Source organism: Aeromonas sp. QDB39 (assembly GCF_027707585.1).
Taxonomy (GTDB): Bacteria; Pseudomonadota; Gammaproteobacteria; order Enterobacterales; family Aeromonadaceae; genus Aeromonas; species Aeromonas hydrophila.
Window position 1 is genome coordinate 1 of record NZ_JAPCIV010000037.1, and the last position, 50,112, is coordinate 50,112.

47 protein-coding genes are annotated in these 50,112 nt (G+C 62.8%); 20 read left to right on the forward strand and 27 right to left on the reverse strand.

Annotated features, from left to right (window positions below):
- The first annotated feature begins 101 nt into the window (after nt 1-101).
- The 3 genes from PG899_RS19065 (at nt 102) to PG899_RS19075 (ending at nt 1,692) form a co-directional block, all read left to right on the forward strand.
- Nucleotides 102-434, forward strand: a complete 333-nt coding sequence (locus PG899_RS19065) for a hypothetical protein (protein ID WP_333563656.1) — start codon at nt 102-104, stop codon at nt 432-434.
- A 260-nt stretch (nt 435-694) separates the two neighbouring features.
- Nucleotides 695-1,099, forward strand: a complete 405-nt coding sequence (locus PG899_RS19070; protein WP_010635548.1) for a hypothetical protein — start codon at nt 695-697, stop codon at nt 1,097-1,099.
- Between the two features lie 113 nt (nt 1,100-1,212).
- Nucleotides 1,213-1,692 carry a DM13 domain-containing protein gene (locus PG899_RS19075; RefSeq protein ID WP_049045714.1) on the forward strand — a complete coding sequence of 160 codons (480 nt, stop codon included), beginning with the start codon at nt 1,213-1,215 and terminating at the stop codon, nt 1,690-1,692.
- Between the two features lie 90 nt (nt 1,693-1,782).
- Here the strand turns inward: PG899_RS19075 and PG899_RS19080 are convergent, their stop codons facing one another.
- The 5 genes from PG899_RS19080 to norV all read right to left on the reverse strand — a co-directional run bounded on the left by PG899_RS19080 (nt 1,783) and on the right by norV (nt 7,679).
- Entirely contained in the window at nt 1,783-3,009 is a 1,227-nt protein-coding gene (locus PG899_RS19080; RefSeq protein WP_043126334.1) for an aromatic amino acid transporter, read from the reverse strand.
- 287 nt (nt 3,010-3,296) lie between these two features.
- Nucleotides 3,297-4,532 (reverse strand): 4Fe-4S binding protein, encoded by a 1,236-nt coding sequence (locus tag PG899_RS19085; RefSeq protein ID WP_077098221.1) that lies wholly within the window; start codon nt 4,530-4,532, stop codon nt 3,297-3,299.
- A 121-nt stretch (nt 4,533-4,653) separates the two neighbouring features.
- On the reverse strand, nt 4,654-4,995 hold the full coding sequence (locus tag PG899_RS19090; RefSeq protein ID WP_077098219.1) for a DUF1971 domain-containing protein: 342 nt from the start codon (nt 4,993-4,995) through the stop codon (nt 4,654-4,656).
- 51 nt (nt 4,996-5,046) lie between these two features.
- Entirely contained in the window at nt 5,047-6,198 is a 1,152-nt protein-coding gene (gene norW / locus PG899_RS19095; RefSeq protein WP_077098218.1) for an NADH:flavorubredoxin reductase NorW, read from the reverse strand.
- Entirely contained in the window at nt 6,195-7,679 is a 1,485-nt protein-coding gene (gene norV, locus PG899_RS19100; RefSeq protein WP_077098216.1) for an anaerobic nitric oxide reductase flavorubredoxin, read from the reverse strand. The genes norW and norV overlap by 4 nt, the downstream gene beginning before the upstream one ends.
- A gap of 170 nt (nt 7,680-7,849) precedes the next feature.
- Here norV and norR point away from each other — a divergent pair, with 170 nt between their 5' ends.
- Nucleotides 7,850-9,379, forward strand: a complete 1,530-nt coding sequence (gene norR / locus PG899_RS19105) for a nitric oxide reductase transcriptional regulator NorR (RefSeq protein WP_252411315.1) — start codon at nt 7,850-7,852, stop codon at nt 9,377-9,379.
- A gap of 79 nt (nt 9,380-9,458) precedes the next feature.
- On the opposite strand, the gene PG899_RS19110 is transcribed toward norR, so the two are convergent.
- Nucleotides 9,459-10,166 carry a GntR family transcriptional regulator gene (locus PG899_RS19110; protein ID WP_077096681.1) on the reverse strand — a complete coding sequence of 236 codons (708 nt, stop codon included), beginning with the start codon at nt 10,164-10,166 and terminating at the stop codon, nt 9,459-9,461.
- Nucleotides 10,167-10,450: 284 nt separating this feature from the next.
- On the opposite strand from PG899_RS19110, the gene PG899_RS19115 reads away from it, so the two are divergent.
- Both PG899_RS19115 and PG899_RS19120 read left to right on the forward strand, forming a co-directional pair.
- Entirely contained in the window at nt 10,451-12,037 is a 1,587-nt protein-coding gene (locus PG899_RS19115) for an alpha-glucoside-specific PTS transporter subunit IIBC (protein WP_049045702.1), read from the forward strand.
- A gap of 2 nt (nt 12,038-12,039) precedes the next feature.
- On the forward strand, nt 12,040-13,359 hold the full coding sequence (locus PG899_RS19120; protein WP_077096683.1) for a 6-phospho-alpha-glucosidase: 1,320 nt from the start codon (nt 12,040-12,042) through the stop codon (nt 13,357-13,359).
- A 69-nt stretch (nt 13,360-13,428) separates the two neighbouring features.
- Here the strand turns inward: PG899_RS19120 and PG899_RS19125 are convergent, their stop codons facing one another.
- Nucleotides 13,429-14,433, reverse strand: coding sequence for a substrate-binding domain-containing protein (locus PG899_RS19125; RefSeq protein WP_011704143.1), 1,005 nt, complete (start codon nt 14,431-14,433; stop codon nt 13,429-13,431).
- A gap of 435 nt (nt 14,434-14,868) precedes the next feature.
- Between PG899_RS19125 and PG899_RS19130 the strand changes: the two genes are divergently transcribed.
- The 6 genes from PG899_RS19130 (at nt 14,869) to PG899_RS19155 (ending at nt 20,767) form a co-directional block, all read left to right on the forward strand.
- Complete coding sequence (locus tag PG899_RS19130; RefSeq protein WP_016348967.1) at nt 14,869-15,990, forward strand: branched-chain amino acid ABC transporter substrate-binding protein; 1,122 nt, start codon at nt 14,869-14,871, stop codon at nt 15,988-15,990.
- Between the two features lie 64 nt (nt 15,991-16,054).
- Entirely contained in the window at nt 16,055-16,981 is a 927-nt protein-coding gene (gene livH, locus PG899_RS19135) for a high-affinity branched-chain amino acid ABC transporter permease LivH (RefSeq protein WP_077096685.1), read from the forward strand.
- 94 nt (nt 16,982-17,075) lie between these two features.
- The gene (locus PG899_RS19140) at nt 17,076-18,344 is read left to right on the forward strand and encodes a high-affinity branched-chain amino acid ABC transporter permease LivM (protein ID WP_077096687.1); all 1,269 of its coding nucleotides are present in this window, start codon (nt 17,076-17,078) and stop codon (nt 18,342-18,344) included.
- Between the two features lie 100 nt (nt 18,345-18,444).
- Nucleotides 18,445-19,218: a high-affinity branched-chain amino acid ABC transporter ATP-binding protein LivG gene (livG, locus tag PG899_RS19145; protein WP_024945484.1), complete on the forward strand. Its 774-nt coding sequence runs from the start codon at nt 18,445-18,447 to the stop codon at nt 19,216-19,218.
- Nucleotides 19,219-19,228: 10 nt separating this feature from the next.
- Nucleotides 19,229-19,930 (forward strand): ABC transporter ATP-binding protein, encoded by a 702-nt coding sequence (locus tag PG899_RS19150; RefSeq protein ID WP_011704138.1) that lies wholly within the window; start codon nt 19,229-19,231, stop codon nt 19,928-19,930.
- A 3-nt stretch (nt 19,931-19,933) separates the two neighbouring features.
- Entirely contained in the window at nt 19,934-20,767 is an 834-nt protein-coding gene (locus PG899_RS19155) for an AraC family transcriptional regulator (protein WP_077096689.1), read from the forward strand.
- Here the strand turns inward: PG899_RS19155 and PG899_RS19160 are convergent.
- Nucleotides 20,764-21,450: a LysE family translocator gene (locus tag PG899_RS19160; RefSeq protein ID WP_077096691.1), complete on the reverse strand. Its 687-nt coding sequence runs from the start codon at nt 21,448-21,450 to the stop codon at nt 20,764-20,766. The genes PG899_RS19155 and PG899_RS19160 overlap by 4 nt on opposite strands.
- Before the next feature lie 70 nt (nt 21,451-21,520).
- Here PG899_RS19160 and glpE point away from each other — a divergent pair, with 70 nt between their 5' ends.
- Both glpE and glpG read left to right on the forward strand, forming a co-directional pair.
- Entirely contained in the window at nt 21,521-21,844 is a 324-nt protein-coding gene (gene glpE / locus PG899_RS19165) for a thiosulfate sulfurtransferase GlpE (protein WP_011704135.1), read from the forward strand.
- Nucleotides 21,841-22,674 carry a rhomboid family intramembrane serine protease GlpG gene (glpG, locus tag PG899_RS19170; RefSeq protein ID WP_011704134.1) on the forward strand — a complete coding sequence of 278 codons (834 nt, stop codon included), beginning with the start codon at nt 21,841-21,843 and terminating at the stop codon, nt 22,672-22,674. Before glpE ends, glpG begins: the two co-directional genes overlap by 4 nt.
- A 60-nt stretch (nt 22,675-22,734) precedes the next feature.
- Here the strand turns inward: glpG and PG899_RS19175 are convergent, their stop codons facing one another.
- On the reverse strand, nt 22,735-25,164 hold the full coding sequence (locus tag PG899_RS19175) for a VolA/Pla-1 family phospholipase (protein ID WP_077096693.1): 2,430 nt from the start codon (nt 25,162-25,164) through the stop codon (nt 22,735-22,737).
- A gap of 301 nt (nt 25,165-25,465) precedes the next feature.
- On the opposite strand from PG899_RS19175, the gene ubiK reads away from it, so the two are divergent.
- Nucleotides 25,466-25,723, forward strand: a complete 258-nt coding sequence (gene ubiK, locus PG899_RS19180) for a ubiquinone biosynthesis accessory factor UbiK (RefSeq protein WP_005307315.1) — start codon at nt 25,466-25,468, stop codon at nt 25,721-25,723.
- Nucleotides 25,724-25,855: 132 nt separating this feature from the next.
- Here ubiK and fre read toward each other — a convergent pair whose 3' ends face one another.
- The 5 genes from fre to trxA form a co-directional block, all read right to left on the reverse strand.
- Nucleotides 25,856-26,554 (reverse strand): NAD(P)H-flavin reductase, encoded by a 699-nt coding sequence (gene fre, locus PG899_RS19185; RefSeq protein ID WP_016348960.1) that lies wholly within the window; start codon nt 26,552-26,554, stop codon nt 25,856-25,858.
- Between the two features lie 168 nt (nt 26,555-26,722).
- On the reverse strand, nt 26,723-28,192 hold the full coding sequence (ubiD, locus tag PG899_RS19190; RefSeq protein ID WP_077096695.1) for a 4-hydroxy-3-polyprenylbenzoate decarboxylase: 1,470 nt from the start codon (nt 28,190-28,192) through the stop codon (nt 26,723-26,725).
- Between the two features lie 30 nt (nt 28,193-28,222).
- Entirely contained in the window at nt 28,223-29,230 is a 1,008-nt protein-coding gene (locus PG899_RS19195) for a hypothetical protein (protein ID WP_143239001.1), read from the reverse strand.
- 106 nt (nt 29,231-29,336) lie between these two features.
- Nucleotides 29,337-30,602 carry a transcription termination factor Rho gene (gene rho, locus PG899_RS19200; RefSeq protein ID WP_005307308.1) on the reverse strand — a complete coding sequence of 422 codons (1,266 nt, stop codon included), beginning with the start codon at nt 30,600-30,602 and terminating at the stop codon, nt 29,337-29,339.
- A 207-nt stretch (nt 30,603-30,809) separates the two neighbouring features.
- Nucleotides 30,810-31,136 carry a thioredoxin TrxA gene (gene trxA / locus PG899_RS19205; RefSeq protein WP_005307306.1) on the reverse strand — a complete coding sequence of 109 codons (327 nt, stop codon included), beginning with the start codon at nt 31,134-31,136 and terminating at the stop codon, nt 30,810-30,812.
- 113 nt (nt 31,137-31,249) lie between these two features.
- Here trxA and rhlB point away from each other — a divergent pair, with 113 nt between their 5' ends.
- The 4 genes from rhlB to PG899_RS19225 all read left to right on the forward strand — a co-directional run bounded on the left by rhlB (nt 31,250) and on the right by PG899_RS19225 (nt 35,515).
- Nucleotides 31,250-32,539 (forward strand): ATP-dependent RNA helicase RhlB, encoded by a 1,290-nt coding sequence (gene rhlB / locus PG899_RS19210; RefSeq protein ID WP_029302597.1) that lies wholly within the window; start codon nt 31,250-31,252, stop codon nt 32,537-32,539.
- Nucleotides 32,540-32,553: 14 nt separating this feature from the next.
- Nucleotides 32,554-34,044 carry a guanosine-5'-triphosphate,3'-diphosphate diphosphatase gene (gppA, locus tag PG899_RS19215; protein ID WP_016348957.1) on the forward strand — a complete coding sequence of 497 codons (1,491 nt, stop codon included), beginning with the start codon at nt 32,554-32,556 and terminating at the stop codon, nt 34,042-34,044.
- Between the two features lie 195 nt (nt 34,045-34,239).
- Entirely contained in the window at nt 34,240-35,220 is a 981-nt protein-coding gene (locus PG899_RS19220) for a DUF4382 domain-containing protein (protein WP_179101453.1), read from the forward strand.
- 25 nt (nt 35,221-35,245) lie between these two features.
- Nucleotides 35,246-35,515, forward strand: a complete 270-nt coding sequence (locus tag PG899_RS19225; RefSeq protein ID WP_077096700.1) for a Rho-binding antiterminator — start codon at nt 35,246-35,248, stop codon at nt 35,513-35,515.
- Between the two features lie 58 nt (nt 35,516-35,573).
- Here the strand turns inward: PG899_RS19225 and PG899_RS19230 are convergent, their stop codons facing one another.
- The 13 genes from PG899_RS19230 to PG899_RS19290 form a co-directional block, all read right to left on the reverse strand.
- On the reverse strand, nt 35,574-36,320 hold the full coding sequence (locus tag PG899_RS19230) for a class I SAM-dependent methyltransferase (protein ID WP_077096701.1): 747 nt from the start codon (nt 36,318-36,320) through the stop codon (nt 35,574-35,576).
- Between the two features lie 94 nt (nt 36,321-36,414).
- Nucleotides 36,415-38,958, reverse strand: coding sequence for a sensor domain-containing phosphodiesterase (locus PG899_RS19235; RefSeq protein ID WP_270697558.1), 2,544 nt, complete (start codon nt 38,956-38,958; stop codon nt 36,415-36,417).
- Between the two features lie 204 nt (nt 38,959-39,162).
- Nucleotides 39,163-41,205, reverse strand: a complete 2,043-nt coding sequence (prlC, locus tag PG899_RS19240) for an oligopeptidase A (protein WP_077096705.1) — start codon at nt 41,203-41,205, stop codon at nt 39,163-39,165.
- 222 nt (nt 41,206-41,427) lie between these two features.
- On the reverse strand, nt 41,428-42,447 hold the full coding sequence (gene hemB, locus PG899_RS19245) for a porphobilinogen synthase (RefSeq protein ID WP_039215398.1): 1,020 nt from the start codon (nt 42,445-42,447) through the stop codon (nt 41,428-41,430).
- A gap of 3 nt (nt 42,448-42,450) precedes the next feature.
- Complete coding sequence (locus tag PG899_RS19250; RefSeq protein WP_077096707.1) at nt 42,451-43,236, reverse strand: TatD family hydrolase; 786 nt, start codon at nt 43,234-43,236, stop codon at nt 42,451-42,453.
- Nucleotides 43,237-43,347: 111 nt separating this feature from the next.
- A complete protein-coding gene (tatC, locus tag PG899_RS19255; protein WP_011704121.1) occupies nt 43,348-44,103 on the reverse strand; it encodes a twin-arginine translocase subunit TatC in 756 nt (251 codons plus the stop codon).
- Complete coding sequence (tatB, locus tag PG899_RS19260) at nt 44,100-44,543, reverse strand: Sec-independent protein translocase protein TatB (RefSeq protein WP_016348949.1); 444 nt, start codon at nt 44,541-44,543, stop codon at nt 44,100-44,102. Before tatB ends, tatC begins: the two co-directional genes overlap by 4 nt.
- A 3-nt stretch (nt 44,544-44,546) precedes the next feature.
- Entirely contained in the window at nt 44,547-44,795 is a 249-nt protein-coding gene (gene tatA, locus PG899_RS19265) for a Sec-independent protein translocase subunit TatA (RefSeq protein ID WP_011704119.1), read from the reverse strand.
- 40 nt (nt 44,796-44,835) lie between these two features.
- Complete coding sequence (ubiB, locus tag PG899_RS19270) at nt 44,836-46,476, reverse strand: ubiquinone biosynthesis regulatory protein kinase UbiB (RefSeq protein WP_011704118.1); 1,641 nt, start codon at nt 46,474-46,476, stop codon at nt 44,836-44,838.
- A complete protein-coding gene (locus tag PG899_RS19275; RefSeq protein WP_077096709.1) occupies nt 46,476-47,084 on the reverse strand; it encodes a ubiquinone biosynthesis accessory factor UbiJ in 609 nt (202 codons plus the stop codon). Before PG899_RS19275 ends, ubiB begins: the two co-directional genes overlap by 1 nt.
- Before the next feature lie 8 nt (nt 47,085-47,092).
- On the reverse strand, nt 47,093-47,845 hold the full coding sequence (gene ubiE / locus PG899_RS19280; RefSeq protein WP_011704116.1) for a bifunctional demethylmenaquinone methyltransferase/2-methoxy-6-polyprenyl-1,4-benzoquinol methylase UbiE: 753 nt from the start codon (nt 47,843-47,845) through the stop codon (nt 47,093-47,095).
- A 65-nt stretch (nt 47,846-47,910) separates the two neighbouring features.
- Complete coding sequence (crcB, locus tag PG899_RS19285) at nt 47,911-48,288, reverse strand: fluoride efflux transporter CrcB (protein ID WP_049045673.1); 378 nt, start codon at nt 48,286-48,288, stop codon at nt 47,911-47,913.
- Between the two features lie 87 nt (nt 48,289-48,375).
- Nucleotides 48,376-49,641 (reverse strand): cytosine deaminase, encoded by a 1,266-nt coding sequence (locus PG899_RS19290; RefSeq protein ID WP_077096712.1) that lies wholly within the window; start codon nt 49,639-49,641, stop codon nt 48,376-48,378.
- A 93-nt stretch (nt 49,642-49,734) separates the two neighbouring features.
- Between PG899_RS19290 and PG899_RS19295 the strand changes: the two genes are divergently transcribed.
- Nucleotides 49,735-49,989, forward strand: coding sequence for a hypothetical protein (locus PG899_RS19295; protein ID WP_073348562.1), 255 nt, complete (start codon nt 49,735-49,737; stop codon nt 49,987-49,989).
- The last annotated feature ends 123 nt before the right edge of the window (nt 49,990-50,112 follow it).

The window sequence follows — 50,112 nt, forward strand, 5'->3', positions numbered from 1 at the left end:
ACTACCTGAAGCAACACCGCTTATATACCCGCACACTTGGAATTATTTGAGTCTCTAAAAATGAGGGGATCTCTGAGGTGTTGGCCGCCTTGTCCACCCTGATGTTATCTACCAGTGCCTTGGCCACTTACCGGGTCGACGTGCAATGTCTTGATCGGGTCATGTTGACCGATGTGCATGCTGGTTATATCAAATCGGCCAGTGGCGGCCCCGACGCGGGCAATGCGGTGGTGATTTCATGGGAAAAGAATTATGAGCAGGGCAGCACGAGCTTCCATGTCTTCAAGAACCTGAATGATTACCCCGGCAGGGGCATGTTCGAGATGGCCCTGCTGGCGCTGGAACGCGGCCTGCCGGTCAGTGCCTGGGGCAATGACTCCCAATGCTCCGGTGGGATTCATCAGTTGAAGATTACCCGCAGCTTCAACCCCTAATCCTGCCCGCGCACTGATTCGTGCGATAAAGGGAGTGAACACCAAGCCGGGCCAGGCAGCTGCGCCCGGCTTTAACAACCCGCGCGACCGTCGCTTGCCTTGCACTGCAACATGCGAAGCAGCGTCGCCACGTATCTCACCTGTTCATGTCAACTCGGCCGGGACGATACCTCTGAGCCGGATAGGCAGCCCGCCGATTTGGGCATATCTTGTCGAGGCGGCTCTGCCAGGGTGACAGGGCCCCTTCACGAGGTAAAAAGATGAAACGAGCAATCCTGGCCGCCCTGCTGGCCGTCACCATGGCCGCCGGTGCGCAGGCCGCCGACAAGGTCACCACTGTCCCGGTGCAGTTTGCCAAGGGGGCCCACAGCGCCCAGCTCAAGGGCAGCTTTACCGGCTATGACACCATCCATTACACGCTGGTGGCCAAAGCGGGCCAGACCATGACGGTCAAGATCGGCGGCAGCAGCAACGCCAACTTCAATGTCTTCGCCCCCGGCGCCCAACCCGGCCAGGCCGAGGCGCTGGGCAGCAACGATGGCGATGGTCAGTGGCAAGGCGCCCTGCCCGCCTCCGGCAAGTACCTGATCCAGGTCTATCAGATGCGTGCCTCCGCCCGCCGTGGCGAGCAGGTGCCCCACACCCTGGCGGTCAGTATCCAGTAAACCCCGCCCACAGGATGCCCGTGCAACCACCGTCATGCCCCCATTCCGGGGTGGGCATGACGGTGGCCTGCTGGTAGGGTGGTGTCATCAATTAATCAACGACCGAGACAGCCATGCAACGCAAAACCCTGGCCCTGCTGCTGGCCAGCCATCTGCTGGTGGGCGCCGCCGGCTTTGCGGCCGGCATCTATGCCCTGCCGATCCTGATCGCCCCACCCGCCCCCGCCAACGAGCAGGTTGCCGCCCGGCAGGCTCAGGCCAGCTTTCACGGCACCTTTCGTCGGGATCTGCAAGACAGCGACCGGCTGCACTGGGGCGAAGGGCAGGTCAGCATCGGGCCCGATGCCATCAGCCTGATGGGCAAGCTGGCACCGGGCCCCGACTACCAGCTCTACCTGTCGCCCACCTTCGTCGAGACCGAGGCCGATTTTGCCCGCCTGAAGGAGAAGATGGTGAAAATCGGACCGGTGAAGACCTTCGACAACTTTATCGTCCCCCTCCCTGCCAATGTGAACCCGGCCGACTACGACAGCGTGATCATCTGGTGCGAGACCTTCGGCCAGTTCATCACCGCCGCCCGCTACCGGCAGTAGCACCACAGGTGACCGTCAGTGCTGCATCATAAAAAACGGCGCCATCAGGCGCCGTTTTTTGTCGCAGTCTGCCGGGGCAGGCCGGGGGGGTCAGCCGGTGTAGACGGGCAGCATGCCCGCCATGTTGAGCAGGTGGAACGCCGCGGTCAGTACCCCGAACAGGAAGACGCCGGCGATCATCGGCATGCCGCCCGGCGCCCGGAAGCCATCCTGTTTGTCACCTTGCTTGCCCTTGCCGGCGCGCACCTTCCAGGCCAGCAGGGCCGGGATGATGCAGGTCCACAGGGTAGCCACGGCGCCCGCGTAACCGATGGCCATCAGGAAGCCGAACGGGAACAGCAGGGAGAGCAGCAGCGGCGGCAGGAAGGTGGCCGCCCACGACTTGGCGCGGCCGCCACGGCCGTTGTCGAACTTGAACAGATCCGCCAGATAGTCGAACACCCCCAGCCCCACCCCGATGAAGGAGGAGAGGATGGCAGCCATGGAGAAGAGGTTGAGGGCGCTGGCGACCGCCTCGGATTCGATCACCGAGGCCAGCGCCTTGAGCAGCACGTCGACGTTGCCGCCCTGGGCCACCACGGGGCCGAACTCGCTGCGCGGCAGGTTGCCGAACACGCTCACCAGCCAGATGAGGTAGAACAGCAGCGCGATGGCGGTGCCGCCGAGGATGGCGTAACGGGCGCGGCGCTCCTCACCGTAGTAGGCGCGCATGGACGACACCGAGTGGTGATAACCAAACGAGGTGAGCGCCACCGGCAGCATGGCCAGCGCATAGGGGGCATAGCTGGCGTGCTCGCTCAGGGTATCGAACAGCAGGGTCGGCTTGATGTTGAGCGACAGGCCCGAGATGCCGAACACGAAGCTCAGCCCCATGGCGATGACCAGCACTACTGAGATGCGATCCACCGCCCGGGTGGAGTGCCACACCAGGCCGGAGAAGCCAAGGGTAAACAGGACCGAGCCCCACTGGCTGCCAATGCCGGTCATGCCGTCGATGATGAGGCCGGCCGAGGTGATGTAGGCGTAGAGCAGGATGCCGCCGACGAAATAGACGGTGAGGTTGTTGAGGGCGTTGAGCTTCTCCCCCAGCAGTTCGCGGGTGACGGTATCGAACGACACGCGCAGCGGATAGCCCTGATAAGACTCCAGCAGCATCCAGCCGGAGAGCGTCATCACGATCATGGTCAGGGTGATGGCCAGCACCGACCAGATGGTCCAGGCGCCCGCCCCCGCACTCGGCAAGCCCAGCATGCCGGCCCCTACACAGACGCCGGCAATGATGCATGCCCCGCCCACCAACGATGGTTTCTGTCCCATTTACTTCTCCAAAGACGATTGTGGATCTGATCGCGACCGCGGACCGTTGCATTTGCTACGCCGGTTGTCATGGTAGATCGCGCTCATCTAGGTGCCGGCGCCCGGCGCTAGCTGCTTCGCAAGGGAAGCAAGGTGCGCTCAAGGCGGGCTGCCGGCCCGACACGGCAGCAGGGCCGCATGTCGGGGAAGGGACTTTACCCTGCTACCCCTCAGGTATCAAATGCGGGTGCATGTTCAGGCTGCCCAACGGGCCCTTCGCAGACAGCCTGCAACTGGCTCCTTGTGACTCAATGAGTGAGTTGCGGCAATAGTTGCAGCAGGTGGGCGCGATCTGCCAGCGGCGTCTGGCTGACCCAGATCCCCAGCAGGCCGTAAGCGAGCAGCGGCAGCACCAGCAGCAACAGGCAGAGCAGCCCCAGCAGCTGGCGAGGCGCGAGCCGGCGCCCCTGCGTGCCCAAGTGCAGCGCATCGGCCCGCTTGGGGCAGGCGGCCACGCAGCTCAGGCAGCTGGTGCACTCGAGACTGCGCACCGCGATGAGCTGGTGCACCTGGATGCGCGACGGGCAGGCCCGGCTGCACTTGTCGCAGTCGTGACCCGCACTGCGCAGGCAGCGGGCCGGGTCACGGCGAATGCGCAGTGGGGTCAGCAGGCCGAGCAGGGCCAGCCAGGCGCCATAGGGACAAAGGTAGCGGCAGAAGCCCTGGCGGAAGGTGGCGGTGAGCAGCAGCACCCAGCCAAGGCACAGACCCGAGATCAGGGTCAGGTTGAAGAAGAAGGCTCCCATCTTCATGTCCGCCGCCTGATGGTAGGGGCTGGTGAAGTAGCCGGGCAGGGCGGCGCCTGGCACCGCGATCAACACGATAAACAACAGGAACGCGAGCACCAGAAACTTCTGGCCGCGCAACACGGCATCGAGCCAGCGCGGCGGCGTCCACTCCCCCGTTATCCATCGGCTGCGCAGGCCGTGCAGCCACTCACCCACCAGCCCGAGCGGGCAGAACCAGGCGCAGAACGCCCGCCCCAGCAGCAGAGCCGACAGCGAGAGCACCAGTACAGTCACGGTGGCCGCCGGATGGTGCGGATCCACCAGCCCCTGTCCGAGCCAGGCCCGCAGCCCGAGCCCGCCGGCGATGGGCAGGAAGCCGTCCACCACGTCAGGGCGCACCAGCCAGGGGCTCATCCCCTGCCCCAGCTGCCAGACATGCAAGCCGTACTGCAGCGTCACCAGCCCCCAGCAGAGCAACAGCAGCTGGCGTGTGCGCGCCCGCAACCACTGGCTGTCGAGCGCCTCGAGGGCGGGCAGCGGCCGCCACTGGTGCCAGAGAGCAAGCGCACCGGCCACCAGCCCCACGCCGAGCCAGAGCAGGCTGTCCGCCGCCAGCAACCAGAGCATGAGCAGCAGGCCGAGGGCAAGACGCCACTGCCAGCCCGATCGCGCCTGCCAGCCCGATCGCGCCTGCCACGCCAGCAGCACCAGATAGGCCAGGCCGGCGGCCATGGTCACGGCTTCGATCACGCTCATGTTTCCCTCACTGCCTCATCCACCACTGGCGGCAAGGATAACGGACATCTGAATTGATTATTTTGATCTGCATGGGTAGAGGGGGACATTTGCGCCCACCCCCCCTCCCCATGGTTACACCTTATGCCTTGCGGCTGTTGAACAGCGGCTGGTCGGATTCGGCCTGCTCGGCCCAGAAGTGGATGTTGAAGCGGGCATCCTCCGACAGCTCGACCCTGTGCCAGTACTGGGGCGGGCTGGTGGCAAACTCCCCGGCCCGGATCACCAGGCTCACCTCGGGCTCCTCGGCCTGTTCGTCGGCAAAGCCGTGATAGGTGACGGTCCCCTCCATCACGCAGAGCTGGCCGAACACCCCGGCCGCGGTGTTGTGGTGGGTGAGCAGGGCCGGGGGCACATTCTGGCGGGTGAAGAAGGGGGTGGAGCGGCGTACTACCCAGTGAGACGGAATCCGTTGCATGGCCATATCGGTTCTCCTCAGATGGCCGGGTCGACCCGGCCGGTGCAATGAAAGGGGTTAACGGGGCAGCTGACGCAGCAGCGGGAAGGCGGCGCTCATCTGGTCGCCCCCCACCACGAAGCCGCACAGCTCGCCGGCTTCATCGCGCGCCTCGGCCACCATGCCGTGGCTGTTCCAGCGACACTGCCAGGCGAGATCCTCGCCCTTGGTGCGGCCGGCCAGTTGCAGCGGGTAGCGCGGCGTCTTCACCTTCACCAGCATGGGCGGCAAGGTCAGCGGGGTCGGCGTGCCGAGCAGGGTGTGCGCCAGCGCATTGGCGCCCAGCACTATGGGTTGCAGGAAGGGGAGCAACTGGCCCTGCCACTGCACGCAGTCCCCCAACGCGAAGATATGGGGGTCGCTGGTCTGCAGCCGATCGTCGACCAGGATACCGCGCTCCACGGCCAGCCCGGCCCCGCGGGCCAGGGCCAGATTCGGCCGCAGGCCGATCGCGGCGATCACCAGATCCTGCTCGCTGGTACGGCCATCGGTCAGGGTCACCCGCCAGCCATCGCCCGGCTGGGCATCTATCCTGGCGAGACCTGTCCCGCACTGCAGGCTGACCCCCTGGCTGCGCAGCGCCTGTTGCAGCGGCTGGGTCAGAGTGGCGGGCAGCAGGGCGCTGAGCGGGCTATCGGCCAGATCCAGCAGGGTGACCTCGCGGCCATCGCTCGCCATGTCCATCGCCAGCTCGCAGCCGATGAGGCCGGCCCCCAGCACCAGGATGCGGCGGGCCTGCTGGATTGCCCCCTCGGCGGCGGCATACTCCTGCTGGCTGTTGAGGGTGACCAGATGCTCGCTGCCCGGCAGCTCGGGGCGTACCGCGCTGGCACCGGTGGCCAGCACCAGCCGGCCATAGGGGAAGCTGCCCTGCTCGGTCAGCACCAACCGCCGGGCAGGGTCGATGCCAAGTACCGGGCAGTGGGGCAGCAGCGCGATGCGCTGCTGCTCGGCAAAGTCGCTGCCGCTCTGACGGGTCATGGCCGCGGCGGCGCAGCCCCGGCTCACCACGTGGCTCAAGTCCGGCTTGTTGTACTCGTCGCCGCTGTCGGCGGTGATGAGGCGGATGGGCTGCTCGGCGTCCAGCTTGCGCAGGCTCTTGACCAGCTGCTGGGCGGCGAAGCCGCTGCCGATCACCACAATCTCGTCGCGCTGGGGGATGGTACTCATACGCAGGCCTCCACGGCGCAGGGTTCGAATACCTCCTTGCCGATGCCGCAACCCGGGCAGAGGAAGCTGTCAGGTACCTGGGCCCAGGGGGTGCCCGGCGCCACCAGCTGATCCGGCTCCCCCTGGGCCGGGTCATAGACCCACTGGCAGACGGTGCAGAGCATGGCCTGGTCGTCGTCCCATTCGGCGGTGGCCGCTGCGGCTTTCAACTCAACAGCAGGCATCGCGGGGACGGGTGTCACGGCTGTCTGAGTGGCGGTGATCGGACGGGGCGCCTCCAGCGGATGCAGTGCCCACTGACGGGCGAGCTGACGGCCGTGCTCGCGGCATTCGGCCAGCGCCGAGCCATCCGGGCGCCACTTGGCCTTGAGGGAGATGCTGATGTCAAAACCCGCATCCATCAGCCGGGTCTGGATCCGGTCCACCGCGCCGCCGGTCCAGCCGTAGCTGCCGAAGGCCGAGGCGCGCTTGTTGCGAAAACGCAGGCCGGTGATCTCCTCGAGCATGCCCGCCACCTTGGGCATCATGACGTTGTTCATGGTGGAGGAGCCCACCAGAATGCCCTTGGAGCGGAACACCTGGGTCAGGATCTCGTTCTTGTCGTGGCGGGCCACGTTGTAGATCTTCACCGCCACGCCCGGGTCCACCTCGTGGATGCCCTGGGCGATGGCGTCGGCCATCATGCGGGTATTGTTGGACATGGAGTCGTAGAAGAGGGTGATGCGATCTTCTTGGTAGTGGTCGGCCCACTCCAGGTATTTCAGGATGATCTGGGTGGGGTCCTCACGCCAGACGATGCCATGGGAGGTGGCCACCATGCTCACCGGCAGGTTGAAACCGAGCACTTCCTTGATCTTGGCGGTCACCAGCGGGCTGAAGGGGGTGAGAATGTTGGCGTAGTAGCGCTGGCACTGCTCCATCAGCTCGGTCTGATCTACCTCGTCGTTGAACAGGTGCTCGTCGCAGTAGTGCTGGCCGAAGGCGTCGTTGGAGAACAGCACCGCGTCCTCGGTCATATAGGTCATCATGCTGTCGGGCCAGTGCAGCATGGGGGTCTCGATGAATACCAGCTGCTTGCCGTTGCCGATGTCCAGGCTGTCGCCGGTCTTGACCGGGTGGAAGTTCCACTCCGGGTGGTGATGATGGCCGGTGATGGAGTCGATGGCGTTGTGGGTGCAGTAGATGGGGGTGCCGGGGATGCGGGCCATCAGCTCGGTCAGGGCGCCGGCGTGATCCTCCTCGGCGTGGTTGATCACCACATAGTCGATGGCAGCGAGATCGATCTCCGCCGCCAGGTTCTGCACGAACTCACGGCTGAACTTGTGATCGACGGTATCGATCAGCACATTCTTCCCTTCGCGGATGAGATAGCTGTTGTAGCTGGTGCCCTTGTGGGTCTTGTACTCGGTACCGTGGAAGTCGCGTACCTCCCAGTCCCGTTGGCCGACCCAGTGGATGTTGTTCTTGACGTGAATGCTCATCAGGCAGTTCCTCGAATGCAATAGTGTATGTTCGACTGAACCAGCTATTGCAGCGGACGTGCCAACATATAACTCATTGTTTTTATTGGTAACAAAAACCAGTGATTGTCATTTAGACAGTCACCACTTATAGTCAAAATCACAAACACACTGTCATTTGGACAATCATCGTGATCTCGACCGACAGCCTGGCGCGCATCGCCCTCGACCTGCAACTCGGCATCTCCCATCAGGACCGCTTCCACCGCCTGATCCAGAGCGTGCGCAGCCTGCTGAACTCGGATGCCTCGGCCCTGCTGCGCTACGAGGGGGGCCAGTTCATCCCGCTGGCCATCGACGGCCTGATGCAGGACGTGCTGGGGCGCCGCTTCGCCCTCAAGGATCACCCGCGCATGGAGGCCATCGCCCGCGCCGGCGACGTGGTGCGCTTCCCCGCCGACAGCAGCCTGCCCGACCCCTATGACGGCCTGCTGCCGGATCACGATGACTTCAAGGTGCACGCCTGCGTCGGCCTGCCGCTGTTCTCGGATCAGGCGCTGATCGGTGCGCTGACCATAGACGGCATGAATCCGACCCAGTTCGACGCCATCAGCGACGAGGAGCTGCGGCTGGTGGGCGCCCTGGCCGCCGCCGCCCTGAGCAACGCACTGCTGCTGGAGCGGCTCGCCCGCCAGAGCAGCGAGCCGCTGGTCCCCGGCACCCGGCCCGGGCCGGAGCAGCCGGAGATGATCGGCCAGTCCCCCGCCATGGCCCGGCTGCGCCACGAGATCGAGGTAGTCGCCAGCTCGGAGCTGAACGTGCTGATCCTGGGGGAGACCGGGGTCGGCAAGGAGCTGATCGCCAAGGCGGTGCATCGCGGTTCCCAGCGCGCCAAAGCCCCGCTGGTCTACCTCAACTGCGCCGCCCTGCCCGAATCCGTGGCCGAAAGCGAGCTGTTCGGCCACGTGAAGGGGGCCTTCACCGGCGCCATCCACAACCGGGCGGGCAAGTTCGAGCTGGCGGATCAGGGCACCCTGTTCCTCGACGAGATCGGCGAGCTCTCTCTGCCGCTGCAGGCCAAGCTGCTGCGAGTGCTGCAATACGGCGATCTGCAGCGGATCGGCGACGATACCCCGCTCAAGGTGAACGTGCGCATCTTGGCGGCCACCAACCGGGATCTGAAGCAGGCGGTGGTCGAAGGGCAGTTCCGGGCCGACCTCTACCACCGGCTGAGCGTGTTCCCGATCCACGCCCCGGCGCTGCGCGAGCGCCCCGGCGACATTCCCCTGCTGGCCGGTTACTTTTGCGAACGCTGCCGGCTCAGCCTGGGGCTGGAGCGGCTGCGCATCCAGCCGCAGGCGCTGCAACTGCTCGAGCGCCACGACTGGCCCGGCAACGTGCGGGAACTCGAGCACGCCATCCACCGCGCCGCCGTGCTGGCGCGGGCCGAACAGGGCAGCCAGGCCCCGACTCTCGCCAGCCATCACTTCAACCTGGCGGCCGGCCCCCTGCCCCCCTCCACCAGCCCCGCCATGGCGCCAATGACCACCCCCTTGCCCGGCGGCCTTGGCCTGCGGGCCGCCACCGACGCCTTCCAGCTTGCGCTGATCGAGCAGACCCTGGCCGCCCATGACGGCAATTGGGCCGCTACCGCCCGCGCACTGGAGCTCGACAGCGGCAACCTGCACCGGCTCGCCAAGCGGCTCGGCCTCAAGGCCTGAGGCGTCCATTCAGGGCCCATCAAACAAAAACCCCCTCGCTGGCGAGGGGGTTTGCATATGCAGCAAGATGGGGGGCAGGCTAGCCGCGGGCGCGGCGCAGGTGGTAGTCGACGTGATAGTCGTTGGCATTGCGGAACATGATGGAGTAGTTGAGAAACTCGCCGTTCTCACCGTATGAGAGCGAGGTGAGCCGCAGGATGGGCGCCCCCTGCTCGATATGCAACAGCGCGGCCATGCGCCGGTCGGCCAGCACGGCGCTGAAGCTCTCGTAGTTGCCGGCGATGGGGAGCTGGCACTCGTTCTCGATGTAGGCGAACTTGGATCCCTCCAGATGGGCCACCGAGAGGGTGCGAAACAGCCGCACCGGCATGTAGCTCTCCTCCACCAGCAGGGCCCGGCCGTCCACCGAGCGCACCCGGTTGGAGAAGTAGACCGGCTCGTTCACCTTGATCCTGAGCTGGCTGGCGATGGCGGGCGGGGCCGGCATGGTGCGAAACTCCAGCACCTCGCTGGTCAGGCTGCGGCCCTGTTCACGCATCAGCTCGGTGAAACCGCTCAGCCCCTTGGTCTCGTGCTGCACGTCCTTCTTGGTCACGTAGGTGCCGCTGCCGTGGCGCCGCTCCACCAGCCCCCACTCGATCAGCATGTCCACCGCCTTGCGCACCGTCATCCGCGATACCCCGAACTGACTCGCCAGGGTTTTCTCGCTCGGCAGGACATCCCCCACCCGGCAATCTGCCCCGTTGACCCGGATACGCAACCGATCCGCCACCGATTTATAGATCACTGCTAGACCTCTCTTTACCCAGCCGGGGTGGCGACCCATTTGCTCGCCTTTATTTCAACTAGCTGAAAATAAACAATTTTAAATTCAAATAACCCGATAAAAACGTCACAAAAACAAGACGTACAACAATATCGCAAAATTTAGATCTCTTTGTCTAAATAAGTGCATGCGTCGGATCACATAACCACCACATATTTCATGAGGGCCTGATCGCTTGTTGTTAGGTTCAATTCAGCAATACGACAACAGCAGTCAGACAATTCTCTAATAAAAAGGGACGCTATATGCTCAGTCAAATTCAACGTTTTGGCGGGGCAATGTTTACGCCTGTATTACTGTTTCCATTCGCAGGTATGGTGGTAGGCATTGCAATCATGCTGAAAAATCCCATGTTCGTGGGAGAGACACTGGCAAATCCTCAGGGACTGTTTTTTCAAATAGTCCATATTATTGAAGAGGGTGGCTGGACGGTATTTCGAAATATGCCGCTGATATTTGCCATCGGCCTGCCGATCGGGCTGGCAAACAAGGCTCAGGCCCGCGCCTGCCTCTCCGTGCTGGTCAGCTTCATGACCTGGAACTACTTCATCAATGCCATGGGGATGACCTGGGGCGACTATTTCGGGGTCGACTTCAACCAGGCGGTGGGTGGTGAGAGCGGGCTGGCCATGGTGGCCGGCATCAAGACCCTGGACACCAGCATCATAGGTGCCATCGCCATCTCCGGCATCGTCACCGCCCTGCACAACCGGTTGTTCGACCGACAGCTGCCGGTCTTTCTCGGCATCTTCCAGGGCAGTTCGTTCGTCACCATCGTCGCCTTCTTCGTGATGATCCCCTGCGCCTGGCTGACCCTGCTGGGCTGGCCCAAGGTACAGATGGGCATCGCCTCCCTGCAGGAGTTCATGCTGGTCTCCGGCCCGCTCGGCGTCTGGGTTTACACCTTCCTCGAGCGGATCCTGATCCCGACCGGCCTGCACCACTTCATCTACGGCCCCTTCATCTTCGGCCCGGCCGCGGTGGAAGGTGGCATCCAGCTCTACTGGGCCCAGCACATGCTGGAGTTCAGCCAGAGCACCCGGCCGCTGATCGAGCTGTTCCCCCAGGGCGGCTTCGCCCTGCACGGCAACTCCAAGATCTTCGGGGCCATGGGGATTGCGCTCGCCATCTACGCCACCGCCGCCAGAGAGAACAAGGCCAAGGTGGCCGGCCTGCTGATCCCGGCCACCCTGACCGCCATGCTGGTGGGGATCACCGAGCCGCTCGAGTTCACCTTCCTCTTCATCTCGCCCCTGCTGTTCGCCATCCATGCCCTGCTGGCGGCCACCATGGCGACCGTGATGTACCTATTCGGGGTCGTCGGCAACATGGGCGGGGGTCTGCTCGACCAGTTCCTGCCGCAGAACTGGATCCCCATGTTCCACAATCACGCCGGCATGATGTTTACCCAGATTGCCATCGGCCTGACCTTTACCGGGATCTGGTTCCTGATATTCCGCACGCTCATTCTGAAATTCAATTTGAAAACCCCAGGGCGGGATGAAAGCGAAATAAAACTGTATTCCAAGGCTGATTATCAGGCCGCCAAAAAACAGCGTGGCCATGATATTGCCGGCCATATTCTGGCGGCGCTCGGTGGCGCGGAAAATATCAACAGCCTGAACAACTGCGCCACCCGGCTGCGCATATCGCTGCGTGATGCGAGCCTGGCAGCACCGGATGATGCTTTCAAACAATTGGGTGCCCACGGCGTGGTCCGCCACGGTGACAGCATCCAGATCATTATCGGTCTGCATGTGCCCCAGCTAAGGGAAAACATGGAGAGCCTGATGAACAACCCCTCCTCCTCTTCTTTCGTAACGGAGTCATGATCATGAAAAAATTCTCTGTCGTCATTGCCGGCGGTGGCAGCACCTTTACCCCGGGCATCGTTCTCATGCTGCTGGAGAACCAGCACCGCTTCCCGCTGCGGGAGATCAAGTTCTACGACAACGATGGCGCCCGCCAGGAGGTGATCGCCGAAGCCTGCCGCGTCCTGCTGCGGGAGCAGGCCCCGGACATAGCCTTCAGCTATGGCACCGACCCCAAGGCGGCCTTCAGCGGGGTGGACTTCGTGATGGCCCATATCCGGGTCGGCAAGTACCCCATGCGCGAGCTGGACGAGAAGATCCCGCTGCGTCATGGCGTGGTCGGCCAGGAGACCTGCGGCCCGGGCGGCATCGCCTACGGCATGCGCTCCATCGGCGGCGTGCTGGAGCTGGTCGATTACATGGAGCAGTACTCGCCGGATGCCTGGATGCTGAACTACTCCAACCCGGCCGCCATCGTGGCCGAGGCGACCCGTCGCCTGCGCCCCCACGCCAGGATCCTCAACATCTGCGACATGCCCATCGGCATCGAGGGACGAATGGCCCAGATCGCCGGCCTGCCGTCACGCAAGGAGATGCGGGTACGCTACTACGGCCTCAACCACTTCGGCTGGTGGACCCGCATCGAGGATCTGGCGGGCAATGACCTGATGCCGGCCATCAAGGCCCACGTGGCCAAACACGGCTATGTGCCCAAGCAGGCCGGCCACGCCGAGGCCAGCTGGAACGACACCTTCGCCAAGGCCAAGGACGTGTGGGCCCTTGATCCGGACACCCTGCCCAACACCTATCTGAAGTACTATCTCTACCCGGACTATGTGGTGGCCCACTCCAATCCGGAGCACACCCGCGCCAACGAGGTGATGGAGCACCGCGAGAAACACGTGTTCAGCGCCTGCCGCGCCATCGTGGCGGCCGGCAACGCCGCGGCCGGCGAGCTGGAGATCGACGAGCACGCCTCCTACATAGTGGATCTGGCCACCGCCATCGCCTTCAACACCCAGGAGCGGATGCTGCTGATCGTGCCGAACCGGGGCGCCATCCCCAACTTCGACCCGGAGGCCATGGTCGAGATCCCCTGCCTGGTGGGCAGCAGCGGCCCCGAGCCGCTGCAGGTGGGCAACATCCCGCTGTTCCAGCAGGGCATGATGGGTCAACAGGTGGCCGTCGAGAAGCTGGTGGTGGAGGCGTGGATCGAGCGTTCCTATCAGAAGCTGTGGCAGGCGATCACCCTCTCCAAGACGGTGCCGAGCGCCTCGGTGGCCAAAACCATCCTGGACGACCTGATCGCCGCCAACAAGGAGTACTGGCCGCCACTGCAATAAACGCAGGCCAAACAAAAACCCCCTCGCTGGCGAGGGGGTTTTCTTGTTGATGGCTCTGCCGTGGCGCGATCAGCGCAGGGACTTGACCGAGCGGCGGACGATCAGCTCCGGCTGGACCGTCATCGACTCGACTTCCAGCTCCTTGTTGCGGATCCGGCTCACCAGCTGCTGCACCGCCAACAGGCCGAGCTCGGCCTTGGGGTGGCGGATGGTGGTCAGCGGCGGGCTGGAGAAGCGCGCCATCTCCACGTCGTCATAACCGATCATGGAGATGTCGTCCGGCACCTTGACCCCGGCTTCCCAGGCGGCGCAGATGGCGCCGATCGCCATGGGATCGTCGAAGGCAAACACCGCGGTCGGCCGCGGCTTGAGCGCCAGGATCCGCTGCATGGCATCGAATCCGCTCTGGCTCTCGTAATCCCCTTCGAAGATCTGCTCGTCTTTCAGGGTCAGCCCCTGCTCGCCCAGGGCATCGCGCACCCCGTCCAGCCGCTGCTGGGTGGTCGGCTTGGCCAGCTGACCCGTGATGCAGACGATGTCGCGGTGACCCTGCTCCAGCAGGTGGCGCACCGCCAGGCGCGCACCGATGCGGGCGTTGTCGTTGATGACGTTGGCAAAGTCACACTCGGTACCCCAGTCCAGCACCACTTGCGGCACGTTCTTGTGGATGCGCAGCATGTCGCGCAGCGGGGTATCGATGTCGGTTCCCAACACCAGCAGACCGTCGACCCGCTTCTCCATCAGCATGCGCAGGTAGTGCTGCTGACGGGGCGGCTGGTTCTCGGTATTGCAGAGGATCAGGCTGTAGCCCTGCTCGAAGCAATACGCCTCCACCCCTTGCACCACTTCCGCAAAGAAGGGGTTGGCACTGGTGGTCACCAGCATGCCGATGGTCTTGGTCGAGTTTATCTTGAGGCTGCGCGCTACCGAGTTGGGCGCGTAGTTGAGTTCTGCCACCGCCTCAAGCACTTTTTGGGTTGCGTCTTCGCTGACCCGACGGGTGTGATTGAGTACATGTGAGACGGTGGAGATGGATACGCCTGCGCGGGAGGCGACATCCTTGATAGTGGCCATCTCTGTCTCCTGAAGATCAAAGGCGGAACATTAGCAGATTTCCCGAATAAAGGCTTGGTTTTAACGAGCACTGCCAATGAATTGTCAATGCTGGCTAATCTAGGCGCTCCTTTCTATTTGCGCAAACGGATTTTGGTCAAAATGGGAGCAGTGTCAGGGTAAAATATCGTCAGTTTTTTCATCTATCATTTATCGAAAGCACATCTTGTTGAGAAGATGTTAATCGACACCTTCAGCATCAATATCTAAATCAGATTTCAATATTGGTTATTTGTTTCAAAAAAGCACTATTCCACCCTCTCTGGTTAGTATCTTTAACAGCTTGTTATTGCCCAGCGAGGAATGATAGAACCATACCTATTGCCGGACTGGCGGGATCACGGTTCGGAATGGCACACGGAAAATGAAACAATCCACTGATTAAGGGACGAATCGATGAATAAGTTGAGCAAAATGGCAGTCAGGACAGCGGTTTCTATGGCCCTGTTCGGATCGGTATCACTGGTCCACGCGGCGGACACCATCAAGATTGGCATCGCCGGTCCGGTCACTGGCCCGGTCGCCCAGTACGGCGACATGCAGTTCACCGGCGGCAAGATGGCGGTCGAGCAGATCAACAAGGCCGGTGGCATCAAGGGCAAGCAGATCGAAGCCGTCATCTATGACGACGCCTGCGATCCCAAGCAGGCCGTGGCGGTCGCCAACAAGGTGATCAACGACGGCGTCAAGTTCGTGGTCGGCCACCTTTGCTCCGACAACACCCTGCCCGCTTCCGACATCTATGAAGATGAAGGCGTGCTGATGGTCACCCCGGCCTCCACCAACCCCAAGATCACCGAGCGCGGCTATCAGCTGGTGCTGCGTACCATCGGCCTGGACAGCGACCAGGGTCCGACCGCCGCCAAGTACATCATCGAGCAGGTCAAGCCCAAGCGTGTGGCTGTCATCCACGACAAGAAACAATACGGCGAAGGCATCGCCTCCAGCGTGAAAGCGGCGCTGGACAAGGCCGGCGTCAAGGTGGTGGCGTTTGAAGGCATCACCGCCGGCGACAAGGACTTCTCCGCCCTGATCGCCAAGCTGCAGAAAGAGAACGTCGACTTCGTCTACTACGGCGGCTATCACCCCGAGCTGGGTCTGATCCTGCGTCAGGCTGGCGAGAAGGGCCTCAAGGCCAAGTTCATGGGTCCGGAAGGGGTCGGCAACAAGGACATCTCCGCCATCGGCGGTCCGGCCTCCGAAGGCCTGCTGGTGACCCTGCCGAACAAATATGACCTGGTGCCGGCCAACGCCCCGCTGGTGGCCGCGTTCAAGGCCAAGGGTCAGGACTCCTCCGGTCCGTTCGTGTGGACCACCTATGCCGCGGTGCAAACCCTGGCTGCCGGTATCGCCAAGGCGGGTGAGGATGACCCGGCTGCCGTAGCCGCCGCCATCAAGGCCGCACCGATCGATACCGTCATGGGCACCCTGAGCTGGGCTCCGAGTGGCGACCTGAAAGGCTTTGAATTCGGTGTATTCCAGTGGCACGCCGACGGTACCTCCACTCAAGTCAAATAATCTGCCGGTCGGGGTGACATGAGTCACCCCTCCTTTCTTTGCGGGCAAGTACAGGGAACGCAGTATGTCCGAACACTTCCTTTACCTGGTTCAGCAGTTGCTGAACGGGTTAACCATAGGCAGCACCTATGCGTTGATCGCCATCGGCTACACCATGGTCTATGGCATCATCGGCATGATCAACTTCGCCCACGGCGAGGTCTACATGATCGGCTCCTATGTCGCTTTCATGGTAATGGCGGGGCTCATGATGATGGGCATCGACAGCACCTTCCTGCTGCTGGGGGGCGCCTTCCTGATCAGCATCGTCATCACCGGCACCTATGGCTGGACCATAGAGCGGGTCGCCTACCGCCCACTGCGGGGCGGCAACCGGCTGATCCCCCTCATCTCCGCCATCGGCATGTCGATCTTCCTGCAGAACATGATGCGGATGGCCCAGGGCTCGCGCGACATAGCCATGCCCACCCTGATCTCCGGCGGCTGGACCTTGGGTGAAGCCGACGGCTTCCAGGCCAGCCTCTCCTGGATGCAGCTCATTATCTTCGTGGTGACCTTCATCACCATGCTGGCGCTGACCCAGTTCATCGGTCGCTCCCGCATGGGCCGCGCCTGCCGCGCCTGTTCGGAAGACATCAAGATGGCCAACCTGCTGGGGATAGACACCCACGTGGTCATCTCCATCACCTTCGTGCTGGGGGCTACCCTGGCCGCCGTCGCCGGCGTGCTGCTCGGCATGTATTACGGCGTCATCAACCCCTATCTCGGCTTCATGGCCGGGCTGAAAGCCTTCACCGCGGCTGTCCTCGGCGGTATCGGCAGCATCCCCGGCGCCGTGCTGGGCGGCCTGCTGCTCGGTGTGGTCGAGGCGCTCACCGCCGGCTACCTCAGCACCGAGTACAAGGATGTGATGGCCTTTGCCCTGCTGATCGGCGTGCTGCTGTTTATGCCCACCGGCATTCTGGGTCGCCCGGAGGTGGAGAAGGTATGATGCAACATCAATTCATTCATGCACCTATCACCTGTCTGATGCTGCTGTTCATGTCCATATACAGCATCCTGGGTCATCCGGAGGTCGAAAAGGTATGAAAAAACAATTCATTCATGCCTGCATCGCCAGCCTGGTGCTGCTGGTGCTCTCCTTCTGGCTGCTCGGCTTCAAGCTCGAGACCGACGGCACCCGCCTGCTGGTGACCAGCCGGCTCGACGTGTCGCTGGCCTGGCTGCTGGGCGGCGCCACCCTGGTGTTCTGGTTCCAGCTGCTGCGCGGCCAGATAAGCCGGCTGTTCCAGGCCTCCATCAGCGGCTTCTCGGTCGGCTTCACCAAGCTGGTGCTGCCGAGTCAGGAGGAGGCGCCACGCCTCTACAACATCACCGCCGTGCTGGTGCTGCTGTTCGCAGTGAGCTGGCCCTTCATGGCCTCGCGCGGTGCCATCGATCTGGCCACCCTGGCCCTCATCTACATCATGCTGGGTCTCGGCCTGAACGTGGTGGTCGGCCTCGCCGGCCTGCTGGATCTCGGCTATGTCGGCTTCTACGCGGTCGGCGCCTACAGCTATGCCCTGCTCAACACCTACTTCGGGCTCAGCTTCTGGGAGTGCCTGCCCATCGCCGGGCTGACGGCGGCCACCTTCGGCTTTTTGCTCGGCTTCCCGGTGCTGCGGCTGCGGGGGGATTATCTGGCCATCGTCACTCTGGGCTTTGGCGAGATCATCCGCATCCTGCTCAACAACATGACCAGCCTGACCGGCGGCCCGAACGGCATCTCCGGCATTCCCAAGCCGACCCTGGGCGGTCTGGAGTTCAACCGCACCGTCAAGGATGGCGGCTTCGAGACCTTCCACGAGTTCTTCGGCATCGCCTACAACGCCAACCACAAGGTGATCTTCCTCTACCTGATGGCGCTGGTGCTGGTGATCGCCACCCTGTTCGTCATCAACCGCCTGCTGCGCATGCCGCTCGGCCGTGCCTGGGAGGCATTGCGGGAAGACGAGATCGCCTGCAAGTCGCTGGGGCTCAACCCCACCATCATCAAGCTGACCGCCTTCACCATTGGTGCCTGCTTCGCGGGCTTCGCCGGCAGCTTCTTCGCCTCGCGCCAAGGTTTCATCAGTCCGGAGTCCTTCGTCTTCATCGAGTCGGCCATCGTGCTCGCCATCGTGGTGCTGGGCGGCATGGGCTCCCAGATCGGGGTGGTGCTGGCCGCCATCGTGATGACGGTGCTGCCTGAGCTGGCGCGCGAGTTCAACGAGTACCGCATGCTGATGTTCGGCCTCTTGATGGTGTTCATGATGATCTGGCGGCCACAGGGATTGCTGCCGATGACCCGTCCGCATCTGGAGTTGAAAAAATGAGTGCCAATCAGAAGTTAATGGAAGTCTCTGATCTGTCGATGCGCCACATGGGTGGACTGTTGGCGCTGGCTCACGCCACTCTGACCCGGGAGCTGAGAAAATGAGTACTCATCAGAAGTTAATGGAAGTTTCTGATCTGTCGATGCGCTTCGGGGGCCTGCTGGCGGTCAACGGCGTCAAGCTGGACGTGGACAAGGGGGAGGTGATCTCCATTATCGGCCCCAACGGAGCGGGCAAGACCACCGTCTTCAACTGCCTGACCGGTTTCTACCGCCCGAGCGGCGGCATCATCCGCTACAAGGGCGAGGAGATTCAGGGCCTGCCCGGCCACCTCATCGCTCGCAAGGGCATAGTGCGCACCTTTCAGCACGTGCGACTGTTCAAGGACATGACGGCGGTGGAAAACCTGCTGGTAGCCCAGCACAGGCACCTCAACACCGGCTTTCTGGCCGGGCTGTTCAAGACCCCGGCCTTTCGCCGCGCCGAGCGGGAGGGGCTGGAGCAGTCCGCCTTCTGGCTGGAGAAGGTGGGGCTCAAGGATCTCGCCAACCGCGCCGCCGGCAACCTGGCCTACGGCCAGCAGCGCCGGCTCGAGATTGCCCGCTGCATGGCGACCCGGCCCGAGCTGCTGATGCTGGACGAGCCGGCCGCCGGCCTCAACCCCCACGAGACCGACGAGCTGAACGAGCTCATCTCCAACCTGCGGGACGAGTTCGGGGTCTCGGTGCTGCTGATCGAGCACGACATGAAACTGGTGATGGAGATCTCCAACCGCATCTTCGTGGTCAACCAGGGCACCCCGCTGGCCCACGGCAAGCCGGACGAGATCCGTAGCAATCCGGCAGTGATCAAGGCCTATCTGGGCGAGTCGTAAGGACAAAAAGATGTTAGAACTTCGCAACGTATCGACCCACTACGGCAAAATTCAGGCGCTGCACGACGTCAGCGTCCAGGTCAAAGAGGGGGAAATCGTCACCCTGATCGGCGCCAATGGCGCCGGCAAGACCACATTGCTGATGACCCTGTGCGGCGAACCCAAGCCCAGCAGTGGCTCCATCTGGTTCGAGGGAGAGCAGATAGACTCGCTCTCCACCGCCCGCATCATGCGCAAGGACATCGCCGTGGTGCCGGAGGGGCGCCGCATCTTCGCTCGCCTGACGGTGGAGGAGAACCTGCTGATGGGGGCCTTCTTCGTCGACAAGGCCGAGCAGCGCGGCCTGCTGGATCAGATTTTCACCCTGTTCCCCCGCCTGCACGAGCGACTGGAGCAGCGCGCCGGCACCATGTCCGGCGGCGAGCAGCAGATGCTGGCCATCGGCCGCGCCCTGATGAGCAAGCCACGCCTGCTGCTGCTGGATGAACCCTCGCTGGGGCTGGCCCCCATCGTCATCCAGCAGATCTTCGACACCATAGAGCAGTTGCGCCGCGACGGCATGACCATCTTCCTGGTGGAGCAGAACGCCAACCAGGCGCTCAAGCTGGCCGATCGCGGCTATGTGCTGGAGAACGGCCACGTGGTACTGCAGGACACGGGGGCGGCCCTGTTGGCCAACCCGGCCGTCCGCCAGGCCTATCTCGGCGGCTGACCCATGAGCAGGGCCGACACCGCGCCGGATCACCACAGTTTCTGGCACGATCCGGCCCTGCCTTTCATCGAGGCGCGGGCGGTGCAGGATGGCCGCCGCGTCTGCTACGACAAGCACAGCCACCCCCACTTCTCCATCGGCGCCATCACCGGCGGCCACAGCCACTACCTCAACCAGCGCAGCCGGCAGGAGGTCGGCCACGGCCACCTGGTGCTGATGAACCCGGAAGAGGTGCACGCCTGCAACCCCGTTGCGGATGAGCCCTGGTCCTATCTGATGTTCTACCTCGATACCGGCTGGCTGCAGCGCCAGCAGGAAGAGGCGGGGCTGGGCGATGCGTTTCGTCCCTTCGACATGACCGCAAGCCGGGATCCCCTGCTCTACCAGGGGCTGTGCCGGCTCCATCGGCAGCTATGGCAGGAGCCGGAGCCGCTCGCGCGCGAGGTGGCCTGCCACCAGTTCAGTCGCCAGCTGCTGGCCAGGCTCACCCCGGCCAGCTGGGACGATCGGCCGCCACAGCACCTGCAGCGGGCCGCCGAACTGATGCAGGACGACTGCAGCAACCCCCTCACCCTCGCACAATTGAGTGCGGTGGCCGGGCTCACCCCCTCCCACTTCGTGCGCAGCTTCAGCCGCCATTACGGCATGACGCCCCACGCCTACCTGCTCGATCAGCGCATCCGCCATGCCCGCACCCTGCTCAGGCGGGGAGAGCCGCTGGCGGAAGTGGCGCTGGCCAGCGGTTTTGCCGATCAGGCCCACTTCCAGCGCCAGTTCAAGCGGCGGGTGGCTGCCACCCCGGGTCACTACCGCAATCAGCTGACCCGGCTGGGCTAGCGCACCAGATAGGCGGCGCAAAGCAGCAGCAACAGCGCCATCGCCCGGTTGAACCAGCGCAGCCGCTGCGGCGCGAGCAGCAACCCCTGCAGGCGACTGCCGGCATAGGCCCAGCAAGCGATGGAGCCGAGACAGATGACCAGGTAGAGGCCGCTGAACAGGGCCACCTGCCCCACCCCGCCCGCACTGCCATAGGCGCCCATCCCCATGCTGGCGGCGAGCCAGGCCTTGGGATTGAGCCACTGCATCAGTGCCCCGTACCAGAAGGAGGGGGCGACCCCATCGACCCCTTCCACCCGGCCGCTGTCCACCAGCAACTGCCAGGCCATCCAGCCGAGAAAGATCACCCCGGCCCAGCGCAGTACCTCCGCCGCCAGCGGCCATTGCAGCAGGGTGGCACCCAGCCCCAGTCCCATCAACAGCAGCAACAGAATGAACCCCAGGGTGGCCCCGACCACGTGGCGCAGGCTGGCCGCAAAGCCGTGCCTGGCGCCGCTGCCGAGAGCGACCAGATTGACCGGCCCCGGGGTGATGGACATGGCCAGGGCAAACCCGGCCATGGATAACAGCAGACTCGTCTCCATGAATAACGCTCGTAGCAGCAAAAGGAGCCCCCAGCCTAGCCGGCACCCCGCCCCCGGTATTGAAGGAAATTGCGATCGGTTACGGCAATAACCGGACACATTGCGGGCTTAGCGCCGGCCCCCGCTTGCGGTAAACTGACCCTCAATCACCTATTCGCAGGACATGTTAATGGACCAGTTTGCCCATATCAGTGCCCATGATGCCCACCAGAAGCTTGCCGCCGGTGCAGCCCGCCTCGTGGATATTCGCGACCCCCAGTCGTTCGAGACGGCCCACGCGGTCGGCGCCTTCCACCTCACCAACGGCACCCTGGTGCGTTTCATGAACGAGGTGGACTTCGATACCCCGGTGATCGTGATGTGCTATCACGGCAACAGCAGCCAGGGCGCCGCCCAGTACCTGCTGCAACAGGGGTACGATGAGGTCTACAGCCTGGATGGCGGCTTCGAGGCATGGCGCAGGGAGTTCCCGATCCAGGCGGGCGACGCATGATCCAGCTGCTGGTGCTCGACAATGCCCGCATGGCCCAGGCGCTGGTGGACTATCTCTCCACCCTCGGCATCTCGTGCGAGCTGACCCAGTCCGAGCTTGGCGTCTCGGTCTGGCTGGCGGACGAACAGCGCCTCGCCCAGGCCCAGCTGGAGGTGAAACGCTTCCTGGCCGAGCCGACCCACCCCCGCTACATGGAAGCCTCCTGGCAATCCGGCCGGGCCGATGCCCGCATCGACTACAGCAAGGGGATGACCGACCCGGTCACCGACTTCCTGCATCAGGCGGGGCCGCTGACCCTGGTGGTGATCATCGCCTGTCTGGCCATCTACGGGCTCGATGCCATCGGCCTGCCGATCTTCGATGAGCTGGCGTTCCACCCGACCCTGGCGCAGTTTACCGACTGGCAGGCGTGGCGCTACTTCACCCCGGCTTTCATCCACTTCTCGGTGCTGCACCTGGTGTTCAACCTGCTGTGGTGGTGGTATCTGGGGGGCCAGATCGAACAACGGCTCGGCAGCGGCAAGCTGCTGATCCTGCTGCTGGTAGGCGCCGCCCTGCCCAACCTGGCCGAGTTCTTCGCCAGCGGCCCGCTGTTTGGCGGCCTCTCCGGGGTGGTCTATGCCCTGCTCGGCTACTGCTGGCTGCGCAGCAAGTTGCAGCCGGCCTGCGGCCTCACCCTGCCACCGGCGTTGATGGGCTTCATGCTGTTCTGGCTGGCGCTCGGCTTCTTCGATCTGCTCGGCACCCGCACCGCCAACATGGCCCACCTGGCCGGTCTGCTGGTCGGGCTGCTGCAAGGCTGGCTGGACAGACACCATCAGCCCGCCTGAGTGTTTTTACGCCAATAAAAACGCCGCCCCGAAGGGCGGCGTTTTTATTGGCCGACTGACTTACTGCTTGAGCAGGGTGGGATCGGTCACCTTGACCGCAGCGCCACCGCTCGCGAAGAAGCTGCCGAACTGGCCCTGCATCTCGGTGGTCACATCGCCGTTCGGGTCGAAGTTCTCGTCCGGCGCCAGCAGCGAGCTGTGGCCACCGGCCAGGAAGCGGGCCGCGTTGTGGCTGGCCGGAACTAACCCTGGACCAGAGGCGGCCAGCGGCTGCAGACCCAGCACCTTGAACAGCGGCTCGGTACCACCCAGCGGGGCGGAGGCAATGCTGTTCGGGATCACCTGGTCAGACAGGCTCAGGGCGCCATCGCCGACGATCTCGGTGGCGAACAGCGGGAAGCTGCTCAGGATGCCGCTACCGAGGTTGATCGGGTCAGCCGAATCCAGCACCGACTGGGCCGCGAAGCTGTAGCTCTGCAACGTGCTGGCCGCCGCCGCCTGCTGGGTGGTGCTCAGGCTCGGCAGGAACTCGTTGACGAAGCAGGTCGGCACCGCGGTCTTGCAGTTGGGCGCATAGGCGGTGAAGCCCGCTTTCAGCTCGGCACTGCCGCTGGTCAGCACGCCCATCTTGATGGTCGGACCGAAGGTCGGCGAGTTCAGCAGCAGCGGTGCGATGCCGCCACCCGGCATGGCCAGGCCGCCGGTATCGAACTTGAACAGGGCATCCGCCAGCGCATTGCCGATGGGCTGATTGGCGACCGCCAGCAGGTTGGTACCGGAGATGGCGCCCAGGGAGTGGCCCAGGAAGTGCACTTTGAGATTACCTGCAGTACCAATAGAACCAGTCTTGTTGGCCAAGCCAACAGCCAGACGCAGGCCCAGCAGATCCGCCACACTCTGTTTCAGGTTGTCGCGGGCCACGGTCAGGTAGCTCAGGTTCAGATACGGGGTCGGGTTGTCGGAGGTGGTCACGGTCGCCATGCTGCCGCTCAGGGCGAAGCCACGCTCACCGTGCAGCGGGTGATCGATCACCACCAGCGCCACCTTCTTGCCTGCCTGCATGCCAGCATAGATCTGGCTGAGCGCCAGCGCATAGGCGTTCTCTTTCACCGAAGTCACGCCGTGCTGGTAGATGATCACGTCGGTGATGGTGTTGAGGTCATCCTTGGCGAAGATGCGCATCGGCACCAGCTGCACCTCTTCCAGCATGGGCAGCGGATTGAAGCGACCGATGTTCTGCTCGGCATCCAGCGGCTTGCCGCCGGAGGTGAGGGTCACCCCGATCAGCTTGCTCGCCTCGGCCAGCAACTCGGCCTGACGGGTCGGATCGGCAATCAGCGTCGCCAGCAGGGCCGGGTCCACGCCCGCGCCCACCAGCCCGGCGATCACTTCGCTGTCGGACGCTTTCAGGGCATTGGCGATGGCGTACAGGCTGGGGATGGCGCCGTGCCAGGACTGGGTCTTGGCCTTGTCCCAGGAACCGGCGGTGGCCGGCGAGGAGAGGAAGTAAGGCAGCTTGACGGTACCGGTATAGACCTTGGTCGCTTGAGCAATCGGGTTGAGCGGAGCACCGGGGCCGAAGGCGGTGGCGATCGCATCTTTCTGCTCTTGCGGCAGGAACTGCTCGGCATCCAGCTGGGTCAGGAAGGCATTGCTGCCGGTCACGCTCAGGGTATAGGTGCCCGGCAAGCTGGTGTTGCCCTTGGCATCCTGCTTCCACAGGGCGGCCGCATCCAGGGTCGGGCTCTTCAGCACGGACGCAGCTGCCCCTTTCACCGCCACCAGCACGTCGGCACCGGACTGGGTACCGAACCAGTCGGAGAAGATGACGTGATCGGTGGAGACGCCGGTGGCAGCCTTGAACAGCCCTTCCTGCAGGGCGATCAGACCATTGATGGTCTGCTCCTGGGCATTGCTGCCGACGTTGTTCTTGTAGTTGCCGTAATCGTTGCCGGCCTTGACCGCGTTGCCGCTGCTGTCCTTGAGGGAGTCGGTGGCCACGACCATGTAGTAGGAGGAGGGATTCAGCGGCTTGAGCGGCACCAGGTTCAGCTTGCCGGCCGCAGCGGCCACCACGAAGTCCACCCCGTAGGTCAGCACCTTCTTCACGCCGTTCGGGCGCAGGGCGGCGCTGTCAAAGCTCAGCTCCAGCAGGTAGAGCGGCGCCACCGAGGCGGCAAACTCCGCCGCGGCCGGGGCCTGCACCTGGATGCCGGATGAGGTCACGGGCACGATCTGGATAGCCTGGGTCGTGGACCAGCCATCCAGGGTCGACATGGCCGAGACCGGGTTGGAGAGATCTGCCGTTTCGGTGGAGAATTTCAGGGTGCCATCGCTGGCCCGGGCTGCCAGAGCACTGGGGCGCACGGCGTTGGAACCGGTCAACAGATAGTCGAGATAGCTGGAGGTGTCGCCTTTGTTATCGTCACTGCCACCACAGCCAGCCAGCATAGCACTGACAACCGCGGCGTAAATTAGCTTCTTTTTCATATCCTTATCTCTTTTTAGTTGTTATCCATGAAATGCTGACTGAGTTGGGTGAGAACCCGACCGGTACATCTTAACAGCAACGCAACAATTATTAAGCCTCTGGTCGGTCATCTGATCTGCTTTTTTTGTGTACAGCATCAAGGAATTGGAATAGAAACGGGACTCGATAGGTTAACAGCTTCATCCCGAATACCAGACCCGACCAGCGACTGCCCCTATGGCAGCTGGCAAAAAGCGACCCTCGATCTCGGCAAAGCGGATCAATTGCCGGTAGAATGGCGCATTGCTTAAGGAGAACCACATGATCGACCCGAAGAAACTGGAAGAGATCGCCAAACAGGTGCACAACTCCCTGCCGCCCGGCATTCGCAGCATGGGTGAAGAGGTGGAGAAGAAGATCCGTCAGGTGCTGCAGTCCCAGCTGGGCAAGCTGGACCTGGTCAGTCGCGAAGAGTTTGACGTGCAGACCAAGGTGCTGCTGCGCACCCGTGAGAAGCTGACCGCGCTCGAGGCCAAGCTGGCCCAGCTCGAGCAGCAGCTCGGCGCCAAAGGCGAATAACGCAGGTCGCCCATAAAGCAAACCCCAGCCAGGCTGGGGTTTGTTGTTTCTGGCCTGTCGCAGGGCAAGCTGCAGCAGGCTGACTCAGCGAGGCCTCCTCAGTCACGCTATGTGACCGGCCTCATGCCGAACTCAGATGAATTCGTAGGCGTCGCCGAAGATGCGCTCAGGCTCGGCGCCCAGAATCTTGAACTCCTCCCGCGCCGCGCCCGCCATCTCGAAGCGACCGGCGACATAGATGTCGTAGTCATGCAGGCTGACGAAGTCATCCATGATGGCCTTGTGCACCAGCCCGGTCTTGCCGGTCCAGTCCGCTTCCGGCTCCTGCACCACCGGGATGAAGGTGAGCGGGGCGTAGTCGCGCTCCCACTGCTGCATCTGCTCCTGCTCGTAGAGCCAGTGCGCCTGGCGCACGCCCCAGTAGAAGAACACCGGGCGCTTGCTGCCGGTATCGATCAGGTATTCCAGAATGGAGCGGGCATAGGAGAAACCGGTGCCACCCGCCATCAGGATCAGCGGCCGGGGTGACTCTTCCCGCAGGAAGGCCTTGCCCGCCGCCAGTTCAATCTCGATCTCCCCCTGCTCGCGCATGCGGGCCAGCACCTGGCCGGCATAGGCGTTTTCCGGGGTGGCGCCGATCTGCAGCTCCAGCATGCCCGGGCGGGTCGGCGAATTGGCGATGGAGAAGGGACGCTTGTCCGAATCGCTCATCACCACCAGCAGATACTGGCCCGGCTTGAAGCTGACCTCTTGCAGCGGCGTCAGGGCCACGTGCCAGATGGTGTCGACATATTCGCGCAGTTCCTCTACGCGGCACTTGATACGTTGCATTCTTATCCTTGTGACGGGCTCGCTCGGCCCGCTTTCGCTCTTGATTCACTGTGGACTGGCGACCAGCAAAGTGGTCAGGTCAGTCGAGCATACCCAATTCAGCTCAAATGGCATCAATCTTTTGCATCCCGGCCAGGCGGCACGGCCCGTCGGGCCTGCCGCCGCTCATCAGCCGAGAATGTTCAGCTCGTCCCAGAGGGCATCGATCTTCTGCTTGACCGCCTCGTCCTGCACGATGGGCTGGCCCCACTCGCGATTGGTCTCCCCCGGCCACTTGTTGGTGGCATCCAGCCCCATTTTGGAGCCGAGCCCGGAGACCGGCGAAGCGAAGTCCAGGTAGTCGATCGGGGTGTGCTCGATCAGGGTGGTGTCGCGGGCCGGATCCATCCGGGTGGTGATGGCCCAGATCACGTCCTTCCAGTCGCGGGCGTTGATGTCGTCATCGCAGACGATCACGAACTTGGTGTACATGAACTGGCGCAGGAAGGACCAGACCCCCAGCATCACCCGCTTGGCGTGGCCAGGGTAGCGCTTCTTGATGGTCACCACCGCCATCCGGTAAGAGCACCCTTCCGGCGGCAGGTAGAAGTCCACGATCTCGGGGAACTGCTTCTGCAACAGCGGCACGAACACCTCGTTGAGCGCCACCCCGAGCACCGCCGGTTCATCGGGCGGACGGCCGGTGTAGGTGCTGTGATAGATGGCATCCTTGCGCATCGTCATGTGGGTGATGGTAAAGACCGGGAACTCGTCCACCTCGTTGTAGTAGCCGGTGTGATCGCCATAAGGCCCTTCGGGGGCCATCTCGCCCGGCTCCAGATAGCCTTCCAGCACGATCTCGGCGCTGGCGGGCACCTCCAGATCGCAGCTGATGGCCTTCACCACCTCGGTACGGCTGCCGCGCAGCAGACCGGCAAAAGCGTATTCGGAGAGAGTATCCGGCACCGGCGTCACCGCGCCGAGGATGGTCGCCGGATCGGCACCGAGCGCCACCACCACCGGGAAGCGCTCACCCGGGTGGGCCTCCTGCCACTCGCGAAAATCGATGGCACCGCCGCGGTGATCCAGCCAGCGCATGATCAGCTTGTTCTTGCCGATCTTCTGCTGGCGATAGATGCCGAGGTTCTGCCGCTTCTTGTAGGGGCCGCGGGTGATGGTCAGACCCCAGGTCACCAGCGGCGCCACGTCGCCGGGCCAGCAGTGCTGGATCGGGATCTGGTCCAGATCGACTGCCTCTCCCTCCAGCACCCGCTGCTGACAAGGGGCAGAGGAGAGCCGTTTGGTCGGCATGTTGAGCACCTGCTTGAAGATCGGCAGCTTCTCCATCAGCTCCTTGAAGCCGCGGGGCGGCTCCGGCTCCTTCAGGTAGGAGAGCCAGATCCCCACCTGGCGCAGGGCGGCCACGTTGGGCTGGCCCATGCCCATGGCGACCCGATCCGGGGTGCCGAACAGGTTGGTCAGCACCGGCATGGCGCAACCCTTGGGATTTTCAAACAGCAGGGCAGGACCGCCCGCCCGCAGGGTGCGATCGCTGATCTCGGTCATCTCCAGATAGGGGTCTATCTCGCGACTGATGCGCTTGAGTTGTCCGCTTTGTTCCAGCTGCGCGATGAAATCACGCAAATCCTTGTATTTCATGCAGGTACCCTGTGTTCAGGCGATGCCGCATTATAACCCTGGGCGGGCGGCGGGTGTACCCGAATCGGGCAGCATCACCGGACTTGCATGGCGCTTTTCCTGCCGGGTCAGCCGATCGGCAAGCTGGGCCAGCAGCCTGGGTTCGTCCATCTGCAGCAGCAGGCTGGCCACCTGACCGCTGTATTGGCGATTGCCCAGCTCCGCCAGCAGGAACTGCTGGGCCGTGTCTGGCAGCGGCGAAAGTTGACTGAGTTGCTGCAGAGCGGGCAGCTTGAGACGGGCATTGCGACTGGCGGCAATCAGCAGATCGCTGGCCGCCTGGCCCTGATGAAAACGGCTCACGCTGGCGAGCGCGGCCACGCTGTCGTGATCGACCGGTTGATGCCACAGCTTCTGATAGAGGGCGCTGTCGCCGGTACGCTCGGCCAGCAGCCGCAGCAGCCGGTTGTCGGGCAGAAAGATGCTCATGGCGGCCAGCGTGTGCGCCTCCCGTTGCAGGAGCGGGAGCGGCTGCCGATCGAGTACGGTCAGCAGCGCCTGCTGCTGCTGGGCCAGATCAGGATTGCGGCTGTTGTAGATCTGCTTGAACTCGAACGTGCCCTCTTCCAGCTGCTGGCGATAGTTGTCCTGCCAGGCCTGCTGCTGCCAGCGGCTCAGCACCTGCCGCGCGGTGGCGGCAAAATCGTAGGCGGGTTGCTGCACCAGAAAGCCGTCCACCTCTTTTTCCACCAACCAGCTGGGGGCCTTGAACGACTGGGCGCGCACCCAGGCCAGCAGTTGCGGCGTGCTGGCCCTGGGTTGGCTATTGAGGGTGGCCAGCAGCTGGCACAACAGATACTCCCGCTGCCCCACCGCCAGGGAGTCCAGCAGGGTGTCGATGGCGGCAAACTGCCCCAGCTGCAGCCGGCCGGTCAGATAGTCGAGGTGACCCTGCAGCCCCTCGTCGGCCACCAGTGTCGTCCGGGGCGGCTGCGCCTCGGCAGCCCCGACCGGCAGCACCAGCAGCCAGCTCAGCAATATCAGGAGTACATGCTTCATGACGTCCCTATCCTTGTGACATCGAGGTTTCATACTACTCAGGCGACCGTAAAATAGATAAACAAAAACCGCGACCTGGGCCGCGGTTTGATGATTTTCGAGTCGGTTACTTCTGCTGGCGCCGCATGGCGTCGAAGAACTCGTCGTTGGTCTTGGTCATGGCCAACTTGTCGATCAGGAACTCGATGCCGTCGATCTCGCCCATCGGGTGCACAATCTTGCGCAGGATCCACATCTTCTGCAGCTCGTCGCCGGTGGTCAGCAGCTCTTCCTTGCGGGTGCCGGAGCGAGTGATGTCGATGGCCGGGTAGACGCGCTTCTCGGCAATCTTGCGCGAGAGGTGCAGTTCCATGTTGCCGGTACCCTTGAACTCTTCGTAGATGACTTCATCCATCTTGGAGCCGGTATCGATCAGCGCGGTGGCGATGATGGTCAGGCTGCCACCCTCTTCGACATTGCGCGCGGCACCGAAGAAGCGCTTCGGACGGTGCAGGGCGTTGGCGTCCACACCACCGGTCAGTACCTTGCCGGATGACGGGATGACGGTGTTGTAGGCACGGGCCAGACGGGTGATGGAGTCCAGCAGGATCACCACGTCCTTCTTGTGCTCGACCAGGCGTTTGGCCTTCTCGATCACCATCTCGGCGACCTGGACGTGACGGGAAGCCGGCTCGTCGAAGGTGGAGGCGATCACTTCACCCTTCACCATGCGCTGCATCTCGGTCACTTCTTCCGGACGCTCGTCGATCAGCAGGACGATCAGTTCGCAGTCAGGGTGGTTGTAGGCGATGCTCTGGGCGATGTTCTGCAGCAGCATGGTCTTACCGGCCTTGGGCGGTGCGACGATGAGGCCGCGCTGGCCTTTACCGATCGGGGAAGCCAGATCCAGTACGCGGGCGGTAATGTCTTCGGTGGAACCGTTGCCACGCTCCATGCGCAGACGCTCGTTGGCGTGCAGCGGAGTGAGGTTTTCAAACAGGATCTTGTTGCGGGAGTTTTCCGGACGGTCGTAGTTGACCTCATTGACCTTGAGCAGCGCGAAGTAACGTTCGCCCTCTTTCGGCGGCCGGATCTTGCCGGATATGGTATCGCCGGTGCGCAGGTTGAAACGGCGGATCTGGCTCGGGGAGACATAGATGTCGTCCGGGCCGGCCAGGTAGGAGCCGTCTGCACTACGCAGGAAGCCGAAACCATCGGTCAGGATTTCCAGCACACCGTCGCCAAAGATATCCTCGCCACCCTTGGCGTGCGCCTTGAGGATCGCGAAAATAATGTCTTTCTTGTGCGCCCGAGCCAGATTTTCCAACCCCATGGATTCGCCAAGCTGTACCAGCTCGGACACAGGAGTGTTCTTTAATTCAGTCAGATTCATAGTGGTGAAAGTCTGTAAGCAAGGATTGAAATGAGGAGACAGTCTGCTGGATTGATGCTGATCGGATTTGATTTGCCAGGCTGATGTGTGAGCAAAGAGTCAGGCAAAAAGGTTAGCAAACGAGCGATAAATTAGCACCAATCGGGGTGAGCGTCTAGGTGATAAAACAGAAGGAGCGCATTATTGCAATGCGCTCCTCTTTGATTATTACAGGTTACCGTCCAGGAACTCTTTCAGCTGAGTCTTGGACAGGGCACCGACCTTGGTCGCTGCCACTTCGCCATTCTTGAACAGCAAGAGGGTCGGAATACCACGAATGCCATACTTGGGCGGAGTGTCGGCGTTATGGTCGATGTTCAATTTCGCCACGGTCACGCGACCGGCATACTCTTGGGCGACTTCGTTCAGGATCGGGGCAATCATCTTGCACGGACCACACCATTCGGCCCAGAAGTCGACCAGAACGGCGCCATCGGCTTTGATTACATCTGCCTCGAAGCTGGCATCGCTCAGCTGAACAATCTTGTCACTCATCTCCAACTCCAGTCAGTAATTAAGGCTTTATTGACGTATCAACAAAGGCAATAGTTGCCCTATTTGAAATGATCCTGTTTATTATTGCAAGCCTAACCTGATAACCTACCGCCATGAGCAAAACACATTTAACGACCGACAAATTCGCCCAAATGGGCCTCGAACCCGAAGTTCTGGCTGGTCTGGAATCAAAGGGATTTCACTATTGCACCCCCATCCAGGCACTGTCTCTGCCACTGCTGGTAGAAGGTCATGACCTCGCCGGTCAGGCCCAGACAGGGACCGGCAAAACCCTTGCCTTCCTGGCCGCCACCTTCAACTATTTGTTGACCCATCCGCTGACCAAGCCGCGCCTCATCAACCAGCCGCGCGCCATCATCATGGCCCCGACCCGGGAGCTGGCGGTCCAGATCTACAACGATGCGGAGAGCATGTCCGCCTCGACCGGCCTCAAGCTCGGCCTCGCCTACGGTGGCGAAGGGTACGACAAGCAGCTGGCCGTGCTGGAACAGGGTGTCGACATACTGATCGGCACCACCGGCCGCATCATCGACTACTTCAAGTCCAAGGTCATCGATCTGAGCAACATTCAGGTCGTGGTACTGGACGAAGCGGATCGCATGTTCGATCTCGGCTTCATCAAGGACATCCGTTTCCTGTTCCGCCGCATGCCGCCCGCCACCGAGCGTCTGAGCATGCTGTTCTCCGCCACCCTCTCCCTGCGGGTGCAGGAGCTGGCCTACGAACACATGAACCACCCGGAACATGTACAGATCGAGCCGGAGCAGATGACCGGCGTGCGGATCAAGGAGGAGCTGTTCTATCCCTCCAACGAAGACAAGATGTTGCTGCTGCTCTCCCTGATGGAAGAGGAGTGGCCGGAGAAAGCCATCGTCTTCGCCAACACCAAGCACGTCTGTGAAGACGTTCATGCCTGGCTGGAGAACGACGGCCACCGCGTCGGCCTGCTGACCGGTGACGTGCCGCAGAAGAAGCGGATGAAGATCCTGGAAGACTTCACCAAGGGTGCAGTCGACATCCTGGTTGCCACCGACGTGGCCGCCCGCGGTCTGCACATCCCGGACGTGACCCACGTCTTCAACTATGACCTGCCCGACGACGCCGAAGACTACGTACACCGCATCGGTCGTACCGGTCGTGCCGGCAAGAGCGGTCACTCCATCAGCCTGGCCTGTGAAGACTATGCCTTCAACCTGCCGGCCATCGAGGAGTACATTCACCACCCGATCCCGGTCAGCAAGTATGACCGCGAGGCGCTGCTGGATGACGTGACCGCACCGAAGCGGGTGTTCCGCAACCGTCAGCCGGTGAACCGCAACATGCGCGATCGCCAGGGCGGTGGCAACAGCAACAACCGCCGTCGTCCGCCCCGCAAGAGCTGAAAGGACTGGCCCAGTTGCACAACTCGCCGCTCTATGCCGCCATCGACCTCGGCTCCAACAGCTTTCACATGCTGGTGGTGCGCGAGGTCGCCGGTGCGCTACGCACCGTCACCAAGGTCAAGCGCAAGGTTCGCCTCGCCGCCGGGCTCGATCCGGAGTTTCGTCTCAGCCGTGCCGCCATGGAGCGGGGCTGGGACTGTCTGCGTCTGTTCTCCGAACAGTTGCAGGACATTCCGGCCGACAACATCCGGGTAGTGGGTACCGCCACCCTGCGCCTTGCCACCAACGTCGACGAGTTCCTCAGCGAAGCGGAACGGGTACTCAACCACAGCATCGAGATCATCTCGGGCGAGGAAGAGGCCAAGACCATCTATGAGGGGGTCTCCTGGACCTCGGCCGGGGAAGGCAACCGGCTGGTGATCGACATCGGCGGCGCCAGCACCGAGCTGGTGATCGGCGAGCACAGCGAAGCGAAACTGCTCAACAGCCTGCACATGGGCTGCGTTACCTGGCTCAACAACCACTTCGGTGACGGCGAGCTCTCCGAGGCCCGCTTCAAGCAGGCCATCGCCGCCGCCAAGGCGGTGCTGGAGAAGGTGGCGGAAGATTATCGTGCACTCGGCTGGCGCACCTGTGTCGGCGCCTCTGGCACGGTGCAGGCGCTGCAGGAAATCATGCTGGCGCAGGGGAAAAGCGAGCGGGTCACCCTGCCCAAGCTGCAGGAGCTGATGGGTCAGGCCATTGCCTGCGGCAAGCTCGACCAACTGCAGTTGGAAGGACTGGCGGCCGAACGGCTGACCGTGTTCCCCTCCGGTCTCGCCATCCTGATCGCCATCTTCGAAACCCTGAACATCGAGAGCATGACCCTGGCGGGTGGCGCCCTGCGCGAAGGGCTGATCTACGGTCTGCTCGGCAACAATCACGACTGTGATGCCCGCGATCGCACCGCCGACAGCCTGATCAATCGCTACCAGCTGGACAAGGAGCACGCCGAACGGGTGCGCGACACCGCCGTCGAGGCGTTCAACCAGCTGCAGCCGGCCTGGCGACTCTCGAAACGCTACGGGCGCCCGATCCTGCGCTACGCGGCCCTGCTGCACGAGATCGGTCTGTGCATCGAGTACAAGAAGGCACCGCAACACGCCGCCTACATCATCGACAACATCGACATGCCTGGCTTTACCCCGGCCCAGAAGAAGCTGTTGTCGGCCCTGCTGTTCAACCAGCGGGACGAATTCAAGCTGGAACCGCTGGAGAAGCAGGGCGCCGTCACCGGTCGCCAGGCGATCCGGCTGGCCCGCATCCTGCGCATCGCGCTGATCCTCTGCATGCGCCGCACCCAGGGCACAGTGCCCCGCTTCACCCTCGAAGCCGATGAAGATGCACTGACCCTGACCCTGCCGAGCGGCTGGCTGGACGAGCACTATCTGCGCGCCAGCGAGTTGCGCTTCGAGGTGGAACGCCAGCAGAAGATGGGCTGGCCCACCCGGCTGCTGGAAGCCTGATTGGGCCTCGCCCAATCAGTGCCTGCCCTGCCGCTCCGACAATCTCTTTCGCAGCCATGACTGGCGCCGTTCAAAGCTGACCCTTGATTTCATTGGGCTGGCACCCCGAGCTCGTCCTTTTCCCGCTGGCTGTCACCTGCGCCATTAGCGCCGCTCGGCTAGAGTAGGGTTGTCTTCACAACCGGAATGGACGCCATGAAACCCTTGACCCTGATCGGCCTGACCGCCCTGCTCACCGCCTGTGGCGGCGGAGGCGGCGACAACAACAACAGCCCGCAACAGGCCCAGCTCTCGCTGGCCTTCTCCGACGCCCCGGTGGATGCAGTCAGCAAGGTCTGCATCGCCGTCGCCAACATCAGCATCCACCCCGTCGCCGGTACCGAGCAGAGCTGGACCACCGCCAGTTTTCTCACCTCGGCCCAGGACGATGGCTGCACCCCGAGCGGCGAAACCATCCCGCTCGACAGTGCGGGCCGGCCACTGTTCACCTACATCGACCTGCTGCACTACCAGGGTTCCGTCAGCCGCCCGCTGCTGGCCAGCCAGAGCGTGGTGCCCGGCGACTACAGCCAGATGCGGCTGCGGGTGCTGGACGGACGGGAGGTCGCCAACCAGTTTCTGGATGGCACCCCCTACTCCTACGTCAAACGGGATGATGGGGTGATCAAGCCGCTGGAGGTGCCCAGCAGCGAACTCAAGCTGGATACCTTTACTATCGCCGCCAACGGCCTCAGCGCCTTCACCACCGAGTTCGACCTGCGCCAAGCCATGGTGCTGCCGGGCCACGAGCAGTACTACAAGCTCAAGCCCAGAGGGGTGCGGCTGGTGAACAACACCCAGGTCACCACCGTCAAAGGCACGGTGGCGGCCGGGCTGTGCGGCGGCCAGCTGACCGACAAGGCCTTCGTCTACTTCTACCAGCCCCGAAGCGACGACAACTACCCCGACATGGCAGACAGCGACAACGGCTTCTACGCCAGCGCGCCCGTGCTGCCGCAAAGCGGTGGCGGCTTTGGTTACGAACTGGGATTTGTTAATCTCGGCAGCTACGATCTGGCGCTGGTCTGCAATGGCAACGAGGACGATCCGGCGCTGGCCGACGACCCGCTGCAACTGGAGCAAGTGCAGCAAGCCCAGGCGGTGGTGGCGCCCGCCACCAGCATCAACTTCCAGTAACCGGCGACCAGAGGGCAAGCCGCACATGAGCACCTACCACCCCATCAGTTGCGATCTCTACGACTGGCTGGAGATCGCCGCCAGCTGGCAGTTGCCGGTCACCCTCACCGGCCGGGACGGCCGCCAGTGGGCAGACAGGATCCGCACCATAGAGGCCAGAGCAGGGGTCGAGTACCTGCTGTTGCACAGTGGCGAGCGACTGAGCCTGGCGGAGCTGGCCACCATGGCGCTCAGCTGGCAAGGGGAGGAGAAGCTGATCCGCTTTGCCCCGCCGGCCCCAGCCGACGGCCAATAGATGACAAGAGGGCCAACCCCGCCGGGTTGGCCCTCTTCTTTTACCCTCGCGTGCGGCGTTATCCCGCCAGCGCCGCCATCACGTAGACATCGAAGCGGTTGCTCTTGGTCTCGATGGCCATGCTCGGCTTGTGCTCGTTGAGCCAGCCGGCGTAGTCCGGCCGTTTCACCACCACCCGCTTGTCCGCCATGGCGAGCGCCGCCGGCAGCAGGGCATCGGCATCGAGATCCGGCCCCACCAGCGACTGAAACACCCGCATCTCTTTTTTCACCAGCGCCGACTTCTGCTTGTGGGGGAACATGGGGTCGAGGTAGATGACATCGGGCCGCTCAGTCAGCCCCAGCAAGGTCTCCACCGCCGGGCCGTGCAGCAACTCCATCCGCTCGCGCACCCAGGGACCGATCTCCGGGTCCAGCGCCGCCCGCGCCAGCCCGTCCTGCAACAGGGCGGCCACCACGGGGCTGCGCTCGATCATGGTCACCTTACAGCCGAGGGAGGCGAGCACGAAGGCATCGCGCCCCAGCCCGGCGGTGGCATCCACCACCCGCGGCATGGCACCCGCCTTGAGCCCCACCGCCTTGGCGATGGACTGGCCACGGCCGCCGCCGAACTTGCGGCGATGGGCGACCGCCCCTTCGACGAAGTCCACGTAGACCGCGCCCAGCTTGGGCTCGTCCAGCTTGCGCAGCTCCAGCCGCGCCGCAGTGAACACCAGGGCAAACTGGGGAAGGTCGGTCTGGCCGAGCTGGCTGGCCAGGGCTGCTGCCTGGGGCGCCTTGGCGGGGTCTTCGAGGAGGATCTGCATGGTATCGACTGTGTGGCGGTATCAGTGGGCGGAGTGTACCACAGCCCCCGAAGGTCGCTGTAGGGGCACCGGCCGAAGGAGGGCGGCGGAAAGACTAGCTGGTCTGCAGGAACATGCTCTTGTCGTTGAGCTGCAGGTACTCGGTGAGGTCGTCGTAGGCCAGTGGCCGGCTCAGCAGATAGCCCTGGGTGAAGGCGCCCCCCTTCTGGCAGAGGAAGTTGAGCTGCTCGCGGGTCTCCACCCCCTCGATCACCACCTGCATGCCGAGGTTGTGCACTATGTTGATGATGCCGTCCAGCAGCAGCCGGTCCTGTTCATTGAACGGGATGTGGCGCACGAAGGCCCGGTCGATCTTGACCAGGTCCACCGGGAAGTTGCGCAGATAGTTCAGCGCCGAATAGCCGGTGCCGAAGTCGTCGATGGCCAGCTTGCAGCCCGCCTCGCGCAGCGCATCAATCCGCACCCTGTGCTGATCGCTGGTCTCCATCAGCAGGGACTCGGTGATCTCGATGACGATGTCCGCCGGGTCCAGTCCGAAGTGGTGGATCACCTTGAGCCACTCGCTCGCCTCCGGATCGATGGTCTGGAACTCCAGGGTGGAGCGGTTGATCGACATCTGCAGATCCGGGAAGCCCGATTGCTGCAGCCGCGCCAGATCCCGGCACGACTGCCACAGCACCAGCGCCCCCAGCCCCTGGATGAGCCCGGCCTCCTCCGCCAACGGAATGAAGTCCGCCGGCGACACCTGGCCCCAGTGCGGGTGGTACCAGCGCACCAGCGCCTCCAGCTTGGCGACCCGGCCACTGCGGTTGTCCCAGATCGGCTGGTAGGCCATGGTCAACTGCTCGAGCTTGATCGCCTCCGCCAGATCCTGCTGCATCTGGTGGCGCTGGCGCACCTCTTCGCGCATGGAGGCGCAGTAGCTGCCGAGCAGCCGTCCCTGCCGCTTGGCGGCAAACAGCGCCTGTTCGGCGTTGCGCAGCAGCTCGTCGCTCTCCAGGCCATCGCCCGGGCAGAGAGTGATGCCGATGGTGGCTGTCACGTAGAGGTGCTGGTTGGCCAGCATGAAAGGACGAGCGAAGCCGCCGATCACCTGCTTGGCAAACACCTCGGCCTGACGACGGTTGACGATGCCCGGCACCAGGAAAGCGAACTCGTCGCCGCCGATGCGAGCCACCAGGTCCTCGGTGCGCACCCGACTCACCAGTCGGTCCGACACCTCCCGCAGCAGGGCGTCACCGGCGTGGTGATCCATGCTGTTGTTGACCGCCTTGAAGTTGTTGAGGTCGAGCACCATCAGCGCGAAGCGCTCGCCCCGCTCGCAGAAGCGGCTCAGGCAGCGGCCGAACAGCCAGCGGTTGGGCAGCCCGGTGAGGTTGTCGTAATTGGCCTGGGCGGCGATCTTCTGCTCCGCCAGCTTGGTCTGGGAGAGGTCGCTGAAGATGGCGATGTACTGGCTGATGCGCCCCCCTTCCCGCAGGGTGCTGATCATCAGCTGCTGGGGGTAGAGCTTGCCGTTCTTGCGCTTGTTCCACACCTCGCCACGCCACACCCCCACCCGCTCCAGCGCGTGGTACATGTCGGCGTAGAAGGCCTGATCGTGCAGCCCGGACTTGAGCATGCTGGGCCGCTGGCCGCGCACCTCCTCCTCGCTGTAGCCGGTGATCTGCTCGAACGCCGGATTGACCGAGATGATGCGGCTGTCGGCGTCGCACACCAGGATCGCCTCGGAGAGGTTGTCATAGACCCGGTGGGAGAGCTTGAGCTGTTCGGCGTGGCGCTTGAGGGGATCGATGTTCTCCAGCACCACCATCAGGTAGTCGGGCTGCAGCTGATCGTCCCGCACCAGGGTGACGGTGACCCGCCCCCACAGCACCTGACCGTCCCGGTGCAGGTAGCGCTTCTCCTGAGTGAAGGCGGTGCGCTCACCGTGCTTGAGCTCTTCATAACAGGCGGCGCTGCGTAACCAGTCCTCCGGGTGATTGAGCTCGGCGGCGGTGCGGTGCAGCAGCTCGCTCTGGCTGTAGCCCAGCATCTTTTCGATGGCCGGGTTGGTCCAGAGGATCTTGCCGTTCAGATCGAGCTTGCCGATCCCCACCGGCGCGTGGGACATCATGGTGTGCAGAAAATCGTGGTACTCGGGCTGGGGCGGTGCCGGCTGTTGCAGCATCAGCGCCAGTTCGCGCCCGGCCAGCGGAGCCAGCAGGCGCAACAGGCCCATCACCTTGTCCATGTTGGTGAGCGGCCGCTTGAACAGCACGCTGCAGATACCGACTGTCTCCCCCTGGGCACTCTTGAGGGCGATGCCGGCATAGGCCTGGATGTGCCAGGCCTGCAACACGGCGGCATGGGGAAACAGCTGCTGTACCCGATCGCTGAACCAGGTCTCTCCCTCCTGCAGGGTGATCTCCCCCAGGGTGGCGCTGACCGGAAAGCTGAAGTTGGTGATGTCGAGAGACGCGGGGTGGGCGGCGTGTACCTTGAAAGAGAGCCCCGCTTGATCCCTGCCTGAAATCAGGACGAAGTCGGCCCCGACCGCTGCTGCGATTTCACTCACAAAGGTATCGAAATATCCCTGACCACTCGAATGAGACAGACTTGAGATGATTTGATAGACAGACTCGAGTGCTCGCCTCATGGCAAGGTTCTTTCTCTCCTTGGAAGGTAGGACCCGACTCTACTGAAGAGCCGGGGACAGTGCAAACATGCTATCCGCAAGATATTAAAAAGCCTTGAGAAAAGGGACCAAAAGGTCCCTTTTTATCTCAAAAATCACGCTGTGATCCCACTATGTGGCAAAACTGTACCTGCTTGAAGCTCACGCCAGCCGGGGCCCGCCAACTCACGCGGCAATCCCACTGTGACGGAGCAGCGCATCCACCTGAGGCTCGCGGCCACGGAAGGCTCGGAACAGCTCCATCGGCTCCTTGGAGCCACCCTTTTCCAGGATGTTCTTCAGGAAGGACTGACCGGTGGCCGGGTTGAAGATCCCCTCCTCCTCGAAGCGGGAGAAGGCATCCGCAGAGAGCACCTCGGCCCACTTGTAGCTGTAGTAGCCCGCCGCATAACCGCCGGCGAAGATGTGGGAGAAGCTGTGCTGGAAGCGGTTGAAAGCAGGCGGCGTCATCACCGCCACCTGGCTGCGCACCTCATCCAGCAGCGCCGGGATCTGATCCGCGCTGGCCGGGTCAAACTCCTGGTGCAGGCGGAAGTCGAACAGGGCGAACTCCAGCTGGCGCAGCATCTGCATCGCCGCCTGGAAGTTGCGGGCGGTCAGCATCTTCTCCAGCAGATCGGCAGGCAGTGGCTCACCGGTCTCGTGATGGCCGGAGATGAAGGCCAGCGCCTCGGACTCCCAGCACCAGTTCTCGAGGAACTGGCTCGGCAGCTCCACCGCGTCCCAGGCCACGCCGTTGATGCCGGCCACGCCGGCCACGTCGATGCGGGTCAGCATGTGGTGAATACCGTGGCCGAACTCGTGGAACAGGGTGACCACTTCGTTGTGGGTGAACAGGGCGGGTTTGCCGTCCACCGGACCGTTGAAGTTGCAGGTCAGGTAGGCCACCGGCTTTTGCAGCGAACCATCCTGACGGTAGCGACGACCCAGGCAGACATCCATCCAGGCGCCGCCCTGCTTGTGCTCGCGGGCATAGAGGTCGAGGTAGAAGCTGCCGCGCAGCTCGTCCTCGGCGTCGAAGATGTCGTAGAAGCGCACGTCCGGGTGCCAGGTGTCGATGCCGAGGCGCTCACGCACCTTCATGCCGAACACCCGCTTGACCACCTCGAACAGCCCCTTCACCACCTTGCTGGCGGGGAAGTAGGGGCGCAGCTGCTCGTCGGAGATGGAGAACTTGTGCTGCTTGAGCTTCTCGGCGTAGTAGGCGAGATCCCAGGCGGCCAGCTCGCGCTGACCGTGTTGCTCGGCGGCGAAGGCGCGGATCTCTTCGAGCTCGGCCTTGCCCTGCGGCAGGGACTTGGCCGCCAGATCGGTGAGGAAGTTCACCACCTGCTCGGGCTTGTCCGCCATCTTGGTGGCTAGTGACAGCTCGGCGTAGTTGGCAAAGCCGAGCAGCTGGGCCAGCTCGCGGCGCAGGGCAAGCAGCTCGGTCATGATGGCGGAGTTGTCCCACTTGCCGGCGTTGGGACCCTGATCCGAGGCGCGGGTGGTGAAGGCCTCATACAGCTCGGCGCGCAGCGCGCGGTTGTCGGCATACATCATCACCGGCAGGTAGGAGGGGATGTCCAGGGTGAACAGCCAGCCCTCCTTGCCCTTCAGCTCGGCCAGCTGGCGGGCGGCGGCCTGCGCGCTCTGCGGCAGACCAGCCAGCTCGGCCTCGTCGGTCACCAGCTTGCTCCAGCCCTGGGTCGCGTCCAGCACGTTGTTGCTGAAACGGGAAGCCAGCTCGGAGAGGCGGGCCTGGATCTCGCCGTAGCGCTGCTGCGCCTCGGCGGGCAGACCGATCCCGGACAGGCGAAAATCGCGCAGGGTGTTCTGGATCTCCTTGCGCTGGGCGCCGCTCAGCAGCGGGAAGTCGTCGCTCTCGGCCAGTTCGCGATAGGCCTGATAGAGCCCCTCGTGCTGGCCGACATAGGTCTGGAATTCAGACAGCAGCGGCAGGCAGGCGTCGTGGGCCGCGCGCAGTGCTTCGCTGTTGAGTACGGAGTTGAGGTGACTAACCGGCGACCAGATCCGCGCCAGGCGGTCGTTGACCTCTTCCAGCGGGGCGATCAGGCTGTCCCAGGTGTGGGGGTCGCGCTGGGCCAGCACATCGCTGATCTTCTGTTTGCAATCGGCGATGGCCTGCGTCACGGCAGGCTGCACCTGATCGGGCTGGATCTGGCTGAAAGGGGGCAGCGAGTCCATTGTCAGCAAAGGGTTGTTCATCCTGCGATACCTCTAAATTCTCTACAGCCCCTGCCGTCCAGAAGCTTGCTTGGACTACCTAAGATGTAGGCAGAAACCTCATTAATCAAGCCTTTGCCTGCCAGAGCGCGGCCTGTTGTCCACTTTTCGCCGAGATCTGCTCATTAAAACGGCGATCCGGATGCCAGAGACGACAATGCCGGCCCAGGGGCCGGCATTGTGGGTGACATCAGGCAAGATGCATCAGCGGCTGGCGTCTTCCTGCAGCCACTGGGCAGCCCGCTTGGCGAAGTAGGTGAGGATGCCGTCGGCACCGGCCCGCTTGAAGCAGAGCAGGGATTCCATGATGCTCTCCTTCTCCTTCAGCCAGCCGTTCTGGATCGCAGCCATGTGCATGGCGTACTCGCCGCTCACCTGATAGGCGAAGGTCGGCACGCCGAACTGATCCTTCACTTGGCGGATCACGTCCAGATAGGGCATGCCCGGCTTGACCATCACGCTGTCGGCCCCTTCCTGGATATCCAGCGCCACTTCGTGCAGGGCTTCGTTGCTGTTGGCCGGATCCATCTGGTAGGTGGCCTTGTTGCTCTTGCCGAGGTTGCCGGCAGAGCCCACCGCGTCGCGGAACGGACCGTAGTAGCAGGAGGCGTACTTGGCGGAGTAGGCCATGATCTGGGTGTTGATGAAGCCGTTCTCTTCCAGCGCAGCGCGGATGGCGCCGATGCGGCCATCCATCATGTCGGACGGCGCGACGATATCGACCCCGGCAGCGGCGTGGGAGAGCGCCTGTTTCACCAGGATCTCGGTGGTGATGTCGTTCAGCACATAGCCTTCGTCATCAATGATGCCGTCCTGCCCGTGGGTGGTGAAGGGATCGAGCGCCACGTCGGTGATGACCCCCAGCTCCGGGAAGCTCGCCTTGAGGGCGCGCGTCGCCCGCTGGGCCAGCCCGTCCGGGTTGTAGGCCTCTTCCGCCAGCAGACTCTTCTGCTCCAGCGGGGTGACCGGGAACAGAGCGATGGCCGGTACGCCCAGCGCAACCAGCTCGGCAGCCTCTTTCAGCAGCAGATCGATGGAAAGCCTGTCCACCCCCGGCATGGAGGTGACGGCCTCACGACGGTTCTCCCCCTCCAGCACGAACACGGGATAGATGAGATCGTTGGCGGTCAGTACGTTCTCGCGCACCAGACGACGGCTGAAATCATGTTTGCGCACCCGGCGCAGGCGGCGACCCGGAAAGGCGCCTGGAAGAGTTGTAGCCATGAATCACTCCTGAAGAGGAAGTTGGAAGAACGCGGCGGAGGTGGCCCGGGTGTGGGCCAGCAAGGCCTCGGGCGCTTCACCACGGCAGGCCGCCACCACCTGAGCGATGTGCGGCAAAAAAGCGGGTTCGTTGCGTTTTGGTCTGGGCTTCAGATCCCGCGGCACCAGATAGGGGGCATCGGTCTCGATCATCAGCCGGCCGGCCGGAATGCGGGCCACCTGCTCGCGCAGCAACTGGCCGCGACGCTCGTCGCACAGCCAGCCGGTCACCCCGATATGCAGCCCCAGCGCCAGACACTGGTCCAGCTCCTCGTCGGAGCCGGTGAAGCAGTGCAGCACGGCCCCCGGCAGCTTGGGCAACCAGGGGCGCAGGATCTCGATGAAACGGGCGTGAGCATCGCGGCAGTGGAGAAACACCGGCATCCCGAGCTCGGCGGCCAGCGCCAGCTGGGCGTCGAATACCGCATCCTGCACCGGACGGGGCGAGAAGTCGCGATTGTAGTCGAGCCCGCACTCGCCGATAGCCACCACTTGTGGCAGCGCCGCCAGCTCGCGCAGGGCGGGCAGGGTCGCCTCATCGACACTCTTGGCGTCGTGGGGGTGGACCCCGGCGGTGGAGAAACAGTAACCCGGCCAGCGGGCGGCAAGGGTGGCGCTCTCGTGGCTGCCGACCAGATCGGTGCCGGTCAGGATCAGCGCCTCCACCCCGGCGGCGCGGGCGCGGGCCACCAGATCGGCCTGTTCATCGGCAAACTGGCTGCTGGTCAGGTTTACACCTATGTCGATCATGGGGTCAGCGGGTCCGAACAAAAGGAAGACATATCAGGTATTTGAAAACCATCTACTCAATGGGGCCTTACCATACGCCTCGAACGGGGGCATGAAAAGAGGAAGGGAGCCTTAGCTCCCCTCTTCAGTCTGCTCCTGCTTCTCTTCGCTCTCTTCTTTCACGTAGAAACGGGCGAAGAACAGACCTATCTCCCACAAACCCCACATGGGGATCGCGAGCAGAGTCTGGGAAAAGACATCGGGCGGCGTCAACAGCATGCCGACCACGAACACCCCGACGATGACGTAGGGACGCTTTTCCCGCAGGCTCTTGGGACTGGTCACCCCGGTCCAGCACAGCAGTATGGTGGCAACCGGAATTTCGAACGCCACCCCGAACGCGAAGAACAGGGTCAGTACGAAGTCCAGATAGCTGGCGATGTCGGTCGCCACCGTCACCCCGGCGGGCGCGGTGCTGGTGAAGAAACCGAACACCAGCGGGAACACCACGTAGTAGGCGAACGCCATGCCGGCATAGAACAGCACGGCACTGGAGGCGACCAGCGGCATGATCAGGCGCCGTTCATGCTGGTACAGACCGGGGGCGATGAAGGCCCAGGCCTGATAGAGCAGATAAGGGATCGCCACGAAGAAGGAGACCACCAGGGTCAGCTTGATCGGCGTCAGGAAGGGGGTCGCCACATCCGTCGCTATCATGCTGGTCCCTTCCGGCAACTGACTCAGCAGCGGCTGGGCCACGAAGTCGTAGATGTTGTTGGAGAAGTAGATCAGCGCGATGAACACCAGCAGGATGGCCGAGATGGAGCGCAGCAGGCGCGTTCTCAGCTCGACCAGATGGCTGATCAGGGGTTGCTCGGCCTGACTCATGGCTTCACCTCCCCTTGTTCGGCGCTCGGCTGGGCACTTGCGGCGGGGATCACGGTGGGCTCCTCATCAGGTGTCGCCACACTGACGGGGGCTGCCGGCTCCTCCTTCACCTCGGCGGCGGCCGGTGCTGGCTGGATGGTATTTTGTTGTTCGTATGGACGGGTCACCGATTGTGCGGCCGTTTTCAGCTGCTCGATAGACTCCTGCAGCTCGGGGCTCAGGTTGTTCATCTGCAACTGTTCGGCCTTCTTCAGGTCGTTGTGCAGATCCTGCAACTTGAGCTCCTGCTCCAGCTCGGCCTTGACCGAGTTGGCGGTGCTGCGGATCAGTCTGATCCAGTGGCTGGCGGTACGGATCGCCACGGGCAGCCGCTCGGGGCCGAGCACCACCAGGGCGACGACACCAATGACAACCAGCTCCCAGAAACCGATATCGAACATGGCTTAGGCCTGATCTTTATCTTTCTGCTTGGCAGCATCGCTAGGCTGACCCGCTGCTTCGTTCAGCTGTTTCGGCGGAAACTCGGCATCCTTCTGCTCGGACTTGGTCTCCGGCTCGTCGGACAGCGCCTTCTTGAAGCCCTTGACCGCGGCACCCAGATCACCGCCGATGCCGCGCAGTTTCTTGGTACCGAACAGCAGCACGACGATGACTGCGATGATCAACAATTGCCAAATACTGATACCACCCATGACTTTCTCTCCAGAACAGGCGCCTGCTGGCGCAGTTTATTTAATGAGAACGGGTTCGCAACCAACCCAGCAGCCAGCATAACCCGGCGCCGGCGAGGCTGATTTGTCCCCACTCAATGTGTTGTTTTTGGGTCAGCAAGAATACACCGGCCAATAGCAGGCTGGCTCCAACCCCTAAGAGGTAGCGAGCCTGACCCTGGCGGCGACTGTGCCGGCGAAAATCGGCAAACATCTGGTCGAAGTGGCGCTGCTGATGACGGGTCTGGCGCAGGGTCTCGTAGACCAGCTCCGGCAGTTCCGGCAGCTTTTCCGCCCAGAATGGCGCCTTCTCCTTGATGGCATTCCACACCGCCTTGGGCCCCACCTGCTGATACATCCAGTTTTCCAGATAGGGCTTGGCGGTCTGCCACAAATCGAGCTGCGGGTAGAGCTGGCGACCCAACCCCTCCACATAGAGCAGGGTCTTCTGCAACAGCACCAGCTGCGGCTGCACCTGCATGTTGAAGCGGCGCGCGGTGTTGAACAGGTTGAGCAGCACGTGGCCGAACGAGATCTCGGACAGCGGCTTCTCGAAGATGGGCTCCAGCACGGTGCGGATGGCGAACTCGAACTCATCCACCTTGGTATCGGGCGGCACCCAGCCGGACTCCACGTGCAGCTCGGCCACCCGGCGGTAGTCACGGTTGAAGAAGGCGAGGAAGTTCTCGGCCAGGTAGCGTTTGTCTTCCCGGTTGAGGGTGCCGACGATGCCGCAGTCGATGCCGATCCAGAGCGGATTCTCCGGATGTTCGTAGGAGACGAAGATGTTGCCCGGGTGCATGTCGGCGTGGAAGAAGCTGTCGCGGAACACCTGGGTGAAGAACACCTCCACCCCGCGCTCGGCCAGCAGCTTCATGTTGGTGCCGTTGGCCTCCAGCGCAGCAATGTCGGAGACCGGAATGCCGTAGATCCGCTCCATCACCAGCACCTGTTCGCGGCAGTGCTCGGTGAACACCTCGGGCACGTAGAGCGCCTCGGAGCCGGTGAAGTTGCGGCGCAGCTGGATGGCGTTGGCCGCTTCGCGCATCAGGTTGAGCTCGTCGAGGATGGTCTTGCGATACTCTTCCACCACCTCGATGGGGCGCAGGCGTCCGCTCTGGGGCACGAAACGGGCCACCAGACGGGCCAGCGCCTGCATCAGCCGCAGGTCGGCCTCGATGACCGGCTCGATGTCGGGACGGATCACCTTGATGACGATCTCGCGGCCATTCTCCTTCAGCCGGGCGGTATGCACCTGGGCGATGGAGGCCGACGCCAGCGGCGTCTCGTCGAAGTCGTCAAACAGGGTCTCGATGGTGCAGCCTAGGCTCGCCTCGATCTGGCGGCGGGCCGCCTGACCACAGAAGGGGGGCACCCTGTCCTGCAGCAGTGCCAGCTCCTCGGCGATGTCCGGCGGCAGCAGATCGCGCCGGGTCGAGAGCATCTGACCGAACTTGATGAAGATGGGGCCGAGCGCCTCGAAGGCGAGCCGGATGCGGGCACCGCGGTTCAGCCCCTGACGTTTGTTCTTGAGCCAGAACAGGCTGCGACGGGCCAGCCGGCCGGGCCAGGGCTGGTAACGGGCGGGCACCAGCTCGTCGATGCCTTGCTCCAGCAGGATGCTGATGATGCGATAGAGGCGCTTGAACTCCTTCGGGGTCATCAGGCTACCTGCTGCTCGAAGCGGGTCAGCCGCAGCTCGACCGCTTTCATCTGCTGGGCCAGCAACTCAACATCGTCGTTGAAGCTGGCCACTTCCAGCGGACCCGGCGCAAGCCGGATCTCTTCGGTCAGGTATTCGGCCAGCTGACGCTGGCTGCGGCACAATTCACGTCCCAGCAGCCGGCGTGCCTGACTGGCGCCGCGCAGCAGGGTGTGGGCCAGCACATCGCCGGTATAACGGGACAGCTCCTCTTCCCAGTCGATATTCAGCTCGCCCAGCAACACGCTGAACGCCTGCACCAGCTGAGGGTCGCCGCTCAGGTCCAGCTTCTCCTCGCGGATGTAGCGGGTCAGGGCGGAGGGGTCCTTGAGCAGGCCGAGCGCGGTCAGGGAGAGGCTCAGCACCGCATCGGCCTCCCCTTCGAATTTGGCCAGCACATCCAGCCGGCGCTCGGAGAAGACAAACCAGAGCGGCTTGAGCTCGCGCAGCTCCAGTTTGAGTACCTTGCCCGTCAATTTGCGCAGCCGCTCCGGACTCTGCTTGTCGAGTCGCAGCAGCTGGTTGAGGCTGGTTTCGATCACCGCGGTGACCATGGCATCCATCGGCATAGGCGACCTTAAAACTTGTAACCGCGGTGCAGGGCGACCACGCCCTGGGTCAGGTTGTAAAACTCGACCTGCTCGAAACCGACATTCTCCATCATGCCTGCCAGGGTCTGCTGATCCGGGTGCATGCGGATCGACTCCGCCAGATATTTGTAGCTTTCGCTGTCGTTCGCGACGATTTCGCCCATTTTAGGCAGCAGTTTGAAGGAGTAGAGATCGTACAGCTTGGCGATCACTTCGCTGACCGGCTTGGAGAACTCCAGCACCAGCAAGCGGCCACCCGGCTTGAGCACCCGGAACATGGAGGCAAGTGCCTTGTCCTTGTCGGTGACGTTGCGCAGGCCGAAGCCAATGGTGATGACGTCGAAATGGTTGTCAGGGAACGGGAGCGCCTCGGCATTGGCCTGTACGTAGGAGACGTTGTTGGCCACCCCCAGATTGCGCAGCTTGTCGCGGCCCACCTTGAGCATGGAGTCGTTGATATCCGCCAGCACCACTTGGCCGGTCTCGCCGACGATGCGGGAGAACTTGGCGGTCAGATCGCCGGTACCACCGGCCAGATCCAGCACCTTCTGACCCTTGCGCACGCCGGAGCAGTCGATGGTGAAGCGCTTCCACAGGCGGTGGATGCCGAACGACATCAGATCGTTCATCAGATCATACTTGGCTGCCACCGAATGGAAGACGCCGGCGACCAGGGTTTCCTTCTCGGTCGAGGCCACGGTTTTAAAGCCAAAATGCGTTGTCGTAGTCTGTTCTGACATCCCTTAAACACCCATAGAGCAAAGAATGGCCGCCAGTTTACCAGAGCCAATGGCGTGCGGACACCTTAAACCCGGCTGGCGACCAACTGCATCCCCAGCACTACCATGGCCAGACAGAGAAACAGGTTAAGGCCGATATTGAGGGCGGCTTTCAGATAGGCCCCCTGCTGGGCCAGTACCACTGTATCCAGCGCGAAGGAGGAGAAGGTAGTCAGGGCACCGAGGATACCCACCATCAGCAGCGGTTTCAGCGGGTGCTCCACCACATGACCATGGCTGATCAGCGCAAAGGCAATGCCCATGATGAAGGAGCCGACCACGTTGACCACCAGGGTGCCATACGGGAAATGACGTCCCAACAGCAGCGCCATCAGTTCGGCGATACCAAAGCGCAGGCAGGCGCCGATGGCCCCGCCGGCGGCAACATATAACCAGGTTTGCATGGGAGCACGCCTCCATAGTATCGGGCCGACATTATGCAAAATGTCAGGCCCGGGGGACAGCAGGGCAATTAATCGACATCACCCGCATCAGCGGCGAAAGTCGACCGGCTCGACCTGAGCGAGATGAATCGAGGTGCGGGATGGCGTGGTTTGCGCAATCACCCGGCCACCGCGAACGGAGTAACGCACCGGCACCTGGCGGCGCACCGCATCAAAGCCGTTCTCGGCGGGCAGGATCAGCAGGTTGGCCGGTTTGCCCACCTCGATGCCGTAGCGATCCTGCACGTTCAGGGTGCGTGCACTGTGGCAGCCGATCAGCTTGAGGCTGTCGTTGATCTGCTCGTAACCCATGATCTGGCAGACATGCAGCCCCATGTGCAGTACCTGCAGCATGTTGGCGGTGCCCATGGGATACCAAGGATCGAACACGTCGTCATGGCCGAAACAGACATTGATGTTCGCTTCCAGCATCTCCTTCACCCGGGTGATGCCGCGACGCTTGGGATAGCTGTCGAAGCGCCCCTGCAGGTGGATGTTCACCAGCGGATTGGCGACAAAGTTGATGTCCGCCATCTTCAGCAGCCGGAACAGGCGGGACGCATAGGCGCCGTTATAGGAGTGCATGGCGGTGGTGTGGCTGGCGGTCACCCGCTGACCCATGCCACGCTCGTAGGCCAGGGTCGCCAGCGTCTCGATGAAGCGGGACTGCTCGTCATCGATCTCGTCGCAGTGCACATCCACCAGAACCTGATACTTCTCGGCAAGATCGAACACATAGTGCAGACTTTCGACCCCATATTCCCGAGTGAACTCGAAATGGGGGATGGCGCCTATCACGTCGGCGCCCAGCTTGAGAGCCTCTTCAAGCAGCGCCTTGCCGTTGGGGTAGGAGAGGATCCCCTCCTGCGGGAAGGCCACTATCTGCAGCTCCATCCACTCCTTCATCTCCTCCCGCACTTCCAACATGGCCTTCAGGGCGACCAGATTGGGGTCGGAGACATCCACGTGGGTGCGGACGAACTGGATGCCGTTGGCAATCTGCCACTTCAGCGTCTGGATGGCCCGCTGCTTCACATCCTCGTGGGTCAGCAGAGCCTTGCGCTCGGCCCAGCGTTCTATCCCCTCGAACAGGGTACCGGAGAGGTTCCAGCTCGGCTCACCGGCTGTCTGGGTGGTATCAAGATGGATGTGAGGCTCGACAAAGGGGGCGATGGCGAGCCCCTCCTCACCATCAAGCTCATGGGCTGCGAGCAGATGGGTGCTCATGGGTTCGATGGCTCGGATCAGGCCATCCTGGCAGAGGATCTGCCACATCCCCTCCCTTCCGACCAGACGCAGGTTCTTTATCAGCATGTTTTTGCTTCCTTTTTTCAAACACCAACGGCTTTTTCAATCCACAACTTAGCTTGGATCAATTTGATAGAAAAGCGTTCATATTGAATACATATGAGACTGTTACTATTGACAAACAGCAACAATAAAAGGGAGTTGATTGGGATGAAAGCAGGATTGACCGAGATCGGCAGCGCAGGCTTGTTTCACGAGTATCTGCAGACACTGGGTATCAACAAGCCACCCTTGACGTCGATCGACAAGCAGTGGGAATACACCCGCAATGAACGACTGGTGGCAGCCATTCAGATAGAAGCCTCAGGACAGGCTCGGTTCTATCTCGATGCCAGGCAGATTTCGGTAAACTGAGAAAAGCGGATACAAAAAAGCCTCCCGATTGGGAGGCTTTAATATTTAATGGTGCTGATACCCAGAGTCGAACTGGGGACCTCATCCTTACCAAGGATGCGCTCTACCAACTGAGCCATATCA

Excerpts from the sequence above, each read along its gene's own strand:
- PG899_RS19115 (WP_049045702.1), top strand. The coding sequence starts at position 10,451 with ATGCTCAGTCAAATTCAACGTTTTGGCGGGGCAATGTTTACGCCTGTA.
- livG (WP_024945484.1), top strand. The coding sequence starts at position 18,445 with ATGAGTACTCATCAGAAGTTAATGGAAGTTTCTGATCTGTCGATGCGC.
- PG899_RS19250 (WP_077096707.1), bottom strand. The coding sequence starts at position 43,236 with ATGATCGACATAGGTGTAAACCTGACCAGCAGCCAGTTTGCCGATGAA.
- ubiK (WP_005307315.1), top strand. The coding sequence starts at position 25,466 with ATGATCGACCCGAAGAAACTGGAAGAGATCGCCAAACAGGTGCACAAC.
- ubiD (WP_077096695.1), bottom strand. The coding sequence starts at position 28,192 with ATGAAATACAAGGATTTGCGTGATTTCATCGCGCAGCTGGAACAAAGC.
- prlC (WP_077096705.1), bottom strand. The coding sequence starts at position 41,205 with ATGAACAACCCTTTGCTGACAATGGACTCGCTGCCCCCTTTCAGCCAG.
- PG899_RS19090 (WP_077098219.1), bottom strand. The coding sequence starts at position 4,995 with ATGGCCATGCAACGGATTCCGTCTCACTGGGTAGTACGCCGCTCCACC.
- tatB (WP_016348949.1), bottom strand. The coding sequence starts at position 44,543 with ATGTTCGATATCGGTTTCTGGGAGCTGGTTGTCATTGGTGTCGTCGCC.
- PG899_RS19155 (WP_077096689.1), top strand. The coding sequence starts at position 19,934 with ATGAGCAGGGCCGACACCGCGCCGGATCACCACAGTTTCTGGCACGAT.
- PG899_RS19220 (WP_179101453.1), top strand. The coding sequence starts at position 34,240 with ATGAAACCCTTGACCCTGATCGGCCTGACCGCCCTGCTCACCGCCTGT.
- PG899_RS19075 (WP_049045714.1), top strand. The coding sequence starts at position 1,213 with ATGCAACGCAAAACCCTGGCCCTGCTGCTGGCCAGCCATCTGCTGGTG.
- PG899_RS19120 (WP_077096683.1), top strand. The coding sequence starts at position 12,040 with ATGAAAAAATTCTCTGTCGTCATTGCCGGCGGTGGCAGCACCTTTACC.
- PG899_RS19175 (WP_077096693.1), bottom strand. The coding sequence starts at position 25,164 with ATGAAAAAGAAGCTAATTTACGCCGCGGTTGTCAGTGCTATGCTGGCT.
- PG899_RS19080 (WP_043126334.1), bottom strand. The coding sequence starts at position 3,009 with ATGGGACAGAAACCATCGTTGGTGGGCGGGGCATGCATCATTGCCGGC.
- crcB (WP_049045673.1), bottom strand. The coding sequence starts at position 48,288 with ATGCAAACCTGGTTATATGTTGCCGCCGGCGGGGCCATCGGCGCCTGC.
- ubiB (WP_011704118.1), bottom strand. The coding sequence starts at position 46,476 with ATGACCCCGAAGGAGTTCAAGCGCCTCTATCGCATCATCAGCATCCTG.
- livH (WP_077096685.1), top strand. The coding sequence starts at position 16,055 with ATGTCCGAACACTTCCTTTACCTGGTTCAGCAGTTGCTGAACGGGTTA.
- PG899_RS19140 (WP_077096687.1), top strand. The coding sequence starts at position 17,076 with ATGAAAAAACAATTCATTCATGCCTGCATCGCCAGCCTGGTGCTGCTG.
- glpE (WP_011704135.1), top strand. The coding sequence starts at position 21,521 with ATGGACCAGTTTGCCCATATCAGTGCCCATGATGCCCACCAGAAGCTT.
- PG899_RS19065 (WP_333563656.1), top strand. The coding sequence starts at position 102 with ATGTTATCTACCAGTGCCTTGGCCACTTACCGGGTCGACGTGCAATGT.
- trxA (WP_005307306.1), bottom strand. The coding sequence starts at position 31,136 with ATGAGTGACAAGATTGTTCAGCTGAGCGATGCCAGCTTCGAGGCAGAT.
- rho (WP_005307308.1), bottom strand. The coding sequence starts at position 30,602 with ATGAATCTGACTGAATTAAAGAACACTCCTGTGTCCGAGCTGGTACAG.
- PG899_RS19275 (WP_077096709.1), bottom strand. The coding sequence starts at position 47,084 with ATGCCGATGGATGCCATGGTCACCGCGGTGATCGAAACCAGCCTCAAC.
- PG899_RS19230 (WP_077096701.1), bottom strand. The coding sequence starts at position 36,320 with ATGCAGATCCTCCTCGAAGACCCCGCCAAGGCGCCCCAGGCAGCAGCC.
- PG899_RS19085 (WP_077098221.1), bottom strand. The coding sequence starts at position 4,532 with ATGAGCGTGATCGAAGCCGTGACCATGGCCGCCGGCCTGGCCTATCTG.
- norV (WP_077098216.1), bottom strand. The coding sequence starts at position 7,679 with ATGAGCATTCACGTCAAGAACAACATCCACTGGGTCGGCCAACGGGAC.
- PG899_RS19295 (WP_073348562.1), top strand. The coding sequence starts at position 49,735 with ATGAGACTGTTACTATTGACAAACAGCAACAATAAAAGGGAGTTGATT.
- PG899_RS19235 (WP_270697558.1), bottom strand. The coding sequence starts at position 38,958 with ATGAGGCGAGCACTCGAGTCTGTCTATCAAATCATCTCAAGTCTGTCT.
- tatA (WP_011704119.1), bottom strand. The coding sequence starts at position 44,795 with ATGGGTGGTATCAGTATTTGGCAATTGTTGATCATCGCAGTCATCGTC.
- ubiE (WP_011704116.1), bottom strand. The coding sequence starts at position 47,845 with ATGTCAGAACAGACTACGACAACGCATTTTGGCTTTAAAACCGTGGCC.
- PG899_RS19290 (WP_077096712.1), bottom strand. The coding sequence starts at position 49,641 with ATGCTGATAAAGAACCTGCGTCTGGTCGGAAGGGAGGGGATGTGGCAG.
- hemB (WP_039215398.1), bottom strand. The coding sequence starts at position 42,447 with ATGGCTACAACTCTTCCAGGCGCCTTTCCGGGTCGCCGCCTGCGCCGG.
- PG899_RS19195 (WP_143239001.1), bottom strand. The coding sequence starts at position 29,230 with ATGAAGCATGTACTCCTGATATTGCTGAGCTGGCTGCTGGTGCTGCCG.
- glpG (WP_011704134.1), top strand. The coding sequence starts at position 21,841 with ATGATCCAGCTGCTGGTGCTCGACAATGCCCGCATGGCCCAGGCGCTG.
- norW (WP_077098218.1), bottom strand. The coding sequence starts at position 6,198 with ATGAGTACCATCCCCCAGCGCGACGAGATTGTGGTGATCGGCAGCGGC.
- PG899_RS19070 (WP_010635548.1), top strand. The coding sequence starts at position 695 with ATGAAACGAGCAATCCTGGCCGCCCTGCTGGCCGTCACCATGGCCGCC.
- PG899_RS19125 (WP_011704143.1), bottom strand. The coding sequence starts at position 14,433 with ATGGCCACTATCAAGGATGTCGCCTCCCGCGCAGGCGTATCCATCTCC.
- fre (WP_016348960.1), bottom strand. The coding sequence starts at position 26,554 with ATGCAACGTATCAAGTGCCGCGTAGAGGAACTGCGCGAATATGTCGAC.
- PG899_RS19130 (WP_016348967.1), top strand. The coding sequence starts at position 14,869 with ATGAATAAGTTGAGCAAAATGGCAGTCAGGACAGCGGTTTCTATGGCC.
- PG899_RS19225 (WP_077096700.1), top strand. The coding sequence starts at position 35,246 with ATGAGCACCTACCACCCCATCAGTTGCGATCTCTACGACTGGCTGGAG.
- rhlB (WP_029302597.1), top strand. The coding sequence starts at position 31,250 with ATGAGCAAAACACATTTAACGACCGACAAATTCGCCCAAATGGGCCTC.
- tatC (WP_011704121.1), bottom strand. The coding sequence starts at position 44,103 with ATGAGTCAGGCCGAGCAACCCCTGATCAGCCATCTGGTCGAGCTGAGA.
- PG899_RS19150 (WP_011704138.1), top strand. The coding sequence starts at position 19,229 with ATGTTAGAACTTCGCAACGTATCGACCCACTACGGCAAAATTCAGGCG.